This is a genomic window from Lentzea cavernae, from assembly GCF_014653695.1.
GTDB lineage: Bacteria > Actinomycetota > Actinomycetes > Mycobacteriales > Pseudonocardiaceae > Lentzea > Lentzea cavernae.
This window is the reverse complement of sequence record NZ_BNAR01000011.1, coordinates 1-55,670: the sequence shown is the minus strand read 5'-3', so window position 1 is coordinate 55,670 and position 55,670 is coordinate 1. Positions and strand designations below refer to the sequence as shown.

The window sequence follows — 55,670 nt, the reverse complement described above, 5'->3', positions numbered from 1 at the left end:
GTCCTTGCTCGTCACGTTGCGGAGCAACTGCCTGCCGCCGGCGACCGGGATGACCTCCCACCGCTGGTCCGCCCCTCCGTCGCAGGCGACGATCAGCGGACTTCCGTGCTGTTCCTGCGCGGCCTGCAGGCACTCGCCATAGGCGACGTTCTTGATCTCGACCACGTCGTTGCCGCTCGCGGCGCTCGCCGGCGCCACCACCACTGCCCCCAGGGCGATCGCGGCCAGCGCGACGCCCAGCATCTTCATCCCCATCTGCCGACGGTAGCGATGGGGCACCCCGGACGGTGTGCAACTGAAGTAAGCATGGGCGAGACGATCTCTGATTCGAGGTCCGACTACGCTTGGGGTGCGTCGTCCTCAGGGCCGTTCGCAACTACTTGACGGCACGACCGGGGAGTAGTAGCGCACAGTGTTGGGACCCTACGGCGTGGCTGCTGGACCGACGTGCCGCCGGTGCTTACCGTCCAGCAGGAACATACGGGGTTGACATAACTCTGAGCCTCGACGAGAGGTTGAGAGTTTCAATCCGGGTGCCTCACACCCAGCACAGCGCGGACCACGATCAGGAAGGCGGATCCGATGACGCCCCCGCACAACTACCTCGCGGTGATCAAGGTCGTCGGCATCGGTGGTGGCGGCGTCAACGCCGTCAACCGCATGATCGAGGTCGGGCTCAAGGGCGTCGAGTTCATCGCGGTGAACACCGACGCACAGGCCCTGCTGATGTCTGATGCCGACGTCAAGCTCGACATCGGCCGTGAACTGACGCGCGGCCTCGGCGCCGGCGCGAACCCGGAGGTCGGGCACAAGGCTGCCGAAGACCACCGCGAGGAGATCGAGGAGGTCCTCAAGGGGGCCGACATGGTCTTCGTGACGGCTGGTGAGGGTGGTGGCACGGGCACCGGCGGCGCGCCGGTCGTGGCCTCCATCGCCCGCAAGCTCGGCGCACTGACCATCGGTGTGGTGACGCGCCCGTTCTCGTTCGAGGGCAAGCGCCGCGCCAAGCAGGCCGAGGACGGCATCCAGGCCCTGCGCAACGAGTGCGACACGCTCATCGTCATCCCCAACGACCGGCTGCTGCAGCTCGGCGACATCGGCGTCAGCCTGATGGACGCCTTCCGGTCCGCGGACGAGGTGCTCCTCTCCGGTGTCCAGGGCATCACCGACCTGATCACGACCCCCGGTCTGATCAACCTGGACTTCGCCGACGTCAAGTCGGTCATGTCCGGCGCGGGCTCGGCGTTGATGGGCATCGGCTCGGCACGAGGCGAGGGAAGAGCGGTCCAGGCCGCGCAGAAGGCGATCAACTCGCCCCTGCTCGAGGCCTCGATGGAGGGCGCGCACGGCGTGCTGCTGTCGATCGCCGGCGGCTCCGACCTGGGCCTCTTCGAGATCAACGAGTCCGCCTCGCTGGTGCAGGAAGCGGCTCACCCGGACGCGAACATCATCTTCGGTACGGTCATCGACGACTCCCTCGGCGACGAGGTCAGGGTCACGGTGATCGCGGCAGGCTTCGACGCCGGCGGACCCACGCACAAGAAGCTGGAGCCGACGGCGCTGTCCTCGCCGCCCCGGACGGCCAGCGGGCCCATCGCCTCCGCCAGCGCGGTGCCGACGCACGTGCAGCAGCCTGTTGCGCAGACTCCGCCGGTGCAGCCGCCTCCGGTTCATGCTCCGGTGCAGCAGGTTCAGCCTGTGCAGCAGCAGCCGGTGCAGCCTGAGGTTCGGCAGACCCCGCCTGTGCAGCAGCCTCCGGCGACTGTGCCGCCTCAGCCTTCGCCGGCTCAGGGGAACGGGTACGTGCCGTCTGTGCCTCGATCCTTGTCGCCGAACGGGTCGTTGCCGTCTCGGCCGGTGCCGGTCACGGATGATCCTGATGACGAGGTGGATGTTCCGCCGTTCATGCGTCGGTGATGTGCCGCCTTCGTGGTGGCTGGTTTGGTTGATGATCTTGTCGGACCCCCTGAGTAGCGTTTGGGCTCAGGGGGTCTTTGTTTGGGGGGACGCCTGCGTCAGCGTGGGTGATGCGTGTTTGGTTGGGGGCGCTGATTGGGGCGCGCCGGTTGGGTGGGTCGTCTCCCGGTTGGTTTGGCGGGTGCCTGTTTCTGGTTCGTAGGTGGTTGGGTTGGGTGCGGCCTGTTGCTGGTGCGTGCTTCCCCTGGGGCGCTGCCCCAGACCCCGGCAATCTGAGATGGGGGCCGGCGCCGTTTGTGGGTTGATGGCACGCCTGTTGCGTTGGGCGGCTGCCTGTTGGTTTGTCGGGTGCGGTCGGCGGTGGGGTCCCATCACGAGTCGCACCAGGAGCTGGCCACAGTCAGGTAGGGGTGTCAAGCGGACGAAGAGCGTGTCCGCTTGACACCCCTACCTGACTGCAGCAGGAGCTGTGGCGCGACTCGTGATGGGACCCCACCGCCCAAGCCTCTTGGTAAGGACGGCTCGCCTGCGGCATCGCGTGGGGGAGGACGGCTCGCCTGCGGCATCGCGGGTAGCTGGGGTGCCCCCCACCTTCGCCGGAGCGCTCCGGCCGCCGTCTCACACACCGCGCCATTCCACGCGCCGTGTGCGCCTTGCGCATCGCGCCCATCCCATGCGCCGCGTACGCACTGCACACAGCGCCCACCCCACGCACCGGGGTACGCAACGCGCCTATCCCCGCGCGCACTGGCGCGTTGCGTGCACGAGGTGGCCGTAGTGCGCGAGGACCACGAGGTGCGTGGGTGGGCGAGCGGCCGCAGCGCGTGAGTCGGGTGTGGTGCGGGGTGGGCTGTTGGGCGTGTTCGGGGGGTGGGGTGGGGCGAACTAGGGTGGGGGTGTGCGCATTCGTCGTGTTGTCACCACCCGCGCCGGTGGCGTGTCCAGAGGGTCCTACGAGTCGTTCAACCTCGGCGATCACGTTGGGGACGACGTCGAGTCCGTTGAGGCCAACCGGGTTCGGCTGGCCGAGGGGATCGGGCTTGCGCCCGACCGGCTGGTCTGGATGGAGCAGGTGCACGGGCGCACTGTTGCGACGGTGGACGGGCCGCTGGGTGAGCCGCTTGAGGCCACTGATGCTGTTGTGACGAAAAGGAGTGGTCTGGGGCTCGTCGTGTTGACGGCTGACTGCGTGCCGGTGTTGCTGGGGGACCAGGAGGCCGGTGTTGTCGGGGCTGTGCATGCCGGGCGGGTCGGGGCTCGAGTCGGGGTGGTGGTGGAGGCGCTCAAGGCGATGATGGCGTTGGGGGCCGAGCTCGAGCGCGTCGAGGTGTTGCTGGGGCCTGCGGTGTGCGGTGAGTGCTATGAGGTGCCCGCTGACATGCAGAGGGATGTGGAGAAGCACCTGCCCGGTAGTGCCTCGAAGTCGCGGAGGGGGACGCCTGCGCTGGACTTGAGGGCCGGGTTGTGGAACCAGCTCGCCAGCGCCGGTGTCGGGAAGATCGGGGTCGACCCGCGGTGCACGTTCGAGGAGAAGGACCTGTTCAGCCATCGGCGGCAGGCTCCTACCGGGCGGCTTGCCTCCGTGGTGTGGGTTGAGCCGTGAACCGCGCGGAGGAGTTGAAGGAGAACCTCGCCGAGGTCGAGGAGCGCATCGCGAAAGCGTGTGAGGCGGCAGGGCGTCCGCGGGACGAAGTGATGTTGCTCGCGGTGACGAAAACCTGGCCCGCGAGTGATGTGGAGATCCTTTACGGGCTCGGTCTCAGGAACTTCGCGGAGAACCGCGACCAGGAGGCCGGGGCGAAGGTCGGCCAATTGAGACATCTGGAAGAAGCCAGATGGCACATGGTCGGGCGATTGCAGCGGAACAAAGCGAAGTCCGTCGTCGAGTGGGCCGATCAGGTCGACTCCGTGGACAGCGTCCGGCTGGCCGAGGCGTTGGCCAAGGCAGCGCACGCCAAGGGCGTGAAATTGGACGTGTTGCTGCAGGTCAGCATCGACGGGGACACCTCGCGAGGGGGAGTCGCCGTTCAGGACGTCGGGGAACTGGCTGGCGTGATCACTCGTTCGGGTGATCTTATTCTCCGAGGTGCGATGACTGTCGCGCCTCGGACGATGAAACCCTCGCAGGCGTTTCAGGCGTTGGTTTCGGTGGTATCTGGCCTACGTGATGATCATCCCACTGCCATCGGAGTGTCAGCGGGAATGAGTGGTGACCTGGAAGATGCCATCTCGCACGGATCGACCTGTGTGCGTGTCGGAACGGCGTTGCTCGGCAGCCGGCGACTAACCTCGCCGTAGGTTGTCGGGAACCTCGGGACCGTCCGCACCGTCCCTAAGAGTGGGGAACCGCCGAGGAGGGGCTGGAATGAGCGCTTTGCACAAGCTGAAGGCCTACTTCGGGATGGTCCCCGCCGAGTACGCAGACGACCCCGGCTACGACGACGACCGAGGTCGCTACGGCGACTACCGGTCCGAGTACGCGGCCGAGGCCGACGACTACGACCCGTACCCGCGGCGCAGCCGCGTGTTCACGCCGGGCCGGTCGGAGCTCCAGGGCTCCGGGTACCGGGCCGACATCGACGAGCCGGACGACTACGAGCCGGAGTCGCGGCGCGGGGGCAGCCCCTCGAGCACGCGACGCTGGAGCGCCGATGCACCCGTGCACGGAGCACTCGCCGTCGAGCCGCAGCGCGAACCCGTGAGCAGGCTGCGCCCGGTTGCTGCCGAACCGGCAGGCAACCCGATGGCGCGCATCACCACGCTTCACCCCCGTACCTACAGCGAGGCGCGCACGATCGGGGAGCACTACCGCGACGGCACCCCGGTGATCTTGAACTTGACCGACATGGACGACGCGGACGCGAAGCGTCTCGTCGACTTCTCGGCCGGACTCGCGTTCGCTCTGCGCGGGTCCATGGACAAGATCACCAGCAGGGTGTTCCTTCTCTCACCGCCGAACGTTGACGTCACGGCGGAGGACCGGAGGAAGCTGGCGGAGGGCGGGTTCGGGAACCACGGTTAGAGTTGACCCGTGGACCCCATCCGTCTCGTCATCTTCTACGTCCTGTTCGCGTTCTCCCTGTTCCTGACCGCGCGTGTCGTGGTCGAGATGGTGCGGACGTTCGCGAGGGAGTGGCGCCCAGCGGGCGGCGTAGCCGTGACGCTTGAGACCGTCTACACGGTCACCGACCCACCGGTTCGTGCACTGCGTCGGGTGATCCCGACTATGCGGATCGGGGGCGTCGGGCTGGACCTATCGATTATTGTGCTGTGGCTGGTCGTTATCATTCTGATGCGATTCGCAGATCCCAGGTGACGGGGAACCGTGGGATGACCGCAGCCCAGGAGTGCGAGAGGTGATCCGATGCCGTTGACCCCCGCTGATGTGCACAATGTTGCATTCAGCAAGCCGCCGATTGGCAAGCGGGGCTACAACGAGGACGAGGTGGACGCGTTCCTCGACCTGGTTGAGGGCGAGCTGGCCCGCTTGATCGAGGAGAACAACGACCTCCGTCAGCAGGTGGAGCAGCTCGACCAGCAGCTCGAGACCGCGCGTGCAGACCTCGACGACGCGCGTGCGAAGGCTTCTTCCGGCCCCATGACGAGCCGTATGCCGGTGGAGGAGCCGCGCCGCCTGGCGCCGGTCCCGCCGCCCACGGTGATGGAGCAGACGTCCCCGGGTGGTGGCGGAGACCACCACGTGCAGGCCGCGAAGGTCCTGGGTCTCGCCCAGGAGATGGCGGACCGGCTGACCGGCGAGGCGAAGGCCGAGGCGGACGGCATGCTGTCCGAGGCCCGCACCAAGTCCGAGCAGCTGTTGTCCGAGGCTCGCGCCAAGGCCGACACGATGGTCAACGAGGCGCGCACGCGTGCCGAGACCATGCTGAACGACGCGCGGACGCGTTCCGAGACGCTGGAGCGGCAGGCCCGTGAGAAGGCCACCGCGCTGGACCGCGACGCGCAGCGCAAGCACGCTGAGGTGATGGGCAACATCACCCAGGAGAAGAACACGCTCGAGAAGCAGATCGACAAGCTGCAGACGTTCGAGCGCGAGTACCGCACGCGACTGAAGACGATGCTCGAGTCGTCCCTGCGCGACCTCCAGGACCGCGGCCCGGCCGCTCCGTCCGAGGGTCGTTCCCAGGGCTACTCGTTCGGCGCACGTGCCGAAGCGGGCTGAACTACTGTTCGCTAGGTGCTCTTCGTAGTTCTACTTCTGGCGCTGGCTGCCCTCGGGTTGCTCGTTCCCGCGCTGACCACGTCCGACACGATCTGGGCGTGGTCGTCCGTGGGAGCGAGCGTGCTCGCCGCCCTGGTCCTGCTCTGGGACTGGTGGCGGAGGCGGCCGGGGGACCCCGCAGCCGACGCGCAGAGTGTAGATCAACTTGCTGTAGCCGATGATCAACGGGTGGCTGTGCCGGCGGTAGCCGACACGCCGCCCGCTGACGAGGAACCACCGGAAGAGGACACCGACGCGGCGGACATGCTCGTCGTGGCCGATCTGGTGGACGAGGTCCGGGTGCTGGACGAGCGGCCCCGGTACCACTTGAGCTCGTGCTCCTGGCTCGCCGGGAGGCCCACGCTGGGCCTCCCGGTGCAGGAAGCACGGCAGCTCCAGTTCACGCCGTGCGCGCTGTGCACCCCTGATGCGGTGCTGGTGCGCAAGAGCCGTTCCCCTCAGGGGAGCTGACCAGCGGATGAACGCCTCCCGGCATGGGTGAAGAAGCCGCCCATGTTCTCGGGGGTCGCGTCCCGCACGCGGAATCACGACTTCCGCCCTCGAACTCCGAAACGACGCCCTCGCGGCGCAGGAGTTTCTGGCGTAAACGGGACGGTGTCCCATATATTAAGTGGGACATCGTCCCGCTTAATTCGAGGAGACATCGTGCCGACGACGTTCGTACTGGTCCACGGGGCATGGCACAGCGGTCAGGCCTGGTCGCGGGTGGTGCCGTTGCTGGGGGCGAGCGGCAGCCGGGTGTTCGCCCCGACGCTGACCGGCTACGGCGAGACCCGCCACCTGCTGGGCCCGGACGTCGGCCTCGGCACGCACGTCGCCGACGTCGTGCGGCTGCTGGTCGACGAGGACCTGAGCGACGTCGTCCTGGTCGGGCACAGCTACGCCGGCATGGTGATCTCCGGCGTGGCCAACCAGGTGCCGGAGCGGATCGCGCGGCTCGTCTACCTCGACGCCATGGTGCCGGCGGACGGCGAGAGCGCCCTCGACGTCCTGCCCGTGTCCCGGAACATGATCGGCGACGACTGGCGGGTGCCCGCGCCGCCCGCGCCCTTCGGGTTGTTCGGCCTCACCGACGCCGCCGACATCGCGTGGCTGAACACGATGGTCTCCGACCAGTCCGCGCTGTGCCTGCGGGAGCCGGTGGCCATGGACAACCCGGCCCTGGGCCAGATCCCGCGCACGCACGTCCACTGCACGGTGAAGCCGCCCGGCGTCGAGCCCCGCCCGGTCCCCGCCGTGCAGCCGAACGGCGACCCCGCCGACGTGCGCGAGCTGCCGACCGGTCACGACTGCATGATCACCATGCCCGCCGAGCTCGCCGGGCTGCTGCTCGACGTCGCGAGCCGGACCCCGGTCCGGGCGGGCGCCGGTCGTTAGGATGCGGTCATGAGCGACGCCCCCGGCACCGCGGCACCACCGCAGCGGCGGGCCGACGCGCGGCGCAACGCCGGGAGCGTGCTCGACGCCGCGGCCGCCGTGTTCGTCGACTCCGGGGTCGACGCGCCGATCCGCGAGATCGCCGCCCGCGCCGGGGTGGGGACGGCGACCATCTACCGCCACTACCCGACGCGGGCGGACCTGATCGTGGCCGTCTACCGGTCGCAGGTGCAGTCGCTGTCCGAGGCCGGGCCCGCGTTGCTCGCCGCCGAACCCAGTCCCCACCGGGCGCTGACGAGGTGGATCGACCAGTTCGTCGACTTCGTCGTCACCAAGCAGGGGCTCGCGTCGGTGCTGCAGTCGGGCGAGTCCTGCTACGACCCGCTGCACGACTACTTCCTCGAACACCTGGTGCCGGTGTGCACGCGGTTGCTGGACGCGGCCGCGGCGGCCGGGGAGATCGTTCCCGGCCAGGACCCGAACGAGCTGATGCGGGGCGTCGGGAGCATCTGCGCCGGCGCGAACGCGAGCAAGGGCGTCCGCTACGACGTGCGGCACCTCGTGCGGTTGCTGATCAACGGGCTGAGGCCGGGCGCCGACAGCTGACCCTCGCGTGGAACGGGAACCTCAGCGGTCCAGGAACAGCAGCATGATCAGCAACGCGAGCAGTGCCAGGTCCAGGACCACGCCCGTCGGCTTCGAGTCGTAGCGCAGCCGCGTGACCGTGGCGCCGACCATCAGCAGCCCGAGGCCGACCGTGGCCGCGTGCGCGATCCCCTCCCACGTGACCAGACCGGCCACCAGGCCCGCCGCACCCGCCCACTCCAACGCGCCGATGGTGCGCCACAGCGCCGGATTCATCCGGAAGTGGTCACGTGCCTCGAGTGACGCCTTCGCCCCGAACAGCTTGCCCGCACCCGTCGCCACGAACAGCACGGCCAGCACGATCGACAACGCGATGGTCAACGTCATCCGGGCAGCATACGGTTTGCGCCTGCCCGTACCCTGTAACTCACAGGCACCGATCCGGCCATCACCGGGGAGCCTCCGGAAGAACGGGTGCGCGAGCACCTCAGTAGAACCGGACGGGACCGGCCCGTCACAGCCGAAGAACGAGAGGCTCGCCGCAGGCAGGCGAGCAAGCGGGGTGGTACCGCGGCCCGCCGAGCCACATCGGCGTGTCGTCCTCGCGTGTCACTTTTGACCGCGAGGAGCAGTGGAGATGGCCTACCCCAGGGCCGGAGCGAACGAGGTCCCGGCGCAGCCGTCCTTTCCGAACCTCGAGCAGGACGTGCTCGGGTACTGGAAGGACGACGAGACCTTCCAGGCGAGCATCGACCGCAACCCGGCGGGTGAGCACGGCGAGAACGAGTTCGTCTTCTACGACGGCCCGCCGTTCGCCAACGGCCTGCCGCACTACGGGCACCTGCTGACCGGCTACGTCAAGGACGTCGTGCCGCGCTACCAGACGATGCGCGGCAAGCACGTCGAGCGCCGGTTCGGCTGGGACACGCACGGCATGCCGGCCGAGTACGAGGCCGAGAAGCAGCTCGGCATCACGCAGAAGCACGAGATCGACGAGCTCGGCATCGAGAAGTTCAACGAGGCGTGCCGCACGTCCGTGTTGCAGTACACGGACCAGTGGCGCGACTACGTGACGCGCCAGGCCCGTTGGGTCGACTTCGACAACGACTACAAGACGCTCGACCTCGACTACATGGAAAGCGTCATGTGGGCGTTCAAGGCCTTGTGGGACAAGGGCTTGATCTACGAGGGCTTCCGGGTGCTCTGGTACTGCTGGCGTTGCCAGACGCCGCTGTCCAACACCGAGACCAAGATGGACGACGCCTACCGCGACCGGCAGGACCCGGCCGTCACGGTGGCGCTGCGCCTCGAGTCCGGTGAGAAGGCCCTGGTCTGGACGACCACGCCGTGGACGCTGCCGAGCAACCTGGCCGCCGCCGTGCACCCGGACGTCGACTACGTGACCGTGGTGGGCTCCGACGGCGACAAGTACCTGCTGGCCGAGGCCCGTGTCGCGGCGTACGCGCGCGAGCTCGGCGAGGAGCCCGAGGTCGTCGCGCGCCACAAGGGGTCGGACCTGGTCGGCAAGAAGTACCTGCCGCCGTTCGACTTCTTCGTGGGCCGCGACAACGCGCACCAGGTGCTCACGGCCGACTACGTGACCACCGACGACGGCACGGGCATCGTCCACATCGCACCGGCGTTCGGTGAGGACGACAAGGTCGTGACGGACGCGGCGGGCATCGAGGTCGTCGTGCCGGTCGGGCCGGACGGCAAGTTCACCGCGGAGGTGGCGCCGTACCAGGGCGTGCACGTCTTCGAGGCGAACAAGCTGATCATCCGCGACCTCAAGGACGCGGGCCTGCTGCTGCGCCACGAGACCTACGACCACCCGTACCCGCACTGCTGGCGCTGCCAGAACCCGCTGATCCAGCGCGCGCTGTCGGCGTGGTTCGTCGCGGTCACGCAGTTCAAGGACCGGATGGTCGAGCTCAACCAGCAGATCAACTGGGTGCCCGGCCACATCAAGGACGGCCAGTTCGGCAAGTGGCTCGAGAACGCGCGCGACTGGAACATCTCGCGCAACCGGTACTGGGGCTCGCCGCTGCCCGTGTGGACCTCGGACAACCCCGAGTTCCCGCGCACGGACGTGTACGGGTCGCTGGACGAGCTGGAGCGCGACTTCGGCGTGCGCCCGGACAACCTGCACCGGCCGTTCATCGACGAGCTCACGCGGCCGAACCCGGACGACCCGAGCGGCAAGTCGGTCATGCGCCGGATCCCGGACGTGCTCGACTGCTGGTTCGAGTCGGGCTCGATGTCGTTCGCGCAGGTGCACTACCCGTTCGAGAACGCGCAGTGGTTCGAGGAGCACTACCCCGGGAACTTCATCGTCGAGTACAACGGGCAGACGCGCGGCTGGTTCTACACGCTGCACGTGCTCGCGACGGCGTTGTTCGACCGGCCCGCGTTCCGCGACTGCGTGGCGCACGGGATCGTGCTCGGTGACGACGGCCAGAAGATGTCCAAGTCGCTCAAGAACTACCCGGACGTCAACGAGGTCTTCGACCGCGACGGCTCGGACGCCATGCGCTGGTTCCTCATGGCGTCACCGATCCTGCGCGGTGGCGACCTCGTCGTGACCGAGCGCGGCATCCGCGACGCGGTGCGCCAGGCGGTGCTGCCGCTGTGGAACTCCTGGTACTTCCTCGCGTTGTACTCCAACGCCTCCGGGAAGGAGGGCACGTGGCGCGTCGACTCGAAGAACGTGCTCGACCGGTACGCGCTGGCGAAGACGCACGACCTGGTCCGCGACGTCCAGGCGGCGATGGACGTCTACGACATCTCCGGCGCGTGCCAGCTGGTGCGCGAGTACCTGGAGGTGCTGACGAACTGGTACGTGCGCCGGTCGCGGCAGCGGTTCTGGGACGGTGAGCAGGACGCGATCGACACCCTGCACACCGTGCTGGAGGTCGTCACGCGCGTGACGGCTCCGTTGCTGCCGTACACGTCCGAGGTCGTGTGGCGCGGGCTGACCGGTGGCCGTTCGGTGCACCTGACGGACTTCCCGTCGGTGTCGGACGTGCCGGCGGACGACGCGCTGGTCGCGGCGATGGATGAGGTCCGCGACGTCTGCTCGACGGCGCTGTCGCTGCGCAAGGCGAACAAGCTGCGCGTGCGGCTCCCGCTGGCGCGCTTGACGGTCGCCTCGCCGGTGGCCGGTTCGCTGGAGGACTTCGCCGCCATCGTGCGCGACGAGGTCAACGTCAAGGAGGTGTCGCTGTCCACGGACGTCGACGCCTACGGGCAGTTCCAGCTGGTCGTCAACGCACGCGCGGCCGGCCCGAGGCTCGGCCCGAACGTGCAGAAGGTCATCAAGGCCGTCAAGGCCGGCGACTGGTCCGAAGTGGACGGTCGCGTGGTCGCCGCCGGCATCGAGCTGTTCGAAGGTGAGTACGAACAGCGCCTGGTGGCAACGGATCCCGCCGCCACGGCCGCGCTGCCCGGCGGTGCCGGCGTCGTCGTGGTCGACACGGCGGTGACGCCGGAGCTCGAGGCCGAGGGCGTCGCGCGCGACCTGGTGCGCGTGGTGCAGCAGGCCCGCAAGGACGCCCAGCTCGACGTGTCCGACCGGATCACGCTGACGCTGGAGCTCCCGGACGCGGTGCGGACCGCTGTCGAACCGCACCTGGCGTTCGTGCAGTCGGAGACGCTGACGTCGTCGGTGGTGTTCGGTGAGGGCACTTCCGAGGGCACCGTCGGTGACGGCGCCAAGGTGAAGGTCTCCGTCAGCAAGGCGTGATCGATATGTGAGCGCTCGTCCCTAACGTCGCTGTTGCCTGAGAGGGGGCAACGGTGAAGTTCAGAGGACTTGTGTTGAGCACGGCGTTCCTGGCGGCGTGTGTGGTGGGTTCGCCCGCCGCACACGCCGCCGCTGCGTGTGAACGGGTCGTGGAGGAGCTGCCGGTGCCGGCGCAGCTCTACAGCTTTTACGACGTACTGGGCGGGTCGGACAACGGCGAGTGGGTGCTCGGACGGGGTTACCACTGGCCCAAAGGTGTCGTGACGTTCGCATGGCACAAGGGGGTGCCGCAGGCGGACTTCTACGCCTCGGGTGTGGTCGAGGACGTCAACAACTCCGGAGTGCTGGTCGGCCAGGCGCAGGGGGCGGCCCGACGGGTGGTGAACGGTGTCCCCGAGGCTCTGGCGGACGCGCCGGGATCGGCCGCGTCCCGCGCCCAGCACGTCAACAACCCCGGTGACGTGCTGGGGATGTCCGGTTCCTCCGGTGACCGGGGACAGCTCGTGGTGTGGCCCGGCGGGTCGACCTGGCCGCGGGTGCTGCCGGGCACGAACGACGGCGTCGCCCGCGTCCCGGTGGGCATCACCGACGACGGCACCGCGGTCGCGAGGGTGACGTCGCCCGGCGGCACGGTCCAGGGCCACGCCTGGGACCGCACCGGCAACCGAGTCGCGCTCGAGGCGCTGCCCGGCCACGACTCGGTCAGTCCCGAGTTCGTCGCCGCCGGCAGGATCTTCGGCTCGTCCTCGCAGGGGTCGGGCGCCCGCAAGCCCGTGGAGTGGGGCTTGGACGGCAAGGTCGTGCGAACGCTGCCGGAACTCGACTACGTCAATGACGCGAACGCGTCCGGGCAGGTGCTCGGCAAGACGTGGATCGAGCAGCACGTCGGTGTGGTGCGGGCGCCGGGACAGGTCGAGGTGCTGCCTGGGTTCACGATCGGGATGGTGCTGGCGGACAACGGTGACGTCTACGGCGCCCATTACGGCACGGACAGGCACACGCCGCTTCACGCACGTTGTGGCTGACGCTTCGGCGTGAACAGGCGCCGCACCTGGCGCACGTACCACGACCAGCGGGCCGGGAACTTCGGTTCCCGGCCCGCCGCGCGTTCGAAGCCGTCGAACAGGTCCTCCAGGCACGCGTCGTGCAGCCACCGGACGACCAGCGCCCACCGCACGCGGTCCGCGAAGCCGAAGTCGCCGATCAGCTCGTGCCGGATCACGTCCCCCGAAGCCGAGAGCGTGTGCGACCCGGACAGCCGGGTGAACTCGAAGGTGATCGACTCGCCGGGGACGAACTCCGTGCAGCGGTAGCGGATCGGGCCGTGGCCGCCGTCCGCGCCGGCGCCCAGCGGGCGGTCGAACTCCTGCTTGCCCCAGGCGGGCGGCCACAGCTCCTGGATGCGGTCGACGAACGGGCCGGCGGGCACGCCGAGGTCGCGGGTGTGGACGTTCCTGATCATGAGGATCCCCTTCCATACGGTGGCGTATGTTCCTGGAACGTACGGTAGCGTATGGAAGCGTGGTGCGGCGGAATCGTGACGACTGGACTGAGATGGCGCTGAGAGCGCTGGCCGAAGGCGGGCTTCAAGCCGTTGCGATCGAACCGCTGGCGGCGAGAGCCGGTGCCACGAAAGGCAGTGTGTACCACCACTTCCCGAACCGGGAGGCGTTGCTGAAGGCGACGGCGGAGCGGTGGGAGCGGGAGCACACCGAGAAGGTCATCGAGGTCGTCGAGTCCGAACGGACTCCGCAGGACAAGCTGAAGACGCTCTTCGCCGTGGTGCTCGACCGCACGCGCAAGGGGTCGGTGGAGATGGCGCTGCAGGCGGGGGCCACCAACGACGTGGTCGCGCCGGTCCTGCGGCGCGTCACGGAGAAGCGCCTGACCTACCTGGCCGAGCTGTTCGTGCAGCTGGGGTTCGGCGAGGCCCAGGCGAGGAAGCGCGCGTTGATCGCGTTCAGCCTCTACCTGGGCCAGGCGCAGATGTGGGTGACGCTGCCCGGCCTCGTCGAACCGGTGCTCGACGAGGCCGTGCAGGTGCTCACGGCGAAGTGATCAGGCCGCGGTCGCCCACAACGTGGAGGCGATCACGTCCGCGTTGCGGTCGAGCGCCGTCGCGTTGACGTTCGACGTGGTGTCGCAGGAGCGGTGGTAGCAGCGGTCGAACGCCTGGCCGGCCGTGCCACCCCACTTCGACGCCTGGGCCGAGGTCTTGGTGCCCTCGGCGCCGGTGAACGTGCCGCCGGTCGGGATGCCCGCGCGGGCGAACGCCGCGTGGTCGGAACGGCCGCCGACGTTGGTCAGCTCGGTCGAGACGCCCAGTGCGGTGAAGCCCGCCTGCAGCCGCTGGGTCAGCGCCGCCGAACCGGTGGGCTGGCCGGAGGAGCTGTAGACGAAGTAACCGGGGTTGGGCGAACCGGTCATGTCGAAGTTCAGGTACGCCTTGATCCTCGACTTCTCCGTCGACGACAGGGAGTTCACGTAGTAGGTCGACCCGACGAGGCCGAGCTCCTCCGCGCCCCACCAGCCGAACCGCAGGTGCTTGGTCGGCTGGAAACCGGTGGCCTTCACCTGGAGGGCGACCTCCAGGATCGACGCGGAACCGGTGCCGTTGTCGTTGATGCCGGGGCCCGCGCTGACGCTGTCGAGGTGGCCGCCCAGCATGACGACGTTGTTCGCGTCGCCTCCGGGGTAGTCCGCGATCAGGTTGTAGCCCGTGGCGCCGTTGGAGGTGAACGACTGGACACGCGTGGTGTAGCCGGCCGCGTCGAGCTTGCCCTTGACCCAGTTGATCGAGGCCAGGTACCCCGGTCGTCCGTGAGCGCGGTTGCCGCCGTTGGCGTTCGCGATCGACTGGAACTGGTTGAGGTGCGCTTGCACGTTCGCGACGCTGATGTTCGGTGCCGCCAATGCCGCAGGGGCTGCTTGCGCTGCTGTGGTTCCGGTCACCATCAGGGCGGCCGCCAGCGCGATGAGGATCTTCATGGTTCAACTCCGTGCAGGGTGAGGGATTGAGCCACAGATCAACATGCTCCGCCGCGCATGTGCCCGCTAGGGGCGATCGGCTGGATTTGCGACCTCGTCTGATTCGTCGGAATCGGTGGTGATCAACCAGAATGGTCCAGGTGGGTGACGTGACGGTTGTTCTGGGCATCGGCGCGGCCGTACTGCTGATCTCGGTGATCGCGGTCCGGGTGTCGACCCGCCTCGGGCTGCCCTCGTTGTTGCTGTACCTCGGCATCGGCGTGCTGCTCGGCGAGTCGGTGTTCGGCATCAAGTTCGACGACGCCGACCTCACGCAGTCCCTCGGCATCGCGGCGCTGGTGCTGATCCTGACCGAGGGTGGCATCACCACGCGCTGGAACGCGGTGAAACCCTCGCTGTGGCTGGGCGTCGCACTGTCCACAGTGGCCGTTGTGGTCAGCGTCGCGGTGACCGGCACGGCGTTGCACTTCCTGCTCGGCCTCGACTGGCGGATGGCGTTGCTGTGGGGCGCGGTCCTGTCGTCCACCGACGCGGCCGCCGTGTTCAGCGTCCTGCGCTCGTTGGGCGTCGGGGCGCGGCTCACGGGCGCGCTCGAACTGGAGTCCGGTCTCAACGACGCGCCGGTCTACATCGCCGTCGTGCTGCTGGCGTCGTCGGACCAGATCTCGTGGACCGCGCCGCTTCTGGTGATCTACGAACTGGGTGCGGGCGCGCTCATCGGTGTGGCGCTGGGGTTCCTGGGCGGGGCCGGGCTCAGACGCGCGGCGCTGCCGTCCACCGGTCTGTACCCGCTCGCCACGGTGGCGGTGTGCGTGATGGCTTACACGGCAGGCGATCTCGTGCACGCGTCCGGTTTCCTCGCCACATACGTCGCCGCGCTGGTCCTGGGCAACGCCCGCCTGCCGCACCGCGCCGACACCCTCTCGTTCGCCGAAGGTCTCGGCTGGCTCGCCCAGATCGGGCTCTTCGTGCTGCTCGGCCTCTACGCCTCGCCGTCGCGGTTGCTCGACGTGCTGTTCCCCGCGCTGGTCGCGGGTGTGGTGCTGACGTTCGTGGCCCGGCCGCTGTCGGTGGTGCTGTCCTCGTTGCCGTTCAAGGTGCCGTGGCGGGAACAGGCGTTCCTCTCCTGGTCGGGGCTGCGCGGCGCGGTGCCGATCGTGTTCGCGCTGATCCCGCTGATCCAGGGTGTCGAGGGCGCGCGCGAGCTGGTCGACGTGGTGTTCCTGCTGGTCATCGTCCTGACGGTGGTGCAGGGCACGACGCTGCCGTTCCTCGCGCGGCGGCTCGGGCTGGTGAAGGCGGGCGAGGTGCTGGAGGTCCAGGTCGACTCGTCACCGCTCGACGAGCTCGGCGCCGAGCTGCTGCAGGTGCACATCCAGCGCGGCTCGAAGCTGCACGGCGTCTACATGTCCGAGCTGAGGCTGCCCAGCGGCGCGACGGTCAGCCTCGTGGTGCGCGGCGGGAAGAGTTTCACGCCACAACCGACGACCAGGCTGCAGACCGACGACCAGTTGCTCATCGTCACCACCGAAGAGGTGCGCGATGCCGCTGAGCGGCGCGTTCGTGCCGTCGACAGGGCCGGTCGCTACGCACGGTGGAAGGGCGAGACCGGCGATTGATCGGTCGCCGAGCCTTCTCAGCATGTGAATCGGGTGTCGACGGGAGGATCACGCTCCGCTAACGTCGTCGGCAGGTCATGAGAGCCAGCGTCAAGCCCAAGCTTGCTGGCCGGCAACCCTCCAACCGCGGTGGGGTGCCCTTGGTGAGGACCTGGTCCGGCGCGTGGGGCGCCGGTCAAGCGCGGGCCTTCGCACAACGGGGCCCCTGGCCTCGGAGGCAGCTCGATGACGCTCGCGATCACCCCTGGAACCACCACCGCCGTTCCGGCCGTCGTCGGCGCCGACCTGCGCGTTCCCCTGGTCACCGGAGAGCGCGTGACCTACGCCAACCTCGACCACGCCGCGTCGGCGCCCTGTCTGCAGGAAGTGCGCGACGCCGTCGACGAGCTGCTGCCCTGGTACGCCAGCGTGCACCGCGGCGCCGGGTTCGCCTCGCAGGTCTCGACCCGCGTCTACGAGCAGGCCCGCGATCGCATCCGCAAGTTCGTCGGGGCGCACGCCTCCGACACCGTCGTCTTCACCCGCAACACCACCGATTCGCTGAACCTGTTGGCGCGCAGCGTTCCCAAGAACACCGCCGTCGTGCTGTTCGACAGCGAGCACCACGCGGCGCTGCTGCCGTGGCGCGGCCCGAACGTTCAGCGCGTCCCCGCTCCGTCTTCGTCCGGTGCCGCAGTTGTCGCACTGGACCGGGCTCTGGCCGCCGCCCCGGTCGGCCCCCGGCTCGTGATCGTCACCGGGGCGTCCAACGTCACGGGGGAGCTGTGGCCGGTCGCCGAGCTCGCGAAGGTCGCCCGCCGCCACGGCGCGCGCATCGCGCTCGACGCCGCGCAGCTCGCCCCGCACCGCCCGATCAACGCACGTGAGCTGGGCGTCGACTACATCGCGTTCTCCGGCCACAAGATCTACGCGCCGTTCGGCGCCGGTGTGCTGGTCGGGCGCGCGGACTGGCTGCAGCAGGCCCAGCCGTACCTCGTCGGCGGTGGCGCGACCTCGAAGGTGACCGACCACGGCGACCGCCTCGGCGTGGCCTGGTCCGCGGTGCCCGAGCGGCACGAGGCCGGCAGCCCGAACGTCGTCGGCGTGCACGCGCTGGCCTCGGCGTGCGAGATCCTGTCGCGGCACTGGGAGCAGACCGTCGCGCACGAGCAGGAGCTGCTGACGCGCCTGCAGGACGGCCTGCGCACGGTCCCCGGCTTCCGCGAGCTCGCGATCCTGACCGACGCGGACAAGGTCGGCGTCGTGAGCTTCACGATCTCCGGCTTCGACGCGGGCTTCCTCGCGGCGGCGCTGTCCGCCGAGTACGGCATCGGCGTGCGCGACGGAGCGTTCTGCGCACACGTGATCGTGGGCCGCCTCGTCAAGCAGGTCGGATCGCACGAGGAACGTGCCGTGCGCGCGTCGATCGGCCTCGGCACGACGGCCGAGCACGTGGACCGTTTGGTCGCCGCGCTGCGCACCCTCGTCACCGAAGGTCCGAAGTGGACCTACGTCCAGCGCGACGGCCGCTGGGTTCCGCAGGACGACAACCGAACCTTGCCGCCGTTCCTCGCGTAGTCCCTGTCGTGGACACTGACCTGGTGAGTGACGAGCCCAAGGCCCCGGAGAAGGACGCCGGCAAGACCTCGGACGAGCCCGCGGGCAAGGTCGTGGAGAAGCCCGCGGAACCCCAGGTCAGCGAGCCCGAGACGGCCGCGAGCCCCGTGCTCTCGGGCGAGGTCCCCGAGCCGGAGATGGTGCCCGCGGGGAAGTCCGGGGACGCTCCCGCCGAGACCGGGCAGGCCGAGGAGGAGTTCTCGATCACCGGCTCGCTGCCGGAACCGAGGACGAGGACCCTCGGGATCCTGGCGGCCGGGGTGCTGGCCCTGGACGTGCTCACCAAGGTCGTGTCCGTCGCGTTCCTCGAGGGCGGCGACCCGATCAAGCTGTTCGGCGGCGTGCTCTACCTGACGTTCGTGCGCAACCCCGGCGCCGCGTTCGGCCTCGGCGAGGGCATGACGTGGATCCTCGCGCTGATCGCGCTGGGCGTCGCCGGGTTCATCTTCTGGATCTCGCGCAACCTGCGCTCCCAGGGCTGGGCCGTCGGCCTCGGCCTGGTGCTGGGCGGTGCCGTAGGCAACCTCGCCGACCGCCTCTTCCGCGAACCGGGCCCGATGCGCGGCCACGTCGTCGACTTCCTGTCGCTGTTCGACCCGTACGGCCGGGTGTGGCCGGTGTTCAACGTCGCGGACATGGCCATCATCGGCGGTGGTGTCACGATCATCGTGCTGGCGCTGATGCAGCACGACTACGACGGGACCGTCCACCGGGAGAGCGCGGCCCCCGCGGAGGCCGACGGTCAGCCGGAGCCGAAATAGCTGCTCCTGGTAGTTTCAGCGGGTTCTGCAAGGAGAAGAAGGTCGAGGCCCCCGCGTGAGCGGTTACCGAACGCTGCCGATTCCCGACGGGCTGGACGGCATGCGCGTCGACGCCGGCCTCGCGAAGCTGCTCGGCCTGTCCCGCACCGTCGTCGCCGGCATCGCCGACGCCGACGAGGTGCTGGTCGACGGCCGTGTGGTCGGCAAGTCCGACCGGCTCACCGCCGGGTCGATGCTCGAGATCACGCTGCCCGCGCCGCCGCAGCCGATCACCGTCCAGGCGATCCCCGTCGAGGGCCTGGTGATCATCCACGAGGACGACGACATCATCGTCGTGGACAAGCCCGTCGGTGTCGCCGTGCACCCGTCGCCGGGCTGGACCGGGCCGACCGTGGTGGGCGGGCTCGCCGCCGGCGGTCACCGCGTCGCCACGTCCGGTGCCGCCGAGCGCCAGGGCGTCGTGCACCGGCTCGACGTCGGCACGACCGGCGTGATGGTGGTCGCGAAGTCCGAGTCCGCGTACTCGGCCCTGAAGCACGCCTTCAAGGAGCGGACCGTCGACAAGGTCTACCACGCGATCGTGCAGGGCCACCCGGACCCGATCAAGGGCACCATCGACGCCCCGATCGACCGCCACCCGAGGCACGACTACAAGTTCGCGGTGATGCAGGACGGCAAGCCGTCCATCACGCACTACGAGGTCATGGAGGCCTTCCGCGCGGCGTCGTTCGTCGAGGTGCACCTGGAGACCGGCCGCACGCACCAGATCCGCGTGCACTTCTCGGCGCTGCACCACCCGTGCGTCGGCGACCTGACGTACGGGGCCGACCCGACGCTGGCCAAGCGGCTCGGCGTGACGCGGCAGTGGCTGCACGCGCGCCAGCTCGGTTTCCACCACCCGGCCGACGGCCAGTGGGTCTCGTACACGTCGGAGTACCCGGCTGACCTGGCCGTTTCACTCGAGAAGCTGCGCGAGGAAGGCTGATTGCGCCTGAGTAAATCACCGGTTGACTACATTGCACTTGATGTTAATCGGTGTGCTCAATAGCGTTCTCGGCATGCACCTGACAATCCTCGCGGCCTCCGGCCGGACCGGTCTCGCCCTCACCCGCCAGGCGTTGGAGCGCGGCCACACCGTCACGGCGATCGCCCGCGACCCGCAGCGCATCGCTCTTGACCACTCGAACCTGAGCAAGGTCGCCGGCGACGTGAGCGACCCGGCGAGCATCGCGGTCGACGCGGACACCGTCGTCCTGTCCGGTCTCGGCACGGACCGGGCGGGCGTGCTGCTCGACGGCGCCAAGGCCGTCGTCGCCGCCGGTCCGCGCCGGATCATCTGGCTCGGCACGTACGGAACGGGCCCGTCGGCCGACGCGGCGGGCGAGGGGGCCGCCGTGCTCTGGAAGTTCTTCGGCGACCGCATCCCGGACAAGGTCGCGGCCGACACCGCCGTCCTCGCCGCCGGTGGCACCGTCTTCCACGCCGGGGTGCTCACCGACGACCCGCTGGCTCCCGGCCGCACGGTCGGCCTGGACGCCGCGCCGCCGTTCGACCTCGGCGCGAAGGTCAGCAGGGAGACCGTCGCCGCCGCGATGCTCGACGAGGCCGAGAACCCGCGCTTCCCCGGAGCGGTCGCGTTGCCGCTAGCGGGCTAGGACGTCGGCGACGGTCGTCCGCACCTGGTCGCGCAGCCAGGCGTGGGCGAGGTCGGAGTCGTAGCGCTGGTGCCAGTTGCCGTGGATCCGCGCCTGCGGCGACTCGGCCGGCAACGGCCGGATGACCAGCCCGAACGCCTCGATCAACGGCCTGCAGAGGATCGCCGTGGTGGTGACCAGGGCGTCGCTCGCCGCCACGATCTGCAGGGCGGAGTGCACCGTCGCCACGGTCGCGATCACCTTGCGCTGCAACCCTTCCGCGGCCAGCAGGTCGTCGATCGGGGCGGTGAACCTGCCGCGGCGTGAGACCAGCACGTGCGGATAGGCCGCGTACGCGCGCAGGTCCAGTTCGGTGCACGGGTGGGCGGACCGCATGACCACGGCGAGCGGGTCGGTGCCGAACACCTCCGAGCGGAACTCGGGCAGGTCGGGGATGCCGCCGCCCAGCTCCAGGTCGACTCGCCCGTGCCGCAGGTCGTCGGTGTCGCCGGAGTGCTCGGCCAGCACCCGCAACCGCACACCGGGCGCCCGCTCCGCGATCCGCCCGACCAACGCCGGCACCACCGACGAGGCGAGGGCGTCGTGGCACTGGATCGTGAACGTGCGCTCCAGTTCCGCGAGGTCCAGCTCACGGCTCGGCGCCAGCACGGCGTTGGCCTCCCGCACCAGCCGATGCACCTCCTCGGCGATGCCGAGCGCGTACGGCGTGGGCGTCATCGAGTGGCCCGTCCGCACGAGGATGTCGTCGCCGGTTACCTTCCTGATCCGCCCGAGCGTCCGGCTGACCGCGGGCGACGACAGGTGCAGCCGCTGCGCCGCCCCCATCACGCTGCCCTCTTCGAGCAGGGCGTCCAGCACGACCAGCAGGTTCAGATCCGCTTGCATGACAGTCAATCTTGGAGGAAGCCATGTCCGCCGCCACCACCGCCACCGTCTCCGCCGCCGTCCGCCGCGCCGGAGCGCGGATGCTCAGGCGCTTTTCGACCGAGTCCCGCGCCTCCTCCCTCGCCGAGATCGTCGCCACCGTCCGGGCCAACGACGCCGCCGTCGCCGACCTGCTCAGGCCGGAGCTGGAGGCGATCCGCCCGCAGGCGCGCTGGGACGACGACGAACACGGCTCCGGCCCCCTCGACGACGGCGAGTGGTGGCTGGTCGACCCCGTCGGCGGCAACATGAACGCCGTCCACGGCATGACCGACTGGAACATCGGCGTCAGCCTCGTCCGCGACGGCCGCCCGGTCCTCGCCGTCGTGTACTTCCCGCTGTTCGACGAGATGTTCACGGCCACCGAGGGCGGCGGGGCGTTCCTGAACGGCGTCCGGCTCCAGGTCTCGGACAAGACCTCGCTGGACGGCGCGCTGGCCGGCACCGGTCAGGCCCAGCCGGGCCAGGGACCGGAGATGGCGGACCGGGTCGGCGCGGCCTACAGTGCGATGTCGAAGCACGCCCTCTACGTCCGGATCTCCGTGCCGGTCACCCACCAGCTCGCCCAGGTCGCCGCCGGGCGGATGGACCTGCACTGGCAGTACGACAACGTGCGCGCGCACGCCTCAGGTGTGCTGCTCGTGCAGGAGGCCGGCGGGGTCGTCACCGATCTGGACGGCAAACCGTGGGAGCTGACGAGCCGTGAGTACCTGGCTTCCACGCCCGGCCTGCACGCCGCGGCGCTGGCTCTTCTCTAGTCTTCGACGGTCCAGACCAGGGTGTTCAGGTCCACCTCGGGGCGCACGCTCCACCGGACCTGGATCACCTCGGTCGCGTCCGGCAGCACGAACACGCTGTGCCCGCCCGCCGTCTCGCCCGGCTGCACGCCGAGCTTGTGCGCGGGCCGCGAGGACAGCGAGACGGGCGCCTTCGTCACGGTCTCGCCGGACTTGGTCACGAGGACCAGGTACATGTCCGGCAGTGAGGTGAACGGCACCTGCGAGGTGTTCGTCACCTCGGTGTGCACGACCACGGACCGTTCGCCCTCGGCGAGCTTGTAGCCGGCCGCGGTGAACAGGAAGTCCGCCGGGTCGACGACCTCGACCAGCTGGATCGAGAGCCGGGCACCCTCGAGGCTGTCCGCCTCCAGGGCCGTGCCGATCTTGCCGGTCCGCGAGACGGGCTTGGGCTGCGGCTGGTCGGCGCGCACCCAGCCGGCGGACTGGGGCGGGCCCCAGGTCTGCTGCGGCTGCTGCTGCGCCGGGAACGGCTGGCTGATCGGGCCCTGCGGACCGTAGGGCTGCTGGACCTGGTGCGGACCGCTATGGTGCACCGCGTACGGGCCGGACGGCGGACCGCCCATGTAGTTGCCGTAGGCTGCGGCGTTCGCGAGGGCCCTGCGCACACCGTTCGGGTCGCACTCCACGCCCACCAGCAACGGCAGGCCGCTGCCCGAGAGGGTGATCAGGCGCATGGCGGCCTCGCGCGGGTCCATGCCCAGGCGCTGGGCGATCTCGTGCACGGCGGCGCGGCCCGACTCGGCGAGAACGGCGAGCAGGCGAGCGTCTACGGGATCGGGGGCCACCACTGTTCGAACGCTACCCGGCGGCCCTGACAGCCGTGTCACCGCGTACCCGATCGAGATCACCGCGAGAAACCCCCGAGCCTCCGTGAGGTGATCTTGGAGGCGGGATAGGGTTGGCGGATCCGGAATTCGCGTCCTTCCCACGCGTCCGTTCGATCTCCTGGAGGTACCGTGGCGGACTCGTTTGTGCATCTGCACGTGCACACCGAGTACTCGATGCTCGACGGTGCGGCCAAGGTGGCCCCGCTGTTCGAAGAAGCCGGGCGGCTCGGCATGACCGCTGTCGGCATGAGCGACCACGGCAACATGTACGGGTCCGACGAGTTCTACCAAACGGCGATGAAGACCGGCATCAAGCCGATCATCGGCATCGAGGCCTACCTCGCCCCGCACAACCGGCTGCACAAGAAGCCGGTCGCCTGGGGCGACCCCGGTCAGCGCAGCGACGACATCTCCGGTGCCGGCGCCTACACGCACATGACGATGTGGGCGCGCAACGCGGAGGGCCTGCGCAACCTCTTCCGGTTGCACACCGAGGCCAGCAAGACGGGCTACTACTACAAGCCCCGCATGGACCGCGAGCTCGTCTCGCAGCACGCCGAGGGCATCATCGCGACGACCGGCTGCCCGTCCGGTGAGGTGCAGACCCGGCTGCGGCTCGGGCAGGTGCCGGAGGCGATCCAGGCCGCGTCCGACTACCAGGACATCTTCGGCAAGGAGAACTTCTTCCTGGAGCTGATGGACCACGGCCTCGAGATCGAGCGCAGGGTCCGCGACGGTCTGCTGGAGATCAGCCGCAAGCTCGGCATCCCGCCGCTCGCGACGAACGACAGCCACTACGTCACCAAGGACCAGGCGGACACGCACTCGGCGTTGCTCTGCGTGCAGTCCGGCAAGATGCTGACCGACCCGAACCGGTTCAAGTTCGACGGCGACGGCTACTACCTGAAGTCGTCCGAGGAGATGCGCCAGATCTGGAAGGACCTGCCGGAGGCGTGCGACAACACGCTGCTGGTCGCGTCCATGGTCGAGTCCTACGACGACATCTGGTCCGTCAAGGACCGGATCCCGAACTTCGAGGTCCCCGAGGGCGAGGACCAGGCGTCCTGGTTCCGCAAGGAGATCCGGCGCGGGCTCGAGTGGCGGTTCCGGGGCCAGGAGGTCCCGGAGGAGTACATCAAGCGCTGCGACTTCGAGGCCCAGGTCATCATCGACAAGGGCTTCCCGGCGTACTTCCTGATCGTCGCCGACCTGATCAACTACGCCCGCAGCGTGGGCATCCGCGTCGGTCCCGGCCGCGGTTCGGCCGCGGGTGCCGCCGTGTCGTGGGCGATGGGCATCACGAACATCGACCCGATCCCGCACGGCCTGCTGTTCGAGCGGTTCCTGAACCCCGAGCGCACCGCCATGCCCGACATCGACATCGACTTCGACGACCGCCGTCGAGGCGAGATGATCCGGTACGCCAGCGAGAAGTACGGCGCCGACAAGGTCGCCCAGGTGATCACCTTCGGCACCATTAAGACCAAGGCGGCGCTGAAGGACTCGGCGCGCGTCCACCACGGTCAGCCGGGCTTCGCGATCGCCGACAAGATCTCCAAGGCGCTGCCGCCGCCGATCATGGCGAAGGACATCCCGCTCAACGGCATCGTCAACAAGAGCCACCCGCGCTACGGCGAGGCCGCCGAGGTCCGGTCGCTGCTCGAGACCGACTCGCAGGTGAAGGAGATCTTCGACACCGCGCTCGGCCTCGAGGGCCTGATCCGCAACGCGGGCGTGCACGCCTGCGCGGTGATCATGTCGAAGGACCCGCTCACCGAGTCCATCCCGCTCTGGTACCGCGACGACGGCTCGTTCATCACCGGCTGGGACTACCCGTCGTGCGAGAACATCGGCCTGCTGAAGATGGACTTCCTCGGGCTGCGCAACCTCACGGTCATGGGCGACGCCGTCGACAACATCGAGGCCAACCGCGGCAAGGACGCGGTCCCGGACTTCGACACGCTGCCGATGGACGACCCGGAGACCTACGCGCTGCTCGGCCGCGGTGACACGCTCGGCGTGTTCCAGCTGGACGGCGGGCCGATGCGCGACCTGCTGCGCCGCATGCAGCCGACGACGTTCGAGGACATCGTCGCGGTCGGCGCGCTGTACCGCCCCGGCCCGATGGGTGTGAACGCGCACAACGACTACGCGGACCGCAAGAACGGCCGCCAGGAAGTCAAGCCGATCCACCCGCAGCTCGAGGAACCGCTCAAGGTGATCCTCGGCGAGACGCACGGTCTGATCGTCTACCAAGAGCAGATCATGTTCATCGCCCAGGAGGTCGCGGGCTACTCGATGGGCCGCGCGGACGTGCTCCGCAAGGCCATGGGCAAGAAGAAGGCCGAGGTCCTGGCCAAGGAGTTCGAGGGCTTCCAGGAGGGCATGCGCAACGACCCGCGCGGCTTCTCCGACGAGGCGATCAAGGCGCTGTGGGACACGATCCTCCCGTTCGCCGGCTACGCGTTCAACAAGTCGCACGCCGCCGCGTACGGCCTGATCTCGTACTGGACGGCGTACCTCAAGGCGAACTTCCGCGCCGAGTACATGGCCGCCCTGCTCACCTCGGTCGGTGACAACAAGGACAAGTCCGCGGTCTACCTCGCGGAGTGCCGCCGCCTGGGCATCAAGGTCCTCCCGCCGGACGTCAACGAGTCGGCGCTGCGCTTCGGTGCGGTCGGCACGGACATCCGCTTCGGCATGGGCGCGATCCGCAACGTCGGCGCGAACGTCGTCGAGTCGATCATCAAGTCCCGCAGGGAGAAGGGCGCCTACACGTCCTTCACGGACTTCATGGACAAGTCCGAGCTCGTCGCCTGCAACAAGCGCGTGATCGAGTCGCTGATCAAGGCCGGCGCGTTCGACTCGTTCGGCCACACCCGCCTGTCGCTGATCCAGGTGCACGAGGACGCGGTCGACGCCGTCGTCCCGATCAAGCGCAAGGAGGCCGAGGGCCAGTTCGACCTGTTCGGCGGCGACAGCGCCGACGACCAGGACGACAGCACGTCTCCCTTGGCACACCTCAAGTTCGGCACGGACGAGTACCCGCGCAAGCAGATGCTCAGCCTCGAGAAGGAGATGCTGGGGCTCTACGTCTCCTCGCACCCCCTCGACGGCGCCGAGCGGATCCTGCGCAAGTTCGCGCCGCGGCCGATCGCCGTCGTGCTCGACGACCCGCCCAAGGAAGGCGAGCTGATCGTCTCGGGCATGATCTCGTCGATCGAACGCCGGGTGAACAAGAACGGCCTGCCGTGGGCGATCACGGTGATCGAGGACCTGGACGCGTCCATCGAGGTGCTGTTCTTCCCGAAGTCCTACGAGGTGCTGCGCGACGACCTGGAGCTCGACTCCGCCGTGTGCGTGAAGGGCCGGGTGAACTGGCGCGAGGACAAGATGGCGATCTTCGGCGACGGTGTCGTCCCGCTCGACATCAGCGACGCGGAGGCGAACCCCGGAGCGGACCCGCCCCTCGTCCTCGGGCTGCAGACCAAGACGCTGACGCCGGAGCTGATCGAGGAACTCAAGATCGTCTTCAAGTCGCACGAGGGCCAGGTCGCGGTGCACCTGGAGGTGCAGAAGCGCGACAAGTCCAAGGAGATGCTGGTGGTGGACAACTTCCGGGTCAACACGACACCGTCGCTCTTCGGTGACCTCAAGACGATCCGCGGCATCACCATCCAGCGTTAGAGGTCCAGGACCAGGTCGGTCTCCGGCCGCGCGCAGCAGATCAGCGCGTTGCCGGAGGTCGGCGGTTCCAGCGGCTCCGGCTCGTTGCGGACGGTGCCGGACAGCACCGGGGTCACGCACGTGTGGCAGACACCGGTGCGGCACGACCAGCGCGTCGGGACGTCGCAGGCCTCGGCCAGCTCCAGGATCGACGCGTCGCCGCGCCACGCCGCGGTCAGGCCGCTGCGGGCGAACGTGATCTTCGGGCCGGTGCCCTGCGGGGCGGGCTGGTGCGGTGCGACCGGTGCGGCGCCGGTGATTCCCGGGTTGATCGACGAGCGGGCGCCGAAGAGCTCGGTGTGGACGCGGGCCGGGTCGAGGCCTTGCGCGATGAGCGCCTCCCGCATGTCGTCCATGAACGCGTTGGGACCGCAGAGGTACGCGCTCGCGTTGGCGGGCAGGGCTTTGAGGTGCTCGCGGGTCAGCCGGCCGTTGTCCGAGTAGTGGATCAGCGTGTGCAGTGGCTCGAGCCGCTGCACCTCAGCGGCGAACGCCTGGTCGGCTGAACGCGTGGTGTGCAGCCACCAGACCTCGCGGCCGGTGCCCTTGAGCGCGTGCAGCATCGCGAGCACCGGCGTGATGCCGACTCCCGCCGACAGCAGGACGACCGGTTCGTCGCCCGCCTCCAGGACGAACTCGCCTCGGGGAGCGGCCACTTCGAGCGTGTCGCCCACCTCCACGTGCTCGTGGAGCCACGTGCTGACCACGCCGTCGCGTTTGACGCTGATCCGGTACAAGTCCGACGAGAGCGAGTAGCTCCGCACGCCGCCCGGCACGCGGACGGTCAGGTACTGCCCGGGCAGCGCACGCGGCAGGTCGTCGCCGGCGAGGTGGAACGACGTCACGGTCGCGCTCTCCGGCACGACGGCCTCGACCCGCAACGGCCGGAACCCCTCCCAGCCGACGGGTTCCGGCCGCGGGGGAGTCAGCAGGTCGCGGAACGAGCCCTGCCAGCCGGGGCTCAGTGCCGGGATGTCGACGGCCTTGCGGAGCTGTTCCTCGTCCTTGCCCGGCAGGTACAGCAACGCGTCGATCGCGGCCACGCTCATCCGGTGCCGCCCGACGCGGGTCCTGACGATCTCGTCGCCCGCCCGCACCTCGCCCTCGGTGATCACGCGCAGGTAGAAGCCGGGGCGGCCGTGCGCGACCATCAACGACGGCATGCGCGGTTCGCCGAGCCGCATGCCGACGCGGTAGCAGGTGACGCGGGGCTGGGTGACCTCGAACTCGGCCTGCCCGACGCGAAACCGGTCGCCGATGTGCACCTCGGTGTCGGCCAGGCCCTCGACGGTGAAGTTCTCCCCGAACTGGCCGTACTCGAAGGAGCGCCCCAGTTCCCGCCGCCAGTGTTCGTACGACTCCCGTTGGTACACCAGGACAGAGCGGTTCTCGCCGCCGTGCCCGCCGAGGTCGCCTTGGCCGTCGCCCTCGATGTTGAGCCTGCGCACCATCAGCGGCCCGTCGGCGGGGTGTTTGAAGATTCCTGTGTGGACGGTCTTGCCGTGCCACGACACGTCCTTCGGCATACCGACGTTGAGCGACAGCAGGCGGGCCATCACTGAGCTCCTCGCGTGCGCTGGTAGTGGCGGCGGGCCTTCATCCTGTTGCCGCAGACCGCCATCGAACACCAGCGGGCGCTGTTCGGCTTGCTGTGGTCGATCAGGAACAGGCGGCACTCGGGGTTCGCGCACGGCCGCAACCGGCCGGGGCTCGACACCCGCAGCGCGTCCCACTCGAGCACGGCCTGCGCGGCGGCGGTGCGGTTCCCTGGCAGGTCCAGGTGCCACACGACGCCGGACGCGTCGACGCCGGCCCGTTGCCGGACGCCCTCGACGAACGGGGCCAGCACCGCCGGTTCCTCCTGGCCCCGCACCACGGCCTGCAGCGCGTCGCGGGCCGCGGTCAACGCCCGCAGTTCGTCGTCGGAGGCGGGCAGGCCGTGCGCTGCCAGCCAGTGCGGGCCTTCCTCCGTCAGCACGTCGTGCTGCCCGTCGTCCAGCACGGGTGTCGTGTTCAGCAGGTCGAGCAGCATCCCTAACCTCCAAAGTGACCCTTGACAGGTTATACGACGAGATGCCTAACTATCAACCATCACTTAAAGGGTTAGGAGATGGTCATGGGTCTGTCGTGGCAGCAGGGTCCGCTGGGTGCGAAGGCGGTGGGGCGGTTCCTCACGCCGGAACCGTTGCCGGAACGGCTGTTGTTCGCCGAACCGCTGCGCCGCCGGATGCGCGTGAAGCACGGCGGGGCGTGGGTCGCGGACAGCGAGGACGTCGTGCTGCTGCACGAACCCGGCCGTTATCCCGTCGCGTACTTCCCGCGGGACGACGTCACGGGCCTCGAAGACGAGGCGCGCACGACGAACCACCGCGATCTGGGCGCGACCACGTGGTTCGCGGTCGGTGGGACGAAGCACGCGGCGTGGCAGCACACCGACCTGCCCGGCCACGCGAGCGAACTGGAGGGGCGGGTCGCTTTCGCCTGGCGCGCAATGGAAGCGTTCTACGAGGAGGACGAGCGGATCGTCGGGCACGCGGCCGATCCGTACCACCGCGTCGACATCCGGCGGACCTCGCGCCACCTCGTCGTGCGGGACGGCGAGCGGGTCGTCGCGGACACGAAGAGGCCGCTGGTGCTGTACGAATCGGGCTTCGCGCCGCGCTGGTACGTGCCGCGCGAGGACGTCGACGCGTCGGCTCTCCGGCACGTCGAAGGCGAGACCTTCTGCCCCTACAAGGGTTTGGCGAGCTACTACGACATCGGTGACCGCAGGCGCGCCGCCTGGTCGTACCCGGAGGCGTGGGCCGAGGTCGGGCCGGTGAAGGACTGGGTCTCGTTCGAACCGGACGTCGTCGACGTGTACCTCGACGACCGCAAGCTCGCGCTCGAAGCAGGACAGACCGTTGTGCCGCACGGTGTCGACCGCGGCCTCACCCCTGAGGAGGTCCAGCGATGAAGGTCCTGATCATCGGCCGTGACAGCGGCATCGCCGGTGCGGTGGCCGCCAGGGTGCGCGACGCCGGCGGCACCGTCGTGATGGCCGGACGCAACCAGGACGAGCACGTCGACCTGACCGACGAGGCCAGTGTCGCGGCGCTCGCCGAGCGGATCGGCGAGGTCGACCACGTCGTGTCCACCGCGTCGGCCAGGGCCCGCGGTACGGCGGCCGACCTCGATCGCGACGCCGTCCGGGCCTCGTTCGACGTCAAGGTCATCGGTCCGATCCTGCTGGCCAGGCATTTCGCGCCGCGTCAGTCGTTCGTCTTCTTCTCCGGCGCCTCGGCTCGCAAGGTCATGCCGGGCATGCTCGCGGTCGGGGCGACGAACGCCGCCGTCGACGCGGTGACGAGGAGCCTCGCCGTCGAACTCGCGCCGATCCGGGTCAACGCGATCTCGCCCGGCACGATCGACACCGGCGCCCACGACGGTCTCGGTGCGGAGAAGAAGGCCGCGCTGTTCGCGTCCCGCGAGGCCACGAGCCCCGCCGGTCGCGTCGGAAGCGCCGAGGAGGTCGCCGACGCGGTGTTCTTCGCGCTCACGAACTCGTTCCTGACCGGCACCTCGCTGGCGGTCGACGGTGGAGAGGCGCTGGTCTGAGGTGGACTACCGCGTGGAGGTCCTCACCATTCCCGTCAGCGATCCCGACAGGGCCATCGCCTTCTACACGAAAATGGCCGGATTCGAGCTGGATGTCGACTATCGGCCCAATGACGACTTCCGCGTCGTCCAACTGACTCCGCCCGGTTCGGGGTGTTCCATCCAGTTCGGCACGGGCTTCGGCGCGTACCTCGTGGTGAACGACATCGAGGCCGCGCACCGCGACTTCGCCGCACGGGGAGTGGATGTGAGTCCGTTGCGGCACAAGGCGGGCATGCCGGACTGGCAGGGCCTGTTCGTACCCGGCGCGGACCCGGCCCACCGCAACTACGCCAGCTTCTTCGACTTCACCGACCTGGACGGAAACCGGTGGACGGTGCAGGAAAGAGGTTCACTCGAGAAATAGTGGCGAGGCTTGAGTAAACGGGGTTAACTGGGTGAGGTGACGACACTCACCCAGTTGCCCGACGACTACGTCCAGAACCCGCACGCGGTGCACGACATGCTGCGCGCGGAGGGTCCCGTGCGGGAAGTCCGCATGCCGCGTGGGCTCAAGGTCTGGCTCGTGACTCGGTACGACGAGGCGAAGATCGCCCTCACGGCTCCCGAGATCAGCAAGAACGTCGTGGAGGGCGGCCACCTCATGGCCGTGCACTCCTCGGACCCCGAGCAGGTCCGCAGGTTCGAACCCACGTTCTCCGCGAACATGCTCAACCTGGACCCGCCCGACCACACCCGGCTGCGCAAGCTCGTGACCAAGGCGTTCACCGCGCGCCGCGTCGAGCTGCTGCGCCCGCGCGTGCAGGAGATCGCCGCCGAGCTGATCTCGAAGCTGAACGACGGCGACGAAGTGGACCTGCTGGACGTCTTCGCGTTCCCGCTGCCCATCACGGTGATCTGTGAGCTGCTCGGGATCCCGATCGACAACCGCGACGACTTCCGCGAGTGGTCGAACCAGCTGCTGTCCTTCGGCACGCCGGAACAGGTCAAGGCGGCGGCCGGCTCGATGGCCGCGTTCCTGTTCCAGCACGTCACGGCCATCGCCGAGGCCGAACCGAACGACACGTTCTTCTCCGCCCTCGTGCACGCCGACGAGTCCGGCGACCGGCTGAACACCGAAGAGCTGATCTCGATGGCGTTCCTGCTGCTCGTGGCGGGCCACGAGACGACGGTGAACCTCATCGGCAACGCGGTGCTGTCGCTGTTGCAGAACCCGGACCAGCTGCAGGTGCTCAAGGACCGCCCGGAGCTGATCCCGGCGAGCACCGAGGAGTTCCTGCGGCTGGAGGGACCGGTCAACGTCGCGACCTTCCGCTACACCAAGGAAGCCCTCGACCTCGGCGGTGTCACGGTGCCCGCGGGCGAGATCCTGATGGTGTCGCTGGTCGCCGCGAACCGCGACCCGGAGCGCTACGAGAACCCCGATCAGCTCGACGTGACGCGGTCCGCGCAGGGCCACGTCGCGTTCGGCCACGGCATCCACTTCTGCGTCGGCGCGCCGCTGGCCCGCCTGGAGTTCGACGTGGCGATGACGCAGCTGCTGGCGCGGTTCCCGAACCTGACGCTCGCCGCGGAGCCGGAGACGCTGGTGTGGCGGGACAGCACGCTGATCCGCGGCCTGCACACCCTCCCCGTCCGCCTCGCCTAATGTGCAGCGGGTGGACGACCTGCTGAAGCTCGACCAGGCGCACGTCTGGCACCCGTACGGCCCCATGCCGGGCACCCAGGAGCCGCTGCTCGTCGCGGAGGCCTCGGGTGTCCGGCTCACGCTCGCGGACGGCCGGGAGCTGGTCGACGGCATGTCGTCGTGGTGGGCGGCCATCCACGGCTACCGCCACCCCGTGCTGGACGCCGCGGTCACCGAGCAGATCGGCCGGATGAGCCACGTGATGTTCGGCGGGCTCACGCACGAGCCCGCCATCCGGCTCTGCCAGAAGCTCGTCGAGATCACGCCCGAGCCCCTGCAGCACGTGTTCCTCTGCGACTCCGGTTCGGTGTCGGTCGAGGTCGCGGTGAAGATGTGCCTGCAGTACTGGCGTTCGCGGAACCGTCCGGAGAAGCACCGCCTGCTGACGTGGCGCGGCGGCTACCACGGGGACACCTTCACCCCGATGTCCGTCTGCGACCCCGACGGCGGGATGCATTCGCTGTGGCGTGGAATCCTGCCGCAGCAGGTGTTCGCGGACGAGCCGCCCGCTGAGATGGACACCGCGTACGTCCAGCACCTCGCCGACCTGATCGAGGAGCACGCGCACGAACTGGCCGCGATCATCGTGGAGCCGGTCGTGCAGGGCGCCGGGGGCATGCGCTTCCACGACCCGCGCTACCTGCACGTCCTCCGTGAACTCGCGTACACGCACGACGTGCTGCTGGTGTTCGACGAGATCGCCACCGGCTTCGGTCGCACGGGTGAGCTGTTCGGTGCCGATCACGCGAACGTCAGCCCGGACGTGATGTGCCTCGGCAAGTCGCTGACCGGCGGATACATGACCATGGCCGCCACCCTGTGCACGTCACGGGTCGCGGAAGGGATCAGCCAGGGCGAGGTGCCGGTGCTCGCGCACGGGCCGACGTTCATGGGCAACCCGCTGGCGTCGGCCGTGTCGCTGGCCTCGATCGACCTGCTGCTGTCGCAGGACTGGAAGCGTGAGGTCGCCCGCATCTCCGCAGGGCTTTCGAACGGACTCGCGCCCGCACGCGCGTTGCCCGGCGTTCGAGACGTGCGGGTGCTGGGCGCTATCGGTGTCGTGCAACTGCATGAGCCCGTGGACATGGCACGGGCCACCAAGGCGGCCGTGGACGCGGGTGTGTGGCTGCGGCCGTTCCGCGACCTGATCTACACGATGCCGCCGTTCGTGAGCACGGACGACGACATCGCGGCGATCTGTCAGGGCGTGATCGCGGCCGCGAGCTGAGTGTCGGTCGGCTCGACCAGGAAGTCGCCGTTCGGGAGCACGACGACAGGGATGTTCTGGCGGCCCGCGATCGCGACCGCCCTGTCCCGCGCCGCGTCGTCGTGCTCGACGTCGACGTAGGTGAACGGCACGTTGTTGCGGGTCAGCCAGGACTTGGCCCGGCGGCAGTCACCACACCATTCGGCGCCGTACATCACGATCGGTTGTTCACTCATGCCGTCACCGTAGGTGAGCGCCTAGGGTGATGGCCTGTGAGCGTGCTGGTGATCACCGGAACCGGGACAGAGGTCGGCAAGACCGCCGTCACCGCGGGCATCGCGGCGCTGGCCAGGGCAGAAGGCAGACGGGTCGCGGTGCTCAAGCCCGCGCAGACCGGCCTGCTGCCCGGCGAGCCGGGCGACGTGGCGGAGGTGGCGCGGCTCGCGGGCGACGTGACGACCCGTGAGCTGGCCAGATACCCGGACCCGCTCGCCCCGGCCACCGCGGCGAGACGCGCGGGCATGGCCACCGTGCACCCCAAGGACGTCGCCGCCGAGGTCACCGCGCTCGACGAGACCCACGACCTGGTGCTGGTCGAGGGCGCCGGCGGTCTGCTCGTGCGGTTCGACGAGGCCGGTTCCACGTTGGCCGACATCGCGTGGGCGGTGAACGCGCCCGTCCTGATCGTGGCCCAGGCGGGGCTCGGGACGCTGAACACGACGGCGTTGACGGCCGAGGCGCTACAACGCCGCGGGCTGGAGGCGATCGGTGTCGTCGTCGGCAGCTGGCCGTCGCACCCGGACCTGGCGTCGTTGACGAACCTGGCGGACCTGCCCGAGGCGGCGGGCGCTCCGTTGCTCGGCGCGCTGCCGCAGGGTGTGACGAAGCTCGGTCCGGTGGACTTCACGGCGGTCGCCAAGAGATCGTTCTCACCGTGGTTCGGGGGCGAGTTCGACCCGGAGACGTTCGCCGCTCAGTTCGCGGTCCAGTGACCTACGTCGCTCCACGATGAAGGATTCAGTGCGGCATAGTGCACGCCAGGCCACAGCAGGAGGAGAAACCGTGACCGCAGCGCCGGAACAGATCGACGTGCTCGACGAGGCTCGTGAGCAAGTGCTCGAACGAGGCGTCGGGCTCACCGAGGCTCAGGTGCTGAAGGTGCTGGAGCTCCCCGAGGACCGGATCCCCGAGCTGCTCGCACTGGCGCACGAGGTCCGGGAACGCTGGTGCGGCCCCGAGGTCGAGGTCGAGGGCATCGTCTCGCTCAAGACCGGCGGCTGCCCCGAGGACTGCCACTTCTGCTCGCAGTCCGGCCAGTTCCCCTCGCCCGTGCGTTCGGCGTGGCTCGACATCCCGGGCCTGGTCCGCGCGGCGCGGCAGACCCGCGACACCGGCGCGACCGAGTTCTGCATCGTCGCGGCCGTGCGCGGCCCAGACAAGCGGCTGCTCTCGCAGGTGCGCGACGGCATCAAGGCCATCCGCGAGGACGGCAACGACATCCAGATCGCCTGTTCCCTGGGCATGCTCACGCAGGAGCAGGTCGACGAGCTCGTGGCGATGGGCGTCCACCGCTACAACCACAACCTCGAGACGGCCCGCTCGCACTTCCCCGAGGTCGTGACCACGCACTCCTGGGAGGAGCGCTGGGACACGCTGCGGATGATCCGCGACGCCGGCATGGAGGTCTGCTGCGGCGGCATCATCGGCATGGGGGAGACGCTGGCGCAGCGCGCGGAGTTCGCCGTGCAGCTCGCGGAGCTCGAGCCCGACGAGGTCCCGCTCAACTTCCTCATCCCGAACCCCGGCACGCCGTACGAGAACTACCCGGTCGTGGAGGGCGCGGAGGCGTTGCGCACGGTCGGCGCGTTCCGGCTCGCGCTGCCGCGCACGATCCTGCGGTTCGCCGGCGGCCGTGAGCTGACGTTCGGCGACCTGGGCGCGAAGCAGGGCATGCTCGGCGGCATCAACGCGATCATCGTCGGCAACTACCTGACGAACCTCGGCCGTCCCGCGCAGCAGGACCTCGACATGCTCGAAGAGCTGTCGATGCCGATCAAGGCGCTGAGCCAGACCCTGTGATGACGTACTGCTCCTTCTGCGGCAAAGAGGAAGCTGACGGCGACCACGCGTTCTGCCGTCAGCGGCTGTCCGCGATCGACCCGCCGCGGTACTGCCGGGAGTGCGCGCGCCGCATGGTCGTCCAGGTGACACCGGACGGCTGGACGGCGCGCTGCAGCCGTCACGGTCAGACCGTGTCGCGCCCCTGAGAAGATCTCGGTAGTAACCTCTCGCGAATGGACGAGAACGCAGCGCCGGTGCGCACTGATCCCGTGCCGGAGCCGCCGTACGTCTACCACTACTACCTCCGGCCACGACCGAAGGTGGTGGTGAAGCGGGATCTGCTGCCGAGCCTCGTGGTGGCGCTGACGACGTTCGCGTTCGGGCTGCCCGCCGCCTACCTCTGGTCGTGGCTGGCCCCGGCGCAGCTCAAGATCGTCTCGCCGCAGGACGGCAAGTTCTACCCGATCGGGGTGGAGAGCTACCACCGGCTCGACGCGCTGATGATGTTCGTGCTGATCGGTCTCGGCGCGGGCGTGATCACCGGGATCTCGACGTGGCTGCTGCGGCAGCGGCGCGGGCCCGTCGTGATGCTGGGGATGACCGCCGGTTCGTTCGCGGCGGGGTGGATGGCGCAGTGGATGGGCGGCAAGCTCGCCGCGAGCGCCTACCCGATGCCGTCGTCGATCAAGGCGAACGACACGTTGCTCGTCGCGCCCGCTCTGGAGACGTGGTGGGGAATCCTGGCGTGGCCGCTGGGCGCCGCGCTGGCCTACGGCTGCTGCGTGGCGTGGAACGGCTTGGACGACCTGGGGCGACGCCTCGGCTGAGTCGGCTGAGGCGCCGCCCTCGTGGCTGCCTAACCGACGCGGTAGGCGAAGTCGGGCATGTCCGTCACGAACATCTGACCGGGCGCGTGCGTGATCGCGAACGGCGGTTTCGACTTCATCAGCACCGCCTGCGGAGTCACCCCGCACGCCCAGAACACCGGCACGTCACCGGGTTCCGGTGTGATCGCGTCGCCGAAGTCGGGTCGGTGCACGTCGTCGATCCCCAGCAGGTGCGGATCTCCCGCCCCGACCGGAGCCCCGTGCACCGCGGGCATCAGCGACGTGACCTTGTACGCGATGTCCACAAGGGACTCCGGGATCCAGCGCATGGACACGACCATCGGGCCGTGCAGCCGTCCGGCGGGCCTGCACTGGACGTCCGTGACGAACATGGAGACGTTCTTGCCCTGATCCACGTGCCGCAGCGGCACACCGGCGTTGGTGAGAGCCGTCTCGAACGTGAAGCTGCAGCCGATCAGGAACGTCACCAGGTCGTCGCGCCAGTGCTCGGTCGCGTTCTCGGGCTCTGCTGTCAGTTCGCCGTGCTCCCAGATCCGGTAGCGCGGAGCTTGGGTCCGCACGTCCGCGTCCTGCTTGAGCGCGCTGACCGTCTCGCCGGCGTCCAGCACGTCGAGCACCGGGCACTGCTTGGGGTTGCGGTGGGTGAAGAGCAGGAAGTCGTACGCCCAGTCCTTCGGAACGGCGATCAGGTTGGCCTGCGCCTGGCCCGGCGCCTGTCCCGCGGTCGTCATTCGAGCTCCTTGTTGACCGTCTCCGGCAGCCAGATCAGCGCGAGGACACCGATCCCGTACGCGGCCGCACCGAACAGCATCGCACCGCCGATGCCCATCCGGTCGGCCATGAACCCGACGAGACCGGGGAACACCGCGCCGAACGCGCGTCCCAGGTTGTAGGTGAAGCCCTGCCCGGTACCGCGCAACCGCGTCGGGTAGAGCTCGGACAGGTAGCTGCCGAACCCGCTGAAGATCGCGGACATGCAGAACCCCAGCGGGAAGCCGAGGAACATGACCAACGTGTTGGCACCGTTGGGAATCTGCGTGTAGGCGACGATCAGCAACGCACTGGCGATCGCGAACAGCGTGAAGGTCTTCTTGCGCCCCAGGTAGTCCGTGAGATAACCGCCGGACACGTACCCGATCCACGCGCCGGTGATGAGGAACGCGAGGTACGCGCCCGTGCCGATGATCGTCAGCCCGCGCCCCGTCTGCAGGAACGCCGGCAGCCACAGCGCGAGCGTGTAGTAACCGCCCTGCACACCGGTCGCGAGCAGCGACGCGAACACCGTGGTCTTGAGGATCGGCCCCTGGAAGATCTTCGCGAACGTGCCGCTCTCCCGTGGCTGCGCCTTGGTCTCCGGCGCGTCCTCGACGTTGCGGCGCACGTAGAAGATGAGGATCGCGGGCAGCGCACCCGTCCAGAACATGATCCGCCAGCTGATGGCGGGGTCGGCGAAGCTCGCGACCAGCGTGTTGATGAGGACCGCGAGCCCCCAGCCCACGGCCCACGCGCTCTGGATGAACGCCACCGTGCGCCCGCGGTACTTCGGCTTGCAGTACTCGGCCACGAGGATCGCCCCGGCCGCCCACTCACCGCCGAAGCCCAGGCCCTGCAGCGCGCGGAAGACCAGCAACGTCTCGTAGTTGGTCGCGAAACCGCACAACACCGTGAAGAACGCGTACGCCGCTACCGTGATGACCAGCGTCTTCGACCGGCCGAACCGGTCGGCCATGACGCCCGCCACCGCGCCGCCGATGGCGCTCATGAGCAGCGTGCTCGTGCCCAGCAGGCCGGCTTCCGCCTTGGTGAGGCCGAAGTAGCCGGTGATCGCGACCAGGCTCAGGGGCAGGACCCAGTAGTCGTACGAGTCCAGCCCGTAGCCGCCGAAGGCGCCGACGAACGCGCGCCTGCCCTTCTGGCCGAGACTGCGGAACCAGGCGAAACGGCCTGTGTCCTCGGTCGTGGACGTGCTCATGGGACACCTCGCAGCGTGGTGGAGGAGTGGTCGAGTGTGATGTGGGACTCAGAGTAAGGATTGTTCAACAATCCCACAAGGCTACATTTCAACGATCCGACGATCGGTGTGGTGCGGATGGGTTCGGTCGTGTCGGAGGGCGCAGCTCAACGCACCTCGGGGCAGCGTTGGGGTGTTCGCGGATGCGGCTCAAGGCGCTGCGGGACGTCCTTGGGATTCGGAGATGCGGCTCAACGTCATGCCGGATGCAGGCTTGGGACCTGCCGCTTCCGGCTTCTTTGCCGATTCGCGCGGCCTTGACCCCTCGGCAACTGCCGCTCACCTCGCGCGGGCTCCCTCTCGGCAGGTTCCGCGTCTCGGCTCTGGCCAGAGCGCCTCAGGTCTTACGCGCGACCGCTCGCTCGTCGAGCAGCGCCGCTGTCAACCGCGTTCAGGGATGCAGCCCGTCTCAGCGGACTCGCCTACCCCAGCGTCCCACCGCTCAGCTCAGGACCTACGCCTAAAACCCCTCTGCTGCCCAGCGTCCTTACCGCTCAGCGCCTATGCCGCCAGTGCCCCCGGCACCCAGCCCAAGTCTCCACACGACCACCGCCGCACCCCAGAACCACCCCAACCGGCTAGTTCTGGCTGGGCACGTGCCCGAACTCCGTCAAAGGCACCGGCACCGCCTTCAAAACGCTCAAAATCCCGGTCTCCCGATGCAACATCCGCCGCACCAACCGCAACCGCCGAGCCGGCGACCTCTCCTCCAGCAACCGCTGCCGATCCTCCACGGGCAACAGGCAGTCGGCCGCCAGCAGGTACGACAAGGCCCCGAGCTCCACGTCCTCGGAGGGCGCCGACCAGTCCTCCTGGTGCCAGGCCGCCCCGCAGTACCGTTCGTGCGCCGCGCGGGCGCCGCGTTCCAGCAACGGCACCACCTCCTGCGCGGCCTCGGGCACCGGGGCGTCGTCGAGGTAGTCGACGTGGGCCAGCAGGTATGGAGCCGTCGTCGTGTCGACGTCCACCAGGCGGAACCGGCGCACGCCGCGCGTCACGATGTCGAAGCGGCCCTCCGGCAGCAGGCGGGCGTCCAGGAGGTCGGCCGAGCAGCCGATGTCCTGAAGGGAGTGCACGTTGTCGGCGCCCACCTCCCAGCCCTGCTTGATGCAGACGACGCCGAAGGTGCGGCCGAACAGCGAGCCCGTCATCAGGTCCACGACGAGCTGGCGGTAGCGCGGTTCGAAGATGTGCAACGGCAAAGACGCCCCCGGCAACAGCACAGTGCCCAGGGGGAACAACGGAAGCGTCTCTGCCACGCGTGCAACGTTACGTGGTGCCACCTCCGCCTGCTGGACGGCCGGATCCCGGCGGCCTCAGCACGGCGAACGGATCGGTCACCTTGATTCCCTTGGCGCTGAACCGGAACAGTGCGGCGGGCCGGCCGCCGGACGGGCCGGGGGGAGCGGTGCCACCTGTGGGTTCGAGCAGCAGGCGGCGTGACAGCACGCGCTGCAGGTTCGTCGCGGACACGCGGTAGCCCAGCGCCGCGGAGTAGTGGTCGCGCAGCAGCGAGATCGTGAACTCCGGTGGTGCCAGCGCGAAACCGACGTTGGTGTACGACAGCTTCGAGCCGAGCCTCTGCCGTGCCCGTCCGACGATCGAGGCGTGGTCGAACGCCATGGCGGGCAGCTTCTCGACGCAGTGCCACAGGGTGTCGGAGGGGACTTCGGGATCGACGTCGGAGGGGACCAGTCCCAGGAACGCCGTCGCGACGACGCGGGGACCGGGAACGCGGTCCGGGGCGCTGAAGACGGCCAGCTGTTCGACGTGTGACAGTTGTCGCACGTCGACTTTCTCCGCCAGCTGACGGCGGATGGAGGACTCGACGTCCTCGTCCACCCGCAGCTCTCCACCGGGGAGCGACCAGCGGTGAGCGTGTGGTTCCTGTGCGCGCTCCCACAGCATGACCTGGAGTGACGCACCTCTCACCCGCAGCACGGCTGCCAGAACTTCGTGCCCCACACCTGCCACCCGGCTGATACTATCGGCCACGTTTTCGACCATTAGGCGAAAACCCCGGATCGAGGAGGCAGTGATGGTCGCTACCGCAACCGTGGAGCGAACCGCGTCGGGTGTGTACGGCGGAGTCGAGCCGAACGCCGCGTGGCGAGACGAGGTGCTGCGCCTCGCCGAGGAGCGCGACGCCGTCATCCTGGCGCACAACTACCAGCTGCCCGAGATCCAGGACATCGCGCACCACACCGGCGACTCCCTGGCGCTGAGCAGGATCGCCGCGCAGTCCGACGCGCAGACCATCATCTTCTGCGGCGTGCACTTCATGGCCGAGACCGCGAAGATCCTCGCGCCGCAGAAGACCGTGCTGATCCCGGACGAGCGCGCGGGCTGCTCGCTCGCCGACTCGATCACCGGCGCGCAGCTGCGCGAGTGGAAGGCGCAGCACCCCGGCGCCATCGTCGTGTCCTACGTGAACACCACGGCCGAGGTGAAGGCCGAGACGGACATCTGCTGCACGTCCTCGAACGCCGTCGACGTCGTCGCCTCGATCCCGGCCGACCGCGAGGTGCTGTTCTGCCCGGACCAGTTCCTGGGCGCGCACGTCAAGCGCGAGACCGGCCGCGAGAACCTGCACATCTGGGCGGGCGAGTGCCACGTGCACGCCGGCATCAACGGCCCCGAACTGGCCGAGCGCGCCGCCGCGAACCCGGACGCCGACCTGTTCATCCACCCCGAGTGCGGGTGCGCCACCAGCGCGCTCTACCTGAGCGGCGAGGGCATCGTCCCGGCGGAGAAGGTCAAGATCCTCTCGACCGGCGACATGATCAGCGCGGCCCGCAGCACGAACGCCAAGAAGGTGCTCGTCGCGACCGAGGTCGGCATGCTGCACCAGCTGCGCAAGGCCGCCCCGGAGATCGACTTCCGCGCCGTCAACGACCGCGCGTCCTGCACCTACATGAAGATGATCACGCCGGCCGCGTTGCTGCGCTGCGTGCGTGACGGCCTGGACGAGGTGCACGTCGACCTGGAGACCGCCAAGCGCGCCCAGGGCGCGGTCCAGCGCATGATCGAGATCGGCAAGCCCGGCGGCGGTGAGTGATGGCCGCGCGCTGGGAGGCGCGAGCCGACCTGATCGTGGTCGGCACGGGCGTGGCGGGTCTCACTGCCGCGCTGCGGGCTCGTGAGCTGGGACTCCGGGTCCTGGTCGTCACGAAGGCCGCGGGGGACGACGGCAACACGCGCTGGGCTCAGGGCGGCGTCGCCGTCGTCATGGAGGACCAGCACGACGACGGCGACTCCGTTCAGAGGCACATCGAGGACACGCTGACGGCGGGCGCGGGCCTCTGCGACGACATGGCCGTCGCGGCGATCATCACCGACGGCCCCGCGGCCGTCGCCCGGCTGCGCGAACGCGGTGCCGTGTTCGACGCGAAGCCGGACGGCCTGCTCGAACGCACCCGCGAAGGCGGCCACAGCGCGTTCCGCGTCGTGCACGCCGGCGGTGACGCGACGGGCGCCGAGGTCGAACGCGCGTTGCTCAAGGCCACTGTGGACGGACGGGTTCCCCTGCTGGAGAACCACGTCGCGGTCGACGCGGTCAAAACACCTCTCGGCGCGGTGGCCGGACTCCTGGTGCTGGACGGCAACGGCGTGCCCGGTGTGCTCACCGCGCCCGCCGTGCTGCTCGCGACCGGTGGCCTCGGCCAGATGTACCAGGCCACCTCGAACCCCTCCGTGGCAACGGGAGACGGCCTGGCGCTCGCGCTCAGGGCCGGCGCCCTGGCCGCGGACGTCGAGTTCATCCAGTTCCACCCGACCGTCCTCTACACGGGCCGCGGCGCACGGGGCCGGTGCCCGCTCGTCACGGAAGCCGTGCGCGGTGAAGGCGCCGTGCTGGTCGACGCCACGGGCGCCCGCGTCATGAAGGGCGTGCACCCGCTGGAGGACCTGGCCCCGCGCGACGTCGTGGCGGCCGCGATCACCCGGCACATGGCCTTGGAGCCGGGCGGCGTCGACGACCACGTCTTCCTGGACGCGACGGCGTTGCACGACATGAAGACCCGCTTCCCGACCGTCTACTCGGCGTGCGTCTCGGTGGGCGTCGACCCGGCCGTGGACCCGATCCCGGTCGCCCCGGCGGCGCACTTCGCCTGCGGTGGCGTGGTGTCCACCGTCGACGGCCGCACCGGCGTGACCGGCCTGTACGCGGTCGGCGAGGTCGCCCGCACGGGCCTGCACGGCGCGAACCGCCTGGCCTCCAACAGCTTGCTCGAAGGCCTGGTCTGCGGCACCCGTGCCGCCGAGACCGTCGCGGCGGACCTCGCCATCGGCCTGGTCGCCCCCGCGCGGACCGTGGACCCGGTCCTGCCGACCGCCCCGGTCGCGGACCGCGACCTGCTCCAGCGCGTGATGTCCCGCTACGCCGCCATCGGCCGCGACGCGGAGGGCCTGGCCGTCGTCGGCTCGGTGCTCGACGTGTCCACTGTGGACAAGCAGCTGGAGTCGCGCGAACTGGTCGAGGACGCGGCACTGACCACGGCCGCCCGCGCCCTGATCGCGGCGGCACAGCAACGCACCGAGTCACGCGGCTGCCACGTCCGCACGGACTGCACGGAGCGTTCTGAGGCGTGGCAGCGCAGCCAGCTCGTCCGGCTCACCCCGACCGGCCAGCCCGTGCTGGCCGATCCCGTTCTCGCAGAAGGTGTCGCATGACCACCATCGACTGGGACGACGCGAACCGGGTCATCCAGCTCGCGCTGGAAGAAGACCTGCGCTACGGCCTCGACGCTACGACGCTGGCGACCGTGCCCGAGAAGGCCGTTGCCACCGCCGAGATCACACCACGCGCATCAGGCGTGCTCTGCGGCGTTTCCGTGGCCCGCACGGCTTTCCAGCGCTACCTGCCCGAGATCGAGGTGGTCTCCGAGGCCGAGGACGGCTCCAAGGCCGTCCCCGGCGAGCCGGCCCTGGTCCTGACCGGCCCGACCCGCGGCCTGCTCACCGTCGAACGCACGGCCCTGAACCTGATCTGCCACCTGTCGGGCATCGCCACCCAGACAGCCCGCTGGGTCACCGCGATCGAAGGCACCGGCGCCGCCGTCCGCGACTCCCGCAAGACGTTGCCGGGCCTGCGCTTGCTGCAGAAGTACGCGGTCCGCGCGGGCGGCGGCGTGAACCACCGCATGGGCCTCGGCGACGCGATCCTCATCAAGGACAACCACGTCGCCGCGGCCGGTTCCGTCGGCGCCGCCATCCGCGCCGCCCGCGCACACGCGCCCGATCTGCTGATGGAGGTCGAGGTCGACAGCCTGGAGCAGCTCGACGAGGCGCTGGCCGAGGGCGCGGAACTGGTGCTGCTGGACAACTTCACGCCCGAGCAGTGCGCCCGGGCCGTGAGGCGGCGTCCGGACGGCGTGAAGCTGGAGGCGTCCGGCGGGCTCACGCTGGACGTGGCGCGCGCGTACGCCGAGACCGGTGTGGACTACCTCGCGGTGGGCGGTCTCACGCACTCCAGCCCGTCACTCGACCTCGGCCTGGACCTGCGCTAGCTGTGATGTCCAGGGACGTTGTTCCGGTTTGGGCGGGTGACGGCTTGTCGTGAAGACAGTGAAGGCCTCTGGATGTGAAGTGGAGCTGTCCAGGAGCCGCTTCACCACCTGGAGGCCTTCGTGTCCCACCCTGACGCGGCACTGACTCGAGGGCGAAGCCGGGATGGCCGACCGCAGCTCGCGTCCACACCACAGCCGCGCCAAGACGCCCGAACCGCTGGTGCGGCAGACCGTGACGCTGCGCCGGCGCCACCGGCTCGGGCCCGTGCAGATCGGCGGCCGGCTGGGTCTAGCGGCCTCGACAGTGCACGCGGTACTGGTGCGCTGCCGGATCAACCGCCTGTCCCGCATCGACCGAGTCACCGGCATTTCTACAATCACCACCGAGTTCACTCCGCCCTCGGAGGCCAGCCACCCATCCCCCGGCTGACCAATCTCACCGGACCTGCGCCAGCGGCGGCCGGTAACGCTCGACACCGACCCCGCGGGCGCCGGGGAAGTTCTGCACCCGGCGCCAGTCGGCCGTCTTCGAGCCGACCCCGTTGCCGTCCGACAGCGCGTCGACGTGGTCCTGCGCACTGACCCACTCCGCGTAGTTGACGACCTGCCGGCCGTCCTCCCTGATGTGGAAGGCGGCGGAAATCCCGCCGGGATGCGGGTTCGGGTCGCTCGCGAGAGCCACGAACACCGAGTCGACCCATGCCCGTGCGGTCGCCTCGTCGTCCGTGTCGATCGTGACCAGCACAACGCATCCCACAGACCGGCTGTCGGACGTCATCCCACCAGTGCGGTAGAGCGTGAAACCGTCGAGTTCGTCGCGGCCCCGGACGAACGCGGGCAGTTCGGGAAGAGTCATGTCCACGATCCTGTGGCCTAGACCTAACTGGAGGTCAAGCGCCGGTTCGCCAGCACCGGCAACACCTCACGGGCCCGAGCCACCACGTCGAAGTCCAGGTCGACCACGGTGTCGGACACCTGCTCCGGCAACTGCGCCACGACCTTCCCGAACGGGTCCGCGACGGTCGAGAACCCGATCCCGGTGGGCGCCACGACCCCGAGATCCCCGGGATACGCCTGCCCGCACGCCACGACGTACGAAGTGCAGTCCAAGGCCCGAGCCCGCACCAACAGCTCCCACTGATCCTTCTTGCCCGCCCCCGCGCCCCACGACGCTCCGACGAGCACGGCGGACGCCCCGAGATCGGCCAGCGCGCGGAACAACTCGGGAAAGCGGATGTCGTAACAGGTGGCGACGCCCAGGGTGACCCCGTCCACCTCGAAGACCACGGGTGATTCCCCGTGCACGACCGTCCGCGACTCCTGGAACCCGAACGCGTCGAACAGGTGGATCTTGTCGTACCCGACGTGCAGATCAGGCCCGGTCACGAGCAACGTGTTCGCCACCCGGTCACCGGAAGGCGTGAACATCCCGGCCACGACCACCACGTCGTGCTGCACCGCGATCTCGTGCACCGCCGATGCCCATGGCCCGTCCAACGGCTCCGCGACAGGCCCGAGGGGCACGCCGAAACGGCACATCGTCGCCTCGGGCAGCACCACGACCCGCGCGCCCTCCGCCCGGCGCACCGCGTCCCGGACCAGCTCCAGGTTGGAACGGGGATCGGTGGTCGAGCTGATCTGACTCACGGCGATGCGCATGGCAGTCACTGTAGGGTCCGACTCGTGCGTTCCCCACTGCTCCTAGTCGTGTTGCTGGCCGTCGCGGGCTGCACCGAGACCGCCGCACCCCGCCCGGACGGTGGGACGAACGGCACGTCGATCGTGCTGGCCGACCGCGACGAGCCCACGACGCTGAACCCGCTGCTCGGCTACGGCGCGCAGGGCGTGTCGAAGATCTACGACGGCCTCGTCGAGCACCGCCAGGACGGGTCGCTGACCCCGCAGCTCGCGGCCGACCTGCCGGAGCCGGCGGCGGACGGGCTGAGCTGGACGGTCAAGCTGCGCGGCGACGTGAAGTTCACCGACGGCACCACGTTCGGCGCCGAGGACGTCGTCGCGACCTACACCGCGGCGCTGCAGACGTCGGTCAAGGAGCGGTTCAGCACCCTCAAGAGCGTCGAGCAGCTCGACCCGTCGACGGTCCGCTTCACCCTCACGCAGGTGCACGCCGCGTTCCCGCACCTGCTCGTGCTCGGCGTGCTCCCCAGCGAGCAGGCGAACCCGGACGGGAAGCCAGTCGGCACCGGCCCGTACCAGGTGTCCGAGTGGAAGAAGGGCGACCGGCTGCTGCTGGAGGCCAACGACGGCTACTTCGGCGGCGCGCCCAAGGTCAAGAAGGTGACGGTCGTCTTCGTCACCGACGACAACCAGCGCGCCCGCCGCATGCAGGACGGCGAGTTCGACGGCACGGTGCTGCCGCCCAAGATCGCGGCCTCGTTCGAGGCCAGGTCGGGCCTGAACATCCAGTACCACCGCAGCGCCGACTACCGCGCCGTGCGACTGCCCGCGGCCAACCCGGTCACCGGCAACGCCTCCGTCCGCCTCGCGCTCAACTTCGCCGCGAACCGCCAGGGCATGAGCGACAGCCTGCTCGAGGGCAAGGGCACCATCGCCTACACGCCGGTGCCGGACGCGCTCGCCGAGGAGTTCGACCCGACCGCGAAGTTCCGCTTCGACAAGGCGGAGGCGGCGCGGCTGCTCGACGTGGGCGGCTGGGTCCCCGGCGCGGACGGCATCCGGGCCCGCGAGGGCGTCCCGGCCCGCTTCACGCTGATGTACCCGCTGGGCGACGACCTGCGCGCGGACCTCGCCACGGCGTTCGCGGCCGACGCCAAGGCCGTGGGCGTGGACGTGCAGCTCGCGGGCCTGTCGTGGGAGGCGATCCGGCCGCGCATGGCCCAGGACGCGCTGCTCTACGGCGAGGGCTCGCCGTTCGACCCGGACCTGATGCTCTACGACCTGCGCGGCCAGGGCAGTCCCGCCGCCGACGCCGCGCTCGAGAACGGCCGCAAGCTCAACGACCCGGCGCAGCGGGCCGTGGCGTACAAGCTCTTCCAGCAGGCGTTCGTCGCCGCGCCGTCGATGGCGGTGCTGGTCTTCCCCGAGCACGCGTACGTGATGCGCGACTCGTGGAACGGCTACCAGCCCGTGGTCGACCCGAACTCCTACGGCGCGCTGGCCTGGGGCCCGTGGTGGAACCTCGAGAAGTGGGAACCTAAGTAGTCCTGGCGTTGATCTCGCGGACGGCGCGCTCCGGGTCGTCCGCCCAGAACTCGACGCGCTCGACCCGCTGCACGCCCGTCTTGCCGAGGTTGACGAGCTGTGGCTCGTGGAACGGCACGGTCACGTTAGTCTTGGTCAGCGACTGGATGACCAGGGCGTCGCCGATCACCTCGACGCTGCGCTGACCCTTGTGGCTGCGCTCGGCGACCTGGGCCGCGCCGAGGTCCGCGGTCGGCAGGCGCCAGTCGAAGAACCCCAGCTGGCGCAGCCGCAGCTCGTCGTCGGAGACGGTGTGCGGCTGCTTGGTCAGCACGTAGAGAGCGCCCACGCACACGACGGCGTTCAGCACACCCAGGACGATCAGCGTGATGAGCAGCCACGGGATGTCCAGGCCGAACGCGACCAGCGCGATCCCGACCGCCGTGATGATCAGGAACCGCACGTACCGCGGCTTCATGCGCTTGCCGTAGGGGATCTCCACCATGGCGATGAGCCTATTTTCGCAGCGCGCGAACCATGCCGTCGGGGTCGTCGGTCCAGAACTGGACCTTCGTCACGTCGTGCGCCCCGCGCCGGCCCAGGTCGATCCGCTGCGGTTCGTTGAGGAGCAGCGAGACGTTGGTGGAGTGGGAGATCGTCAGCACGAGCGTGCCGTCCACAACGGACCGGGTCTTGTTGTCCGCCTGGCTCGTCATGCCCTGCGTCACGGTTTCGATGGCCGCCAACGGAATCCTGTACTCGAACTCACGCGCGTACCGCAGGCACAGGTGCTCGGCGTCCACCGAGTGTTCGAACCTGTGGAGCATCCAGAGCTGCCACGCGAGCAGCAACGCGCTGAGCAACCCGAGCACGAGCAGCACGGCCCGCAGCCAGTACCACGGCACGAGCAGCTCCACGAGCAGGATCTCCAGTGGCGTCACCACCAGGAAGACCCACAGGAACGGCCGCACCTGAGCGCTGTACCCGAACGAGCGATCCCCCATGTACTCGATGGTGGCACAGTGGTGGGGGTGAGCGATCTGATCTTCTTGGACAGCGCCGGTTCCTCGATCCCTCCCGCTCCGGTCGTGGACGAGGTCATCGGCCATCTGAAGCGGGAAACGGAGATCGGCGGCTACCGCGCGGCAGCGGAACGCCGCGATGACCTGGAAGCGGGCTACGGCGTTCTCGCCGACCTCTTCGGGTGTCAGCCGTCCGAGGTCGCCTTCACGGACAGTGCAACTCGATCTTGGCTGGCGGCGTTCGACGCGGTGCCCCTGGTGGCCGGGGACAGAATTCTCGTCACCGAGGTCGAATACGCTGGCAACGCGATCCCGGTCCTGCGTCGTGCGGCGGAGTCCGGGGCGGTCGTCGAAGTCATGCCTTCCGACATCCACGGACAGGTCGATCTCGACGCCCTGAACCTTGACAACCGAGTCAAGCTGATCTCGCTCGTGCACGTGCCGACGAACGGCGGCCTGGTCAACCCGGTGAACGACATCACAGCGGCGGCTCGTGAGGTCGGCGCGCTGGTGCTGCTCGACGCCTGCCAGTCGACCGGTCAGCTCGACCTGCGCGGGCTCGACTACGACATGCTCGCGTGCACCGGGCGCAAGTGGCTGCGAGGTCCGCGCGGCACCGGCGCCCTGGTCGTGCGCGACGAGGTGCGGGAGAAGCTCCACCCGCGCCTGGTGGACCTGCACAGCGGCGAGTGGACGGGGCCGGCGGAGTACCGGCTGCGCGACGACGCTCGCGTGTTCGAGCTGTGGGAGTGCGGCGTCGCCGACCGGCTCGGCATGATCGCGGCCGCGCGGTACGCCCTGGACAAGGGGCTCGCCGTGATCGAGGCCGAGGTCGCCGACCGCGCCAAGCGCTTGCGCGAAGGGCTCCGGTCCATTCCCGGCATCACCGTGCGCGACCTCGGCGAGCGCCAGTCGGGCATCGTCACCTTCACGTCGGACCGCGTTCCGGCGACGGAGCTGAAAGACCGGCTGTGGCAGCGGAACGTCGCCGTGACGGTGTCGCACCGGGGGTCGACGCTGATCGACATGACGCGGCGGGGCCTGGACGAAGTAGTGCGGGCGTCCCCGCACTACTTCGTCACCCCGGAGGAGATCGATCAGGCGCTGGACCGCGTCAGCAGCTCACGTTGATGACGCGCTTCACGCAGTCCGAGTAGCCGACGAACAGGTCGACGGCGCGGTCGTTGCGGCTCGTCTGCGCCGCGATGACCGTGTCACGCGGGTAGAAGCCGTTGAGGCCGCCGCTGCTCGGGTACATCTCGAAGGTGTACGACCAGATCTTGTGCTGGCCCCACATCCAGTCGTCGATGCTGCCGTCGGTGATGTACAGGTCGCTCGCCTGCTCCGGCGTGTAGCCGTTGGTGGCGGCCATCTGCTGGCCGAGCGTGCGGAACGCCCGCTCCTCGGTCGCGTCCAGGCCCGGCGCGGTGTTCGCGGTGGTGTAGCCGAACGGCCACAGCACGAGCTCCGAGAACGAGTGGAAGTCGATGTTCGTCTTGATCTGCTGGACGCCACCGATGACGCGCGAGTCCACGAAGTTCTTGATGACGGTGGTCTCCGGAGCGGAGAACGCCGCCGTGCCGCGGTAGGTGTCCGACGTGCTGGAGCCGCTGGAACCGCCGCAGCAGCCCCACTTGAAGCCCCAGTTGCGGTTCAGGTCGGTGCCGTTGCCCTGGCGGTTCTTGCGCCAGCCGCGGAACGACCCGGTGGCGATGTCGTACTCGACGCCGTCCGGGTTGACCATCGGGACGAACCAGACCTCGCGCGTGTCCACGAGGTTCTTGATCGCGGAGTTGGCGTAGTTGTCGGTGTACCGCTTGATGATCTGCAGGCACTGCTCGACGGTCAGGTGCTCACGCGCGTGCTGGTTGCACGTGAAGATCACCTCCGGCTCGCTCTCGTCGGTCGCGACGTTGTCGCTGACCTTGAGCGCCCAGATGTCCCGGTTCTGGTAGCTCTTGCCGATGCTGCGCAGGCTCGCGAGCGCCGGGTGGTCGCGGACGGTCTGCTGCAGCTCCGCCGTCATCTCGGCGTAGTTGTGGTAGCCCGCGTAGCCGGACGGGAAGTCCTGCGTGCCGATCTGGCCCGGCTTCGGGTCCGTGAAGTCGACCTTGCCGAGGCTCTTGAGCTGCTGCTCGAAGTCGCCGACGTACTTGAGCGGCAGTCCGGTGGCCTGCAGGGCCCGGTACTGCGCCTTGTCCGCGACGACCGAGATCGTGGTGAGCTTCGTCGCGCCGAGCACGTCCACGCCGATCTGGGCGATCTGGGTGCGTTCGGCGGAGGTGTTGGCCGTGACCTCCAGCAGGTACCGGCCGGAGTCGGCGTTGCTGGGGGCCGCCATGCCCGCGACCAGCACGGGCAGGCAGATGGCGAGCACTGCGGCGATCTTGCCGCGGCGTTTGGTGAACATGGGTTCTCCATCATCAGCAGGGGTTGCGACGGAGTGGTGCTCGACCGAGCGTGGCCGGGGCGTCACGGGCTGAGTAGCGCCGATAGCGGGCTGACCGTTGACAGATTTCCGCAGGAACTAGGCTGTCAGACATGCTGAACCGCATCGACCTGCGAGGTCGCACCACGACCCCCGCTCAGTTGCGCGCCATCGTGCCGCGCGCCGAGGTGGACGTGGACGCGGTTCTGCATCACGTGCGTCCCATGGTGGACGCGATCGCGGAGCGCGGCGTCGAGGCCGCTCTGGAGTACACGGAGAAGTTCGACCAGGTTCGTCCGGCTTCTGTCCGTGTGCCCGCTTCGGAGATCTCGTCCGCTTTGTCCTCGTTGGACCCAGCCGTGCGCGAGGCCCTGGAAGAGGTCATCGCCCGCACCCGGCGCGTGCACGCCGACCAGAATCGCGTCGACACCACGACCCAGGTGGTCCCCGGCGGCACCGTCACGGAGAAGTGGGTGCCGGTCGCGCGCGTCGGTCTCTACGCGCCCGGCGGCCTCGCGGTCTACCCGTCGACGGTCGTCATGAACGTCGTGCCCGCCCAGATCGCCGGCGTCGAGTCGCTGGTCGTGGCCTCGCCGCCGCAGGCGGAGTTCGGCGGCCTGCCGCACCCGACCATCCTGGCCGCCGCCGCGCTGCTCGGCGTCGACGAGGTGTGGGCCGTCGGTGGCGCCCAGGCCATCGCGCTGCTGGCGCACGGCGGCGTGGACACCGACGGCGCCGAACTGGCCCCGGTCGACATCATCACCGGCCCCGGCAACATCTACGTGACGGCGGCCAAGCGCCTGCTGCGCGGCCTGGTCGGCATCGACTCCGAGGCGGGCCCGACCGAGATCGCGATCCTCGCCGACTCGTCGGCCGACGCCGTGCACGTGGCCGCCGACCTGATCTCCCAGGCCGAGCACGACCCGCTCGCCGCCTCCGTCCTGGTGACGGACTCGGACGAGCTGGCGGACGCGGTCGACGTCGAGCTGGAGCGCCAGATCGGTGCGACCAAGCACACCGAGCGGATCCGCACCGCGCTGGCCGGCAAGCAGTCCGGCGTCGTGCTGGTGTCCTCTGTGGACGAAGGCGTCCGGGTCGTCGACGCGTACGCCGCCGAGCACCTGGAGATCCAGACGCGCGACGCGCGTGCGGTGGCGGAGCGGATCCGGTCCGCCGGCGCGATCTTCGTCGGTGCCTACGCGCCGGTGTCGCTCGGCGACTACTGCGCGGGCTCGAACCACGTGCTGCCGACCGGTGGCTGCGCGCGGCACTCGTCCGGGCTGTCCGTGCAGACGTTCCTGCGCGGCATCCACGTGATCGACTACTCCGAGGAGGCGCTGCGCGAGGTGGCCGACAAGGTCGTCGCGCTCGCCAACGCCGAAGACCTGCCCGCGCACGGGCAGGCCGTCACGGCGAGGTTCTCCCGATGAAGCCGGTCGTGGGCGCACGGGTGGAGCTGTCCGACCTGCCCCTGCGCGAGGACTTGCGCGGCCGCACGCCCTACGGCGCGCCGCAGCTCGACGTCCCTTATCGCCTGAACACCAACGAGAACCCGTACGCGCCGACGGACGCCCTCGCGGCGGACGTCGTCGCGGCGGTCGCCGAGATCGCCGACGAGCTGCACAGGTACCCGGACCGCGACGCGGTGGCGTTGCGCGAGGACCTGGCGGCGTACCTGGCCGAGGCGACGTCGGTCCCGCTGACGGCGGAGAACCTCTGGGCCGCCAACGGTTCCAACGAGATCCTCCAGCAGGTCATGCAGGCGTTCGGCGGGCCGGGCCGGGTGGCGCTGGGCTTCGAGCCGTCGTACTCGATGCACCCGATCATCGCGGCCGGCACCCGCACCGAGTGGTCGCCGACCCCGCGCCGTGCCGACTTCTCGCTCGACGTGGAGAAGGCCGTCTCGGTGATCTCCGAGACGCGGCCGGACATCGTCTTCGTGACGTCGCCGAACAACCCGACGGGCCAGTCGATCCCGCTCGATGACCTGCGGCTGCTGATCGAGTCCACCACGGGCGTGATCGTGGTCGACGAGGCGTACGCGGAGTTCTCCCCGCAGGAGAGCGCGATCAAGCTGCTCGACGAGTTCGGCTCGCGCCTGATCGTCTCGCGCACGATGTCGAAGGCCTTCGCGTTCGCCGGCGGCCGCCTCGGCTACCTCGCGGCCGCCCCGGCCGTGGTGGACGCCCTGCAGCTGGTGCGCCTGCCGTACCACCTGTCGGCGCTGACGCAGGCCGCCGCGCGCGCCTCGCTGCGCCACGCCGCGGAGACGCTGGGCTCCGTGGCGAAGCTGGCGGCGGAACGGGATCGGGTGTCCGCCGAGCTGGCGGCGCTGGGCTTCGAGGTCGTGCCCTCGGACGCGAACTTCGTGCTGTTCGGCTGGTTCGAGAACGCACGGGAGACCTGGAAGTCCTATCTGGACCACGGCGTGCTCATCAGGGACGTCGGAATCGCGGGTCACCTGCGGGTGACCATCGGAACGCCCGAGGAGAACGACGCTTTCCTCGCGGCCAGCAAGGAGGTCAGCCGGTGAGCCGTGTCGGCAAGGTGGAGCGCACCACCAGGGAGTCGTCGGTCTACGTGGAGATCGACCTGGACGGCACCGGCCAGGTGGAGATCAACACGGGCGTGCCGTTCTACGACCACATGCTCACCGCGTTCGGTGTGCACGGCAGCTTCGACCTGATCGTCCGCGCGACCGGTGACACGCACATCGACGCCCACCACTCGGTCGAGGACATCGCGATCGTGCTGGGCCAGGCGCTGCGGGAAGCGCTGGGGGACAAGAAGGGCATCCGCCGCTTCGGCGACTGCTGGATCCCCATGGACGAGACGCTCGCGCACGCCGCGGTCGACGTCTCGGGCCGCCCGTACACCGTGCACAAGGGCGAGCCGGAGCAGTTCAACAGCTTCGTGATCGGCGGCAACTACCCGTTCGTGCTCAACAGGCACGTCTTCGAGTCGTTGGCGTTCCACGCCCAGATCGCGCTGCACGTGCGCGTCGAGTACGGCCGCGACCCGCACCACATCGCCGAGGCCGAGTACAAGGCCATCGCGCGTGCGCTGCGCGTGGCCACCGAGCCCGACCCCCGCGTCGGCGGCATCCCGTCGACCAAGGGCGTGCTCTGATGCCGAAGGAAGTCGTCGTCATCGGCCTGCTGGCCCTCGCGGGCTTCCTGGCCGGTGGCGTCTACACCACGTGGAAGACCGCCAAGGTCCTGGCGATCATCCTGCTGGTGCTCACCCTCGTGGCGGTCGGCGGCGCCGTTCTCTGGCTGATCTAGCCCTTGCGGGCCAGCACCCAGTGGAACGTCGCCGGGTCCGGCTCGTGCATGGTCACCAGGTCGTCGACGACGACCTCCAGGTGCCGCCCGAGGAACTCGCGGTTCTCGGCGGGGGTGTTGCTGCCGAAGAACATCTCCACGCCGAGCCACGTCTCGGTGACGTCCGGCGTGCCGACGCCGAGCGAGGCCAGGAACAGGCCGCCGGGCTTCAGCCAGCGCGCGATCCGCGCGAGGAGCGCGGGCTGCTCGGCGCGGGGCACGTGCAGGATCGAGTAGAAGGCCGCGACGCCGTCGAACTCGCCCGCGGGAAAGTCGAGGACGGTCATGTCGGCCTTCTCGAACCGCGCACCCGGCACGTTCGCACGGGCGAGGTCGACCTGCTTCTGCGACAGGTCGACACCGAGGACGTCGTGCCGTTCGGCGAGCTTCCTCGTGCAGGGAACGCCTGCGCCACAACCGAGTTCGAGCACCTTCGCCCCGTCGGGCAGCCGCTCGTCGAACTCGGCGAGGTAGCGCGACCGGGGGTCGTCTGCGATCCGCGCGGACCAGTCGAGGTACCGCTGCGCGATGGCGTCGTAGCCGTCCTCGACGGTCCGCTTCACGCCGTCTCCAGATAGCGCGCGGGAACGTGCTGCGCGAGCCACACCCCGTTGGCGCTCAACCGGAACTCGTGCCCGTCCGCGTGCATCGCCTTGGCGTCGACGGTCAGGATCAACGGGCGTCCCCTCCGTGACCCGACGCGCCGAGCGGTCTCGCGGTCGGGGGACAGGTGCACGTCGTGGCGTGACATGGGCCGCAACCCCTCCCGCATGATGTCGTCGAGGAACTGCGCGACCGTCCCGTGGAACAGCTGGTCCGGCGGTGTCGCCGCCGGCAGGCCCAGTTCGACCTCGACGCTGTGGCCCTGGTTCGCGCGGATGCGGTCGCCGTCGATCGAGAAGCGCTTCTTGTCGTTGCGGTCGACGACCTCGCGCAGGTCGGTCTCGGAGATGCCGAGCGCGTTCAGGAGGTCGGCCACCGGCACCCAGCCCGCGGGGTCGAGGGTGAGGCCGACGCGCTCGGGCTGGTGCCGGAGCGCCTTGGACATCCGCTTCGAGAGGCGGATCATTCTTTCGTCTTCCATTTCCCCCTCAGCAAACCACAGCGCGTCCACCGGTTTTACCGCTCGATCGACCCGTCGCTGACCTGCGGAACACCCCCGCAGCCTCACTCGAACGGGTGGTCTTCGTCCTGATTCACGCCTGACGCCGTCTAGTAGATGTCCTGATTACATGATCAACCGCCCCCGCAAGTATGCGGAGCGCGGGTGTGCGGACCGACGGATGTCGAGAGCGGATGGCAGGTGGACGGCCGAGTCCTCACCGGACGACAGACGCAGGCAGGACGGCAGGCGCGTGAATGTGCCCGAGACGGCGTCGCGCGCGTGGGAACGGGACTGGACATGTGTGCGCCCGGCACGCCGTCACGGGGAGCAGCGATCGTTCGCCCACCGGCGTGTGCGGCGTGATCGTGCCGACACACTGTCGGTGCCATCGGACGCCGGCGGAGAACTAGACACAGCGCGGTGCGGACCGGGAGCGCCCCGGAAGATTGTGACCCCGCGGAGAACCTGACGCCGGGGACCATGCGCAGCCCGCAGCCCGCAGCCCGCGCCCGCGCCCGCGCCCGCGCCCGCGGACCGCGACCTCGGACCGCGGACCGCGCGTCGGCTCGCTGCCGCCACCGTGCGGCACGGACGGCGATGCCCAGCTACCTGCGGCGGCCAGAGGACGTCCGGTTCGGCATCGAGTGGCTGCGGCAACTCCAGGCCGAGACCCCGGGCCACGCCACGGCTTCCCGACGCCGCTCAGCGCATCGCCGCGCTCGACATCCCGGTGCTCCTGCTGCGCGGCCGCCACGACATGACGTTCCCAGTCAGCCTGGTCGAGCCGTCGCTCGACCTGATCCCGCGCGCACGCGCCGTGGTGCTCGACAACGCGGGCCACATCCCGCACGTCGACGACCCCGACGGCTACCTGCACGCGGTGCGGGAGTTCCTAGGGCGTGTCCTGTGGATCTTCACCTGAGGTGCAGGACGATGCAGGCCAGGATGATCTCGG

At 69.4% G+C, this 55,670-nt stretch carries 58 protein-coding genes, 1 pseudogene and 1 riboswitch (1 of these 60 running past the window's edge); of the genes and pseudogenes, 39 read left to right on the top strand and 20 right to left on the bottom strand.

Features of this window, described 5'->3' with window-relative positions; translation table 11 throughout:
• Window positions 1-255, bottom strand: partial view of an RICIN domain-containing protein gene (locus IE307_RS30695; RefSeq protein ID WP_191302886.1) — the 5' portion only. It extends 636 nt beyond the left edge of the window; 255 of the gene's 891 nt are visible here — the first part of the coding sequence; it begins with the start codon at window positions 253-255; its stop codon lies beyond the left edge, outside the window.
• Between the two features lie 327 nt (window positions 256-582).
• On the opposite strand from IE307_RS30695, the gene ftsZ reads away from it, so the two are divergent.
• From ftsZ to IE307_RS30650, 9 genes are all read left to right on the top strand, one after another.
• Window positions 583-1,917, top strand: coding sequence for a cell division protein FtsZ (gene ftsZ, locus IE307_RS30690; protein ID WP_191302885.1), 1,335 nt, complete (start codon window positions 583-585; stop codon window positions 1,915-1,917).
• Between the two features lie 898 nt (window positions 1,918-2,815).
• Entirely contained in the window at window positions 2,816-3,520 is a 705-nt protein-coding gene (gene pgeF / locus IE307_RS30685; RefSeq protein ID WP_191302884.1) for a peptidoglycan editing factor PgeF, read from the top strand.
• The gene (locus IE307_RS30680) at window positions 3,517-4,215 is read left to right on the top strand and encodes a YggS family pyridoxal phosphate-dependent enzyme (RefSeq protein ID WP_191302883.1); all 699 of its coding nucleotides are present in this window, start codon (window positions 3,517-3,519) and stop codon (window positions 4,213-4,215) included. The genes pgeF and IE307_RS30680 overlap by 4 nt, the downstream gene beginning before the upstream one ends.
• A 67-nt stretch (window positions 4,216-4,282) precedes the next feature.
• On the top strand, window positions 4,283-4,939 hold the full coding sequence (locus tag IE307_RS30675) for a cell division protein SepF (RefSeq protein WP_191302882.1): 657 nt from the start codon (window positions 4,283-4,285) through the stop codon (window positions 4,937-4,939).
• An 18-nt stretch (window positions 4,940-4,957) separates the two neighbouring features.
• Window positions 4,958-5,233: a YggT family protein gene (locus IE307_RS30670; RefSeq protein WP_191303085.1), complete on the top strand. Its 276-nt coding sequence runs from the start codon at window positions 4,958-4,960 to the stop codon at window positions 5,231-5,233.
• A 48-nt stretch (window positions 5,234-5,281) separates the two neighbouring features.
• Window positions 5,282-6,097 (top strand): DivIVA-like cell division protein Wag31, encoded by an 816-nt coding sequence (wag31, locus tag IE307_RS30665; protein WP_089917266.1) that lies wholly within the window; start codon window positions 5,282-5,284, stop codon window positions 6,095-6,097.
• A gap of 15 nt (window positions 6,098-6,112) precedes the next feature.
• Entirely contained in the window at window positions 6,113-6,607 is a 495-nt protein-coding gene (locus IE307_RS30660; protein ID WP_191302881.1) for a hypothetical protein, read from the top strand.
• A 195-nt stretch (window positions 6,608-6,802) separates the two neighbouring features.
• A complete protein-coding gene (locus tag IE307_RS30655; RefSeq protein WP_229905230.1) occupies window positions 6,803-7,534 on the top strand; it encodes an alpha/beta hydrolase in 732 nt (243 codons plus the stop codon).
• A gap of 9 nt (window positions 7,535-7,543) precedes the next feature.
• Window positions 7,544-8,140 (top strand): TetR/AcrR family transcriptional regulator, encoded by a 597-nt coding sequence (locus tag IE307_RS30650; protein WP_191302879.1) that lies wholly within the window; start codon window positions 7,544-7,546, stop codon window positions 8,138-8,140.
• 21 nt (window positions 8,141-8,161) lie between these two features.
• Here the strand turns inward: IE307_RS30650 and IE307_RS30645 are convergent, their stop codons facing one another.
• Window positions 8,162-8,506, bottom strand: a complete 345-nt coding sequence (locus IE307_RS30645; RefSeq protein WP_191302878.1) for a DoxX family protein — start codon at window positions 8,504-8,506, stop codon at window positions 8,162-8,164.
• Window positions 8,507-8,756: 250 nt separating this feature from the next.
• On the opposite strand from IE307_RS30645, the gene ileS reads away from it, so the two are divergent.
• Complete coding sequence (gene ileS, locus IE307_RS30640; RefSeq protein WP_191302877.1) at window positions 8,757-11,861, top strand: isoleucine--tRNA ligase; 3,105 nt, start codon at window positions 8,757-8,759, stop codon at window positions 11,859-11,861.
• A gap of 74 nt (window positions 11,862-11,935) precedes the next feature.
• Window positions 11,936-12,886, top strand: coding sequence for a hypothetical protein (locus IE307_RS30635; RefSeq protein WP_191302876.1), 951 nt, complete (start codon window positions 11,936-11,938; stop codon window positions 12,884-12,886).
• Here the strand turns inward: IE307_RS30635 and IE307_RS30630 are convergent.
• Entirely contained in the window at window positions 12,868-13,323 is a 456-nt protein-coding gene (locus IE307_RS30630) for an SRPBCC family protein (protein WP_191302875.1), read from the bottom strand. The genes IE307_RS30635 and IE307_RS30630 overlap by 19 nt on opposite strands.
• 59 nt (window positions 13,324-13,382) lie before the next feature.
• Between IE307_RS30630 and IE307_RS30625 the strand changes: the two genes are divergently transcribed.
• The gene (locus IE307_RS30625) at window positions 13,383-13,919 is read left to right on the top strand and encodes a TetR/AcrR family transcriptional regulator (protein WP_229905229.1); all 537 of its coding nucleotides are present in this window, start codon (window positions 13,383-13,385) and stop codon (window positions 13,917-13,919) included.
• Here the strand turns inward: IE307_RS30625 and IE307_RS30620 are convergent, their stop codons facing one another.
• Window positions 13,920-14,849 (bottom strand): M28 family metallopeptidase, encoded by a 930-nt coding sequence (locus IE307_RS30620; protein ID WP_191302873.1) that lies wholly within the window; start codon window positions 14,847-14,849, stop codon window positions 13,920-13,922.
• A 131-nt stretch (window positions 14,850-14,980) separates the two neighbouring features.
• On the opposite strand from IE307_RS30620, the gene IE307_RS30615 reads away from it, so the two are divergent.
• The 5 genes from IE307_RS30615 to IE307_RS30595 all read left to right on the top strand — a co-directional run bounded on the left by IE307_RS30615 (window position 14,981) and on the right by IE307_RS30595 (window position 20,480).
• Window positions 14,981-16,468, top strand: a complete 1,488-nt coding sequence (locus tag IE307_RS30615) for a potassium/proton antiporter (RefSeq protein WP_373306052.1) — start codon at window positions 14,981-14,983, stop codon at window positions 16,466-16,468.
• A 73-nt stretch (window positions 16,469-16,541) separates the two neighbouring features.
• Window positions 16,542-16,656: riboswitch (SAM riboswitch) on the top strand.
• 37 nt (window positions 16,657-16,693) lie between these two features.
• Entirely contained in the window at window positions 16,694-18,025 is a 1,332-nt protein-coding gene (locus tag IE307_RS30610; protein WP_191302871.1) for an aminotransferase class V-fold PLP-dependent enzyme, read from the top strand.
• Window positions 18,026-18,048: 23 nt separating this feature from the next.
• A complete protein-coding gene (gene lspA / locus IE307_RS30605; protein ID WP_229905228.1) occupies window positions 18,049-18,825 on the top strand; it encodes a signal peptidase II in 777 nt (258 codons plus the stop codon).
• A 100-nt stretch (window positions 18,826-18,925) separates the two neighbouring features.
• Complete coding sequence (locus IE307_RS30600) at window positions 18,926-19,810, top strand: RluA family pseudouridine synthase (protein ID WP_191303083.1); 885 nt, start codon at window positions 18,926-18,928, stop codon at window positions 19,808-19,810.
• 73 nt (window positions 19,811-19,883) lie between these two features.
• Window positions 19,884-20,480 carry an NAD(P)-dependent oxidoreductase gene (locus IE307_RS30595; RefSeq protein ID WP_191302870.1) on the top strand — a complete coding sequence of 199 codons (597 nt, stop codon included), beginning with the start codon at window positions 19,884-19,886 and terminating at the stop codon, window positions 20,478-20,480.
• Here IE307_RS30595 and IE307_RS30590 read toward each other — a convergent pair.
• Window positions 20,469-21,365 carry a LysR family transcriptional regulator gene (locus tag IE307_RS30590; RefSeq protein ID WP_191302869.1) on the bottom strand — a complete coding sequence of 299 codons (897 nt, stop codon included), beginning with the start codon at window positions 21,363-21,365 and terminating at the stop codon, window positions 20,469-20,471. The genes IE307_RS30595 and IE307_RS30590 overlap by 12 nt on opposite strands.
• 23 nt (window positions 21,366-21,388) lie before the next feature.
• Here IE307_RS30590 and IE307_RS30585 point away from each other — a divergent pair, with 23 nt between their 5' ends.
• On the top strand, window positions 21,389-22,162 hold the full coding sequence (locus IE307_RS30585) for an inositol monophosphatase family protein (protein WP_191302868.1): 774 nt from the start codon (window positions 21,389-21,391) through the stop codon (window positions 22,160-22,162).
• Here IE307_RS30585 and IE307_RS30580 read toward each other — a convergent pair.
• On the bottom strand, window positions 22,159-22,992 hold the full coding sequence (locus IE307_RS30580; protein ID WP_191302867.1) for an Lrp/AsnC family transcriptional regulator: 834 nt from the start codon (window positions 22,990-22,992) through the stop codon (window positions 22,159-22,161). The genes IE307_RS30585 and IE307_RS30580 overlap by 4 nt on opposite strands.
• Window positions 22,993-23,205: 213 nt before the next feature.
• On the opposite strand from IE307_RS30580, the gene dnaE reads away from it, so the two are divergent.
• Entirely contained in the window at window positions 23,206-26,718 is a 3,513-nt protein-coding gene (gene dnaE, locus IE307_RS30575) for a DNA polymerase III subunit alpha (protein WP_191303082.1), read from the top strand.
• Here dnaE and IE307_RS30570 read toward each other — a convergent pair.
• The gene (locus IE307_RS30570; RefSeq protein ID WP_191302866.1) at window positions 26,715-28,313 is read right to left on the bottom strand and encodes an MOSC domain-containing protein; all 1,599 of its coding nucleotides are present in this window, start codon (window positions 28,311-28,313) and stop codon (window positions 26,715-26,717) included. The genes dnaE and IE307_RS30570 overlap by 4 nt on opposite strands.
• Entirely contained in the window at window positions 28,313-28,789 is a 477-nt protein-coding gene (locus IE307_RS30565) for a CGNR zinc finger domain-containing protein (RefSeq protein WP_191302865.1), read from the bottom strand. The genes IE307_RS30570 and IE307_RS30565 overlap by 1 nt, the downstream gene beginning before the upstream one ends.
• Window positions 28,790-28,873: 84 nt before the next feature.
• Between IE307_RS30565 and IE307_RS30560 the strand changes: the two genes are divergently transcribed.
• The 5 genes from IE307_RS30560 (at window position 28,874) to IE307_RS30540 (ending at window position 33,269) form a co-directional block, all read left to right on the top strand.
• Window positions 28,874-29,713 carry a DUF427 domain-containing protein gene (locus IE307_RS30560; protein ID WP_191302864.1) on the top strand — a complete coding sequence of 280 codons (840 nt, stop codon included), beginning with the start codon at window positions 28,874-28,876 and terminating at the stop codon, window positions 29,711-29,713.
• Entirely contained in the window at window positions 29,710-30,354 is a 645-nt protein-coding gene (locus IE307_RS30555; RefSeq protein WP_191302863.1) for an SDR family oxidoreductase, read from the top strand. Before IE307_RS30560 ends, IE307_RS30555 begins: the two co-directional genes overlap by 4 nt.
• Window positions 30,355-30,367: 13 nt before the next feature.
• The gene (locus IE307_RS30550) at window positions 30,368-30,760 is read left to right on the top strand and encodes a VOC family protein (RefSeq protein WP_229905227.1); all 393 of its coding nucleotides are present in this window, start codon (window positions 30,368-30,370) and stop codon (window positions 30,758-30,760) included.
• A gap of 27 nt (window positions 30,761-30,787) precedes the next feature.
• A complete protein-coding gene (locus IE307_RS30545; RefSeq protein WP_373306058.1) occupies window positions 30,788-32,002 on the top strand; it encodes a cytochrome P450 family protein in 1,215 nt (404 codons plus the stop codon).
• A 64-nt stretch (window positions 32,003-32,066) separates the two neighbouring features.
• Entirely contained in the window at window positions 32,067-33,269 is a 1,203-nt protein-coding gene (locus IE307_RS30540) for an adenosylmethionine--8-amino-7-oxononanoate transaminase (RefSeq protein WP_229905259.1), read from the top strand.
• On the opposite strand, the gene IE307_RS30535 is transcribed toward IE307_RS30540, so the two are convergent.
• Window positions 33,242-33,484: a glutaredoxin family protein gene (locus IE307_RS30535; protein WP_191302860.1), complete on the bottom strand. Its 243-nt coding sequence runs from the start codon at window positions 33,482-33,484 to the stop codon at window positions 33,242-33,244. The two genes, IE307_RS30540 and IE307_RS30535, sit on opposite strands and share 28 nt — an antisense overlap.
• 36 nt (window positions 33,485-33,520) lie before the next feature.
• Here IE307_RS30535 and bioD point away from each other — a divergent pair, with 36 nt between their 5' ends.
• The 4 genes from bioD (at window position 33,521) to IE307_RS30515 (ending at window position 36,136) form a co-directional block, all read left to right on the top strand.
• Window positions 33,521-34,240, top strand: a complete 720-nt coding sequence (bioD, locus tag IE307_RS30530) for a dethiobiotin synthase (protein WP_191302859.1) — start codon at window positions 33,521-33,523, stop codon at window positions 34,238-34,240.
• Window positions 34,241-34,310: 70 nt separating this feature from the next.
• Window positions 34,311-35,327, top strand: coding sequence for a biotin synthase BioB (bioB, locus tag IE307_RS30525; protein ID WP_191302858.1), 1,017 nt, complete (start codon window positions 34,311-34,313; stop codon window positions 35,325-35,327).
• Complete coding sequence (gene bsaP, locus IE307_RS30520) at window positions 35,327-35,515, top strand: biotin synthase auxiliary protein BsaP (protein ID WP_191302857.1); 189 nt, start codon at window positions 35,327-35,329, stop codon at window positions 35,513-35,515. Before bioB ends, bsaP begins: the two co-directional genes overlap by 1 nt.
• A gap of 27 nt (window positions 35,516-35,542) precedes the next feature.
• On the top strand, window positions 35,543-36,136 hold the full coding sequence (locus IE307_RS30515; RefSeq protein WP_191302856.1) for a DUF2567 domain-containing protein: 594 nt from the start codon (window positions 35,543-35,545) through the stop codon (window positions 36,134-36,136).
• 29 nt (window positions 36,137-36,165) lie between these two features.
• On the opposite strand, the gene IE307_RS30510 is transcribed toward IE307_RS30515, so the two are convergent.
• The 4 genes from IE307_RS30510 to IE307_RS30495 all read right to left on the bottom strand — a co-directional run bounded on the left by IE307_RS30510 (window position 36,166) and on the right by IE307_RS30495 (window position 40,133).
• The gene (locus IE307_RS30510) at window positions 36,166-36,888 is read right to left on the bottom strand and encodes a putative hydro-lyase (RefSeq protein WP_191302855.1); all 723 of its coding nucleotides are present in this window, start codon (window positions 36,886-36,888) and stop codon (window positions 36,166-36,168) included.
• A complete protein-coding gene (locus tag IE307_RS30505; protein WP_191302854.1) occupies window positions 36,885-38,129 on the bottom strand; it encodes an MFS transporter in 1,245 nt (414 codons plus the stop codon). Before IE307_RS30505 ends, IE307_RS30510 begins: the two co-directional genes overlap by 4 nt.
• A gap of 617 nt (window positions 38,130-38,746) precedes the next feature.
• Window positions 38,747-39,427, bottom strand: a complete 681-nt coding sequence (locus tag IE307_RS30500; RefSeq protein WP_191302853.1) for an LON peptidase substrate-binding domain-containing protein — start codon at window positions 39,425-39,427, stop codon at window positions 38,747-38,749.
• 10 nt (window positions 39,428-39,437) lie between these two features.
• Entirely contained in the window at window positions 39,438-40,133 is a 696-nt protein-coding gene (locus tag IE307_RS30495) for an NUDIX hydrolase (protein WP_268250432.1), read from the bottom strand.
• A 73-nt stretch (window positions 40,134-40,206) separates the two neighbouring features.
• Between IE307_RS30495 and nadA the strand changes: the two genes are divergently transcribed.
• The 4 genes and pseudogenes from nadA to IE307_RS30475 form a co-directional block, all read left to right on the top strand.
• Entirely contained in the window at window positions 40,207-41,226 is a 1,020-nt protein-coding gene (gene nadA, locus IE307_RS30490; protein ID WP_191302851.1) for a quinolinate synthase NadA, read from the top strand.
• Window positions 41,226-42,839, top strand: a complete 1,614-nt coding sequence (locus tag IE307_RS30485) for an L-aspartate oxidase (protein WP_191302850.1) — start codon at window positions 41,226-41,228, stop codon at window positions 42,837-42,839. Before nadA ends, IE307_RS30485 begins: the two co-directional genes overlap by 1 nt.
• On the top strand, window positions 42,836-43,675 hold the full coding sequence (gene nadC / locus IE307_RS30480; RefSeq protein WP_191302849.1) for a carboxylating nicotinate-nucleotide diphosphorylase: 840 nt from the start codon (window positions 42,836-42,838) through the stop codon (window positions 43,673-43,675). Before IE307_RS30485 ends, nadC begins: the two co-directional genes overlap by 4 nt.
• Window positions 43,676-43,823: 148 nt before the next feature.
• Window positions 43,824-44,102 (top strand): annotated as a pseudogene (locus IE307_RS30475) (IS481 family transposase); the annotation flags it as partial.
• A 9-nt stretch (window positions 44,103-44,111) separates the two neighbouring features.
• On the opposite strand, the gene IE307_RS30470 reads toward IE307_RS30475, so the two are convergent.
• Both IE307_RS30470 and IE307_RS30465 read right to left on the bottom strand, forming a co-directional pair.
• Window positions 44,112-44,531: an antibiotic biosynthesis monooxygenase gene (locus tag IE307_RS30470; RefSeq protein WP_191302847.1), complete on the bottom strand. Its 420-nt coding sequence runs from the start codon at window positions 44,529-44,531 to the stop codon at window positions 44,112-44,114.
• 23 nt (window positions 44,532-44,554) lie between these two features.
• Entirely contained in the window at window positions 44,555-45,334 is a 780-nt protein-coding gene (locus IE307_RS30465) for a carbon-nitrogen hydrolase family protein (protein WP_191302846.1), read from the bottom strand.
• A gap of 24 nt (window positions 45,335-45,358) precedes the next feature.
• Between IE307_RS30465 and IE307_RS30460 the strand changes: the two genes are divergently transcribed.
• Window positions 45,359-46,858 carry an ABC transporter substrate-binding protein gene (locus IE307_RS30460; RefSeq protein ID WP_191302845.1) on the top strand — a complete coding sequence of 500 codons (1,500 nt, stop codon included), beginning with the start codon at window positions 45,359-45,361 and terminating at the stop codon, window positions 46,856-46,858.
• Here the strand turns inward: IE307_RS30460 and IE307_RS30455 are convergent.
• The gene (locus tag IE307_RS30455; protein ID WP_191302844.1) at window positions 46,851-47,342 is read right to left on the bottom strand and encodes a hypothetical protein; all 492 of its coding nucleotides are present in this window, start codon (window positions 47,340-47,342) and stop codon (window positions 46,851-46,853) included. The genes IE307_RS30460 and IE307_RS30455 overlap by 8 nt on opposite strands.
• A 10-nt stretch (window positions 47,343-47,352) precedes the next feature.
• Window positions 47,353-47,841: a hypothetical protein gene (locus IE307_RS47015; RefSeq protein WP_229905225.1), complete on the bottom strand. Its 489-nt coding sequence runs from the start codon at window positions 47,839-47,841 to the stop codon at window positions 47,353-47,355.
• 27 nt (window positions 47,842-47,868) lie between these two features.
• On the opposite strand from IE307_RS47015, the gene IE307_RS30450 reads away from it, so the two are divergent.
• Window positions 47,869-48,990, top strand: a complete 1,122-nt coding sequence (locus IE307_RS30450; RefSeq protein WP_229905224.1) for an aminotransferase class V-fold PLP-dependent enzyme — start codon at window positions 47,869-47,871, stop codon at window positions 48,988-48,990.
• Here the strand turns inward: IE307_RS30450 and IE307_RS30445 are convergent.
• Window positions 48,974-50,269: a M14 family metallopeptidase gene (locus IE307_RS30445; RefSeq protein WP_191302842.1), complete on the bottom strand. Its 1,296-nt coding sequence runs from the start codon at window positions 50,267-50,269 to the stop codon at window positions 48,974-48,976. The genes IE307_RS30450 and IE307_RS30445 overlap by 17 nt on opposite strands.
• A 131-nt stretch (window positions 50,270-50,400) precedes the next feature.
• On the opposite strand from IE307_RS30445, the gene hisD reads away from it, so the two are divergent.
• The 4 genes from hisD to IE307_RS30425 are packed head-to-tail and all read left to right on the top strand — an operon-like array spanning window position 50,401 to window position 53,571.
• On the top strand, window positions 50,401-51,717 hold the full coding sequence (gene hisD, locus IE307_RS30440; RefSeq protein ID WP_191302841.1) for a histidinol dehydrogenase: 1,317 nt from the start codon (window positions 50,401-50,403) through the stop codon (window positions 51,715-51,717).
• On the top strand, window positions 51,714-52,820 hold the full coding sequence (locus tag IE307_RS30435) for a histidinol-phosphate transaminase (RefSeq protein WP_191302840.1): 1,107 nt from the start codon (window positions 51,714-51,716) through the stop codon (window positions 52,818-52,820). Before hisD ends, IE307_RS30435 begins: the two co-directional genes overlap by 4 nt.
• A complete protein-coding gene (hisB, locus tag IE307_RS30430) occupies window positions 52,817-53,416 on the top strand; it encodes an imidazoleglycerol-phosphate dehydratase HisB (protein ID WP_191302839.1) in 600 nt (199 codons plus the stop codon). The genes IE307_RS30435 and hisB overlap by 4 nt, the downstream gene beginning before the upstream one ends.
• Window positions 53,416-53,571: a CG2302 family histidine operon protein gene (locus IE307_RS30425; RefSeq protein ID WP_191302838.1), complete on the top strand. Its 156-nt coding sequence runs from the start codon at window positions 53,416-53,418 to the stop codon at window positions 53,569-53,571. The genes hisB and IE307_RS30425 overlap by 1 nt, the downstream gene beginning before the upstream one ends.
• Here the strand turns inward: IE307_RS30425 and IE307_RS30420 are convergent.
• Together IE307_RS30420 and IE307_RS30415 are read right to left on the bottom strand one after the other, a co-directional pair.
• Window positions 53,568-54,173, bottom strand: coding sequence for a class I SAM-dependent methyltransferase (locus IE307_RS30420; protein ID WP_191302837.1), 606 nt, complete (start codon window positions 54,171-54,173; stop codon window positions 53,568-53,570). The two genes, IE307_RS30425 and IE307_RS30420, sit on opposite strands and share 4 nt — an antisense overlap.
• The gene (locus IE307_RS30415; RefSeq protein ID WP_191302836.1) at window positions 54,170-54,694 is read right to left on the bottom strand and encodes an RNA 2'-phosphotransferase; all 525 of its coding nucleotides are present in this window, start codon (window positions 54,692-54,694) and stop codon (window positions 54,170-54,172) included. The genes IE307_RS30420 and IE307_RS30415 overlap by 4 nt, the downstream gene beginning before the upstream one ends.
• 751 nt (window positions 54,695-55,445) lie before the next feature.
• Here IE307_RS30415 and IE307_RS30410 point away from each other — a divergent pair.
• Window positions 55,446-55,637: an alpha/beta fold hydrolase gene (locus IE307_RS30410; protein WP_191302835.1), complete on the top strand. Its 192-nt coding sequence runs from the start codon at window positions 55,446-55,448 to the stop codon at window positions 55,635-55,637.
• Window positions 55,638-55,670: the final 33 nt, after the last annotated feature.

Excerpts from the sequence above, each read along its gene's own strand:
- ftsZ (WP_191302885.1), top strand. The coding sequence starts at position 583 with ATGACGCCCCCGCACAACTACCTCGCGGTGATCAAGGTCGTCGGCATC.
- IE307_RS30675 (WP_191302882.1), top strand. The coding sequence starts at position 4,283 with ATGAGCGCTTTGCACAAGCTGAAGGCCTACTTCGGGATGGTCCCCGCC.
- wag31 (WP_089917266.1), top strand. The coding sequence starts at position 5,282 with ATGCCGTTGACCCCCGCTGATGTGCACAATGTTGCATTCAGCAAGCCG.
- IE307_RS30650 (WP_191302879.1), top strand. The coding sequence starts at position 7,544 with ATGAGCGACGCCCCCGGCACCGCGGCACCACCGCAGCGGCGGGCCGAC.
- IE307_RS30645 (WP_191302878.1), bottom strand. The coding sequence starts at position 8,506 with ATGACGTTGACCATCGCGTTGTCGATCGTGCTGGCCGTGCTGTTCGTG.
- ileS (WP_191302877.1), top strand. The coding sequence starts at position 8,757 with ATGGCCTACCCCAGGGCCGGAGCGAACGAGGTCCCGGCGCAGCCGTCC.
- IE307_RS30630 (WP_191302875.1), bottom strand. The coding sequence starts at position 13,323 with ATGATCAGGAACGTCCACACCCGCGACCTCGGCGTGCCCGCCGGCCCG.
- IE307_RS30620 (WP_191302873.1), bottom strand. The coding sequence starts at position 14,849 with ATGAAGATCCTCATCGCGCTGGCGGCCGCCCTGATGGTGACCGGAACC.
- IE307_RS30615 (WP_373306052.1), top strand. The coding sequence starts at position 14,981 with ATGGTCCAGGTGGGTGACGTGACGGTTGTTCTGGGCATCGGCGCGGCC.
- IE307_RS30610 (WP_191302871.1), top strand. The coding sequence starts at position 16,694 with ATGACGCTCGCGATCACCCCTGGAACCACCACCGCCGTTCCGGCCGTC.
- IE307_RS30600 (WP_191303083.1), top strand. The coding sequence starts at position 18,926 with ATGCGCGTCGACGCCGGCCTCGCGAAGCTGCTCGGCCTGTCCCGCACC.
- IE307_RS30595 (WP_191302870.1), top strand. The coding sequence starts at position 19,884 with ATGCACCTGACAATCCTCGCGGCCTCCGGCCGGACCGGTCTCGCCCTC.
- IE307_RS30590 (WP_191302869.1), bottom strand. The coding sequence starts at position 21,365 with ATGCAAGCGGATCTGAACCTGCTGGTCGTGCTGGACGCCCTGCTCGAA.
- IE307_RS30585 (WP_191302868.1), top strand. The coding sequence starts at position 21,389 with ATGTCCGCCGCCACCACCGCCACCGTCTCCGCCGCCGTCCGCCGCGCC.
- dnaE (WP_191303082.1), top strand. The coding sequence starts at position 23,206 with ATGCTCGACGGTGCGGCCAAGGTGGCCCCGCTGTTCGAAGAAGCCGGG.
- IE307_RS30570 (WP_191302866.1), bottom strand. The coding sequence starts at position 28,313 with ATGGCCCGCCTGCTGTCGCTCAACGTCGGTATGCCGAAGGACGTGTCG.
- IE307_RS30565 (WP_191302865.1), bottom strand. The coding sequence starts at position 28,789 with ATGCTGCTCGACCTGCTGAACACGACACCCGTGCTGGACGACGGGCAG.
- IE307_RS30560 (WP_191302864.1), top strand. The coding sequence starts at position 28,874 with ATGGGTCTGTCGTGGCAGCAGGGTCCGCTGGGTGCGAAGGCGGTGGGG.
- IE307_RS30555 (WP_191302863.1), top strand. The coding sequence starts at position 29,710 with ATGAAGGTCCTGATCATCGGCCGTGACAGCGGCATCGCCGGTGCGGTG.
- IE307_RS30540 (WP_229905259.1), top strand. The coding sequence starts at position 32,067 with ATGCCGGGCACCCAGGAGCCGCTGCTCGTCGCGGAGGCCTCGGGTGTC.
- IE307_RS30535 (WP_191302860.1), bottom strand. The coding sequence starts at position 33,484 with ATGAGTGAACAACCGATCGTGATGTACGGCGCCGAATGGTGTGGTGAC.
- bsaP (WP_191302857.1), top strand. The coding sequence starts at position 35,327 with ATGACGTACTGCTCCTTCTGCGGCAAAGAGGAAGCTGACGGCGACCAC.
- IE307_RS30515 (WP_191302856.1), top strand. The coding sequence starts at position 35,543 with ATGGACGAGAACGCAGCGCCGGTGCGCACTGATCCCGTGCCGGAGCCG.
- IE307_RS30510 (WP_191302855.1), bottom strand. The coding sequence starts at position 36,888 with ATGACGACCGCGGGACAGGCGCCGGGCCAGGCGCAGGCCAACCTGATC.
- IE307_RS30505 (WP_191302854.1), bottom strand. The coding sequence starts at position 38,129 with ATGAGCACGTCCACGACCGAGGACACAGGCCGTTTCGCCTGGTTCCGC.
- nadA (WP_191302851.1), top strand. The coding sequence starts at position 40,207 with ATGGTCGCTACCGCAACCGTGGAGCGAACCGCGTCGGGTGTGTACGGC.
- IE307_RS30485 (WP_191302850.1), top strand. The coding sequence starts at position 41,226 with ATGGCCGCGCGCTGGGAGGCGCGAGCCGACCTGATCGTGGTCGGCACG.
- nadC (WP_191302849.1), top strand. The coding sequence starts at position 42,836 with ATGACCACCATCGACTGGGACGACGCGAACCGGGTCATCCAGCTCGCG.
- IE307_RS30470 (WP_191302847.1), bottom strand. The coding sequence starts at position 44,531 with ATGACTCTTCCCGAACTGCCCGCGTTCGTCCGGGGCCGCGACGAACTC.
- IE307_RS30465 (WP_191302846.1), bottom strand. The coding sequence starts at position 45,334 with ATGCGCATCGCCGTGAGTCAGATCAGCTCGACCACCGATCCCCGTTCC.
- IE307_RS30455 (WP_191302844.1), bottom strand. The coding sequence starts at position 47,342 with ATGGTGGAGATCCCCTACGGCAAGCGCATGAAGCCGCGGTACGTGCGG.
- IE307_RS47015 (WP_229905225.1), bottom strand. The coding sequence starts at position 47,841 with ATGGGGGATCGCTCGTTCGGGTACAGCGCTCAGGTGCGGCCGTTCCTG.
- IE307_RS30445 (WP_191302842.1), bottom strand. The coding sequence starts at position 50,269 with ATGTTCACCAAACGCCGCGGCAAGATCGCCGCAGTGCTCGCCATCTGC.
- hisD (WP_191302841.1), top strand. The coding sequence starts at position 50,401 with ATGCTGAACCGCATCGACCTGCGAGGTCGCACCACGACCCCCGCTCAG.
- IE307_RS30435 (WP_191302840.1), top strand. The coding sequence starts at position 51,714 with ATGAAGCCGGTCGTGGGCGCACGGGTGGAGCTGTCCGACCTGCCCCTG.
- IE307_RS30425 (WP_191302838.1), top strand. The coding sequence starts at position 53,416 with ATGCCGAAGGAAGTCGTCGTCATCGGCCTGCTGGCCCTCGCGGGCTTC.
- IE307_RS30415 (WP_191302836.1), bottom strand. The coding sequence starts at position 54,694 with ATGGAAGACGAAAGAATGATCCGCCTCTCGAAGCGGATGTCCAAGGCG.